Here is a 48,172-nt window from a genome sequence, read left to right as displayed (position 1 = left end):
CTCGGCCCCGCGCGCCTGGGGGCTCGGGCCGCGCGCGCGCCGCGCCCCCCCCCCACCGCTGTGCCGTATCCCCCCTGAACGACCCGACAACGGAAGGACCGCACCATGCCGAACCTCGGTGGCTGGGAACTGATCATCCTGCTCGGAGTGCTCGTGCTCGTCTTCGGCGCGAAGAAGCTCCCCGACATGGCCCGCTCCATCGGCCAGTCCGCCCGCGTCTTCAAGGGCGAGATGAAGGGCCTCAAGGACGACGGCACCCCCGAGCCCGCACAGGATCCGGCCCCGACCGCGGTGCTGCCCACGGCGTCGGCCGACACCGCGCCCCAGCCGGTCCAGACCCCCCAGCCGGTCCAGACCCCCGAGCCGGTCGACGCCACCCGCTGACCCGCCACTCCCGCTGACCCGCCACTCATGAGGCCGCCGAGCAGCACCTGGACCGGGCCGTCGTGCCGGTGGTCCCGGGCGGGCTACCGGGATGGCCGGCCATGATCGGCGACCGGGAACCACGGGGCGTGCCGCACGCCGCTGCGCGTTCCCACCCGTCGATCACTGTCGCTGCTAGGCGCGGGGGAGGGGGCCGACCCTGCCCAGCCGAACAGGCCGACCGGGCACAACCGCCGGAGTCGACGGCAGGTGGCCGGTTGCCGGGTTAGGGTGCGCCGGAAGACCCGGCAGGCTCGCGAAGGAGCGGTGATGGCCAGCAGCAAGGAGTGGTTCGAGACGGTGGCCGAGGCGCAGCGCCGCGCGAAGAAGCGGCTGCCGCGCTCGGTGTACCTGGCACTCGTCGCGGGCTCGGAGCAGGGCATCACGCTCGACGACAACGTCAAGGCGTTCTCCGAGCTCGGGTTCCGCCCGCACATCGCGAACCTCCCCCAGGAGCGCGACCAGGCCACCTCGGTGATGGGCCAGGACATCTCGCTGCCGGTGCTGATCTCGCCGACCGGCGTGCAGGCCGTCACCCCGGACGGCGAGGTCGGTGTCGCTCGCGCGGCCAACGAGGTCGGCACCGCGATGGGGCTGAGCTCGTTCGCGAGCAAGCCCGTCGAAGAGGTGTGCGAAGCCAACCCGAAGACGTTCTTCCAGATGTACTGGGTCGGCGGCCGGGACAAGATCGTGGCGCGCGCCGAGCGGGCGAAGAAGGCCGGCGCCCAGGGCCTGATCATGACGCTGGACTGGACGTTCGCCACCCGCCGCGACTGGGGCAGCCCGCCCATCCCGGAGAAGATGGACCTCAAGGCGATCCTGCAGTTCGCGCCTGAGGGCATCGTGCGGCCAAAGTACGTGCTGGAGTGGATGCGCAGCGGCGGCCTGCCCGACCTGACGACCCCCAACCTGGCGGCCCCCGGTGAGGACGCGCCCACGTTCTTCGGCGCGTACGGCGAGTGGATGTTCACCCCGCTGCCCACCTGGGAGGACATCGCCTGGCTGCGTGAGCAGTGGGACGGCCCGTTCGCGGTGAAGGGGATCATGCACCCGGACGACGCCAGGCGCGCCGTCGACGCGGGTGCCACCGCGATCTCGGTGTCCAACCACGGCGGCAACAACCTCGACGGCACGCCTGCCTCGATCCGGGCGCTGCCCGGCATCGTCGACGCGGTTGGCGGGCAGACCGAGATCCTGCTCGACGGCGGCATCCGGCGCGGCGGCGACGTCGTCAAGGCGCTGGCGCTCGGCGCGAAGGCGGTGATGATCGGCCGGGCCTACCTGTGGGGCATGGCCGCGAACGGCCAGGCCGGCGTCGTCAACGTGCTGTCGATCCTGCGCAGCGGCATCGACGAGGCGCTGCTCGGGCTGGGCAGGTCGAGCATCCACGATCTCACCCCGGACGACCTGATCATCCCGGAGGACTTCACCCGCGGCCACCGGGCCACGGCGCTGCCGACGCCCTGACCCACGACCCGAGTTCTGACGGACCGGGAACGGATCGCGGGCCCGCCCGGCGGGGCCCGCGCGCCGGTGCCACGGTGGTGCGATGAAGTCGTTCGTCCTGTCCCTGGCGGCTGCGGCCGTGACGGTCCTGCTGCTGGTCGGATGCTCGGCCCCCGGCCCCGGGCCGTCGGGCCCGGCCGCCGAGCGGCGGTTCCCGGACATCGTCGGCGTCGAGGTGACCCCCGCCGACGACGAATTCTCCTTCGCCGTGACGGTGAGCTCGCCCTACGACACCCCCGAACGGTACGCGGACGCCTTCCGGGTCCGCGCCGCCGACGGCACGGTGTTCGGCGTCAACGAGCTGACCCACGACCACGCGTCCGAGCAGCCCTTCACCCGCTCGTTCGACGTCGCGATCCCGGAGGGCGTCGGGGAGGTCGTCGTCGAGGGCCGGGACCAGGCCAACGGCTGGGGCGGCGGGACGCAGACGGTGCCGGTACCGCGCTGACGGTTCCTACAGTGCCGGGATCACCGACGCGCCGTAGGCCTCGATCGTCGACTCGCGGGCGTCGTGCATCGCGTAGATCGCGAACTGGTCGACGCCCAGCTCCCGCAGCTCGGCGAGGCGGTCGAGCTGCGCGGCGGGCGGGCCGAGCAGGCAGAACCGGTCGACCACATCGTCGGGCACGAAGTCGGTGGACGCGTTGCCGGCACGGCCGTGGTGGCTGTAGTCGTACCCGTCGCGGCCCTTGATGTAGCCGGTGAGCTCGGCGGGCACCACGCCGGACTCCCCGTAGCGGGTGACCAGGTCGGCCACGTGGTTGCCGACCATCCCGCCGAACCAGCGGCACTGGTCGCGGGCATGGTCGAGGGAATCGGCACCGCCGTCGCCGACGTAGGCGGGAGCGGCCACGCAGATCGTGATCGACGCCGGGTCGCGGCCCGCCGCCGCGGCGGCCGCGCGCACGGTCTTGACCGTCCACTCGACGAGGTAGGGATCGGCGAGCTGCAGGATGAAGCCGTCGGCGGTCCGGCCGACGAGGTCGAGCGCCTTCGGCCCGTACCCGGCCATCCACACCGGCAGCGCCGCTCCCGCGGGCACCCAGGGGATCTGCACCTGGGTGCCGCCCAGGTCCACCGAGCGGCCCTCGGCGAGCTCCCGGATCACGTGGATCGACTCCTCGAGCCGCGCCAGCGTCGTCGGCGGGCGCCCCTGCACGCGCATCGCGGAGTCGCCGCGGCCGATGCCGCAGATCGTCCGGTTGCCGAACATGTCGTTCAGCGTGGCGTGCAGGGAGGCGATGACGGTCCAGTCGCGGGTGCCGGGGTTCGTCACCATCGGGCCGACCACCATCCGGGAGGTGCGCTCCAGGATGCGGGAGTAGATGACGTAGGGCTCCTGCCAGAGCACGTGCGAGTCGAACGTCCAGCCGTGGCTGAACCCCAGCGACTCGGCGCGCACCATGAGTTCGACGACGGTGGAGGCAGGTGGATCGGTCTGCAGAACAAGCCCAACATCCATGGAACCCTCCAGGGAGTCGCCGGTCGGATTGCAGTGGAGTGGCTTTACTGCAACGCGGTTGGAGTGGAGCCACCCCACTGCAACGCGGGGTGGCGGGGCGTCAGCGGAGGTAGCCGCAGGTGTCGCGGCGGAGGAAGTGGCCGTCGCCCTTCCTGCCCCGGTACTCCCCACGGTCGACGATCACGCGGCCGCGGGACAGGACCGTCTCCGCGCGCCCGGTCACGGTCTTTCCCTCGTAGCAGGAGTAGTCGACGTTCATGTGGTGTGTCTCGGCGCTGAGCACGTGCCGGGCGGTCGGGTCGTAGACCACGATGTCGGCGTCCGAGCCGGGCGCGATCGTGCCCTTTCGCGGGTACAGCCCGAACATGCGCGCCGGGGTGGCGCACGCCAGCTCGATCCAGCGGCGCCGCCCGATGTGTCCGTCGAGCACGGCCTGGTGCAGCAGGTCCATCCGCGTCTCGACGCCGGGCAGACCGTTGGGGATCTTGGAGAAGTCGCCGAGGCCCAGGTCCTTCTGGCCGGTGTAGCAGAACGGGCAGTGGTCGGTGGACACGACCGACAGGTCGTCGGTGCGCAGCCCCTTCCACAGCGCGGCCTGGTGGTCCTGCGGGCGCAGCGGTGTGGAGCAGACGTACTTGGCGCCCTCGAACCCGGGCCGGGCCAGGTCGTCGGTGGACAGGTACAGGTACTGCGGGCAGGTCTCGGCGAACGCGTTGACGCCCTGGTCACGGGCGCGGGCGAGCTCGTCGAGGGCCTCGGTGGCGCTCAGGTGCACGATGTAGATCGGCGCGCCCGCCACCTGCGCGAGCCTGATCGCCCGGCTGGTCGCCTCGGCCTCCAGCAGCGCGTGCCGAACCACACCGTGGAAGCGTGGATCGGAGTTCCCACGGGCCAACGCCTGCTCCACGAGGACGTCGATCGCGATGCCGTTCTCGGCGTGCATCATGATCAGCCCGCCGGTCTCGGCACCCTTCTGCAGCGCGCGCAGGATCTTGCCGTCGTCGCTGTAGAACACCCCGGGGTATGCCATGAACAGCTTGAAGCTGCTGACGCCCTCCCCGACGAGCCCCTCCATCTCCTTGAGCGAGCCCTCGTTCACGTCAGCCATGATCATGTGCAGGCCGTAGTCGATGGCGCACTCGCCCTGCGCCTTCGCCATCCACGTGTCGAGGCCCGCGCGCAACGACCCGCCCATCGACTGCACCGCGAAGTCGACGATCGTGGTGGTGCCGCCCCACGCCGCGGCGCGGGTGCCGGTCTCGAACGTGTCGGAGGCGAACGTGCCGCCGAAGGGCAGCTCCATGTGCGTGTGGGCGTCGACACCGCCGGGGATGACGTACCTGCCGGTGGCGTCGATGACGGTGGAGGCCGTCCACCCCTGATCAACCCCGAGCGCGACGACCTTCTCCCCGTCGACGAGCACGTCGACCGCCATCTCGTCGGCCGCGGTGACGACGGTCCCCCCGGTGATCAACGTCCTGCTCACGCAGACCTCCCGCACCTCGGAGCCACAACGCTCGCGGGCGGGGGGTCGACACAGCGATAAGGCTCCGAAGTGCTCATGGGGTGGCCTCCTCCAGCGCGGACAGCAGGGCGGCCAGGCCCTCTGCCGCCTCGTCCGACGTGAGCGTCAGGGGTGGGGCGACGCGCAGGACGTTGCCGTGCAGGCCGCCCTTGCCGACCAGCAGCCCGCGCCGCTTGCAGCCCTCCAGCACCGCGGTGGCGATCTCCGGTGCGGGATCGCCGGGGGTGCCGGTGCCGGGGCGCACCAGCTCCAACCCGATCATGAGGCCCTTGCCGCGGACGTCGCCGACGATCGGGCTGCCCAGCGCGCGCAGGCCGTCGAACAGTGCGGGGCCCTGCGCTGCGGCGTTGTCCTGGAGCTTGTGGTCGAGCAGGTAGCGCAGGTTCGCCAGCGCCCCGGCGGACGTCAGCGGGGAGCCGCCGAACGTCGAGATGTGGTTGGCGCCGAGTGAGTCCATGATCGCGGCCGGCGCGATCACCCCGCCCATGGACAGCCCGTTGCCGATGCCCTTGGCGAAGGTCACCAGGTCCGGGGTGGGGTGGGTGGGAGCGACGTGGGCCTGCCAGCCCCAGAAGTGCTCGCCGGTGCGGCCCCAGCCGGTCTGCACCTCGTCGGAGATCCAGAGGATGCCCTGCTCGCGGAGCACCTCGGCGAACGCGCCCAGCAGCCCGTCGGGACCGGAGGTGAACCCGCCGACGCCCTGGATCGGCTCCGCGATGAAGGCCGCGACGTCCCCGCCCGCCTGGTCGAGCACGTCGCGCAGGTCGGCGACGCAGGCGGCGATGTACTCCCCGTCGGACAGCCCCGCGAACGGCGAGCGGTACTGCTGGCCGCCGTGGACGTAGTAGGTCTGGAACGGCGAGAGCGACGTGGCGGACCAGGACCGGTTGCCGGTGATCGCGATCGTCGAGAACGAGCGGCCGTGGTAGCTGTTGCGCAGCGCGAGGATCTGGTTGCTCCGGCGCAGCGACGACGCCAGCAGCAACGCCGCGTCGTTCGCCTCGGTGCCGCTCGGCGTGAGGAACACCTTGGCGTCCGGGATGTCGGACACCGTCGCGATCTGCTCGGCCAGCTCCACCATCGGCCGGTTGAGGTACAGCGTGGAGCTGTGGATGATCTTCCCGGCCTGGTCGGCGACGGCCGCGGTCACCTCGGGCAGGGCGTGTGCCGTCATCGTGGTGAGGATGCCGCCGAAGAAGTCCAGGTACCGGTTGCCGTCGGTGTCCCAGACGTGGCGGCCGTCGCCGCGGTCGAGCTCGATGGGCTCGGCGTAGTAGATGGCGAGCCAGGACGGGAGCACCGCCCGGGTCCGCTTCAGCAGTTCGCTCATGCCCCACCTCCGGTGACGAAGTCGCTCACTGCGCCACCAGCGGGCCGTAGGCGTCGGGGCGGCGGTCGCGGTAGAACGCCCACTGCCGGCGCACCTCGTCGATCATGCCCAGGTCGAGGTCACGGACGACGAGCTCCTCGTCGTTCCCGGACGCCACCTCGCCGACGAACTGCCCGCGCGGGTCGACGAAGTAGCTGGTGCCGTAGAAGTCGTTGTCGCCGTACTCCTCCACGCCCACCCGGTTGATCGCGGCCACGAAGTACTCGTTGGCGACGGCGGCGGCCGGCTGCTCCAGCTTCCACAGGTACGACGACAGACCGCGGCTGGTCGCCGACGGGTTGAACACGATCTGCGCGCCGGCGAGGCCCAGCGCGCGCCAGCCCTCCGGGAAATGACGGTCGTAGCAGATGTAGACGCCGACGCGGCCCACCGCGGTGTCGAAGATCGGCCAGCCGAGGTTGCCAGGCCGGAAGTAGAACTTCTCCCAGAAGCCCTTGACCTGCGGGATGTGGTGCTTGCGGTACTTGCCCAGCACCGTGCCGTCGGCGTCGATGACGGCCGCGGTGTTGTAGTAGTGCCCGGAGTCCTCCACCTCGAACACCGGCACCACCAGCACCATCCCGGTCTCCCGGGCCAGGGCCTGCATCCGCACGACCGTGGGTCCTTCGGGCACCCGCTCGGCCCACCGGTAGTGCTCGGCCTCCTGTACCTGGCAGAAGTACGGCGCGTTGAAGACCTCCTGGAAGCCCATCACCCGCGCACCCTGCTCGGCCGCGGCGCGGGCGTAGCTCTCGTGGACCTCGATCATGGACGCGGTGTCGCCGGTCCACTTGGCCTGCAGGATGGCGGCGCGGACGATCCCGTCGGACATTCGGCGTCCCCTCTCGGCTGAGCGGCCCACTCTCGGACCCCGTACCGGGTCCGCGCAAGAGGCTGCGACCGCGGATGTCAACTCGTCACCTGCGGCCAGGGCGGTGTCACTGCGGAGCCGCGGCCCGCCCGCCCTCGGGGTCGACCGCGAACCACTTCTCGCCGACGCCGTGCCCGTCGGTGGCACCGGGCGCGGGGTCGGCCGCGTAGCGGTACACCGGCCACCCGCCGATGGTCAGCTGCACGCCGCCGTCGGGTCGGGTGATCGTGCCGACCGCCTCCTGGGCGACGCCCTCCAGCTCCAGGGGGGTGCCGGGTTCGGCGAGCACGGGTGGCCACGCGGCGGCGCAGTCGCCCGCGCAGTTCGAGGCGGGCGGCTGCGCGGTGTCGTCGTCGAAGCGGTAGAGCGTCCAGCCCAGGCCGTCGACGACGACGGTGCCGAGCTGGGCGGTGCCGTTCGCGGTGAGCACGGTGCCCTCGGGGGCGGTGAGCGTCTCGGGCGCCGCGATCTCGGCGGATTCACCGCCGACGCCGTACGGGTCGGCGGTGCCGCCGTCCGAGCCGGCACACGCGGTCAGCACGATCGCGCCGACCGCGGCCACGGCGGCGAGCGCGGGGGAGCGGGACATGGGGACAACCTCCGGGTCTACCGGGCCGGCGTCGGACCGGCCACCGCCTCACACACGGCCCGGTCGCCGCCGCGGTTCACCGCGACCGTTGCGGGACCGTCCTTGTCATCCACGTCACATGCTGGAAGCCTCATATCTCATCAGGCGTCCACCACCGCCTACCGACGGGGCCCCGGCATGGCCGCACTCGAACCGCGCAACTTCCTCCAGCCGTGCCTGCTGCTGCTCCTGCGCGAACAGTCCGACCACGGCTACGACCTCGCCGTCCGGCTGCGGCCCCTGCACGACGGCGACGCCGACGCGGGCGGGGTGTACCGCGCGCTGCGGGCGCTGGAGCACCAGGGGCTGGTCCGGTCGGAGTGGGAGCTGTCCGAGGTCGGCCCGGCGCGGCGCACCTACCACGTCACCGCCGACGGCCTGGCGTTCCTGGAACAGCAGGTCCGGGGCCTGGAGCACGTCCACGACATGCTGCACCTGTTCCTCGAGCGCTACATCCAGGTGAGCACCGCGCGTCGGTGAGCGGTGCTCAGCCGGGGCGGTCGCCGAACGCGCCGTCGCGGCCGGTCACGAACTCCAGCGACGCCTTCGCGGTCGCCTCGTCGATCCGTTCCAGGGCGAATCCCATGTGGATGAGCACCCACTCGCCCGGGGTGGGTTCCCCGTCGAGCAGCCCGAGGTTCACCGGCCGGTCGACGCCCTCGACCCGCACCACCGCCAGGTCCGGGTGCCCGTTCATCGGCCCGATCACCCGGCCGGGGATCCCCAGACACACGGGTCACATCCGGCGCATGTCGCGGTAGCGCGCGATCTCCTCGCGCGACTGCACGGCCGCGACGGCGGCGGTGACCGCCGCCGCCAGCAGCATCAGCACCAGGATCCTGCGGATCATGTTCGGGCTCCCTCCGGTGTGCGGACGTGGTCGATCAGTTCGGTGACGGCCCGCACCGCGGGCCCGACGGCGGCCGCGACCGCCGGGCTGAGCCCGATGCCCTCGTCGAGGCAGGCGGGCTCGCACCCCACTACCAGCACCCGCCCGACCGGGCGCACGACCTCCATCGAGGCCGCCAGGTCGCGCAGCAGCCCGAGGACCGAGGCCGGGTCCATGCCGTGCCCGTCGAGCACCGCCCCGTCCGGCGCGGGCGCGTCGAGGTCGTGTTCGAGAGTGTGGAGCGTGCCCGGCGCGCCGCCGCGGGGCACGGCGTCGACGAGCACGACCGTGTCGTAGCCGTCGAGCAGCTCGTAGGCCAGGTGCATCCCGCGGATACCGCTGTCGAGCACCCGCACCCCCTCGGGCAGCTCCCCCAGCCGGCGGACCACCTCCACGCCGAACGCGTCGTCGGACAGGAACACGTTGCCGATCCCGGCCACGAGCACGGTCGTCGCAGCGTCCTTCACCTCGCCACCTCCAGCTCGTCGGGGCGGAAGTAGCGGAAGCGGCCGTGCGCGAGCTGCAGCTCCGCGGCCGGGTCGCCGTCCACCGACACCGCGACGTGCACGCCGCCGTCGACGTCGTGGACGACCGCCTGCACGGTGGCGCGCAGGCCGTCGAGGAAGCGGTCCTGGACGTCGCCGTGCGGTCCGGGACGCAGCACCACCGCGCTGCCGCGCGACACCGGGACCCCGCCGACCGGCACCGAGTCGGTGTCCGGGTCGACCGAGGCGTCCATGCCGGGGTCCCACCAGGGGAGCCGCTCGGGAGGGTGCTCGGCCGGGCTGTCCGCGCCCAGCCCCAGGTCACCTCCCGCGGGGGCGGGCCGCAGCGAACGGATGGTGCCGTGCAGCCGCTCCATGAACTCGGGGGGTAGCTGCTCGACGGCGTCGATGATCGCGGCGGCGCGCGGGTCGGTGGCCCGGGCCTCGGCCTTCTCCGCGTCGGTCAGCACCAGGGTGCGCAGGGTGAGGATCTCGTCGTTCTCGCAGCCGTCGAACAGGTCGATCGTGCTCTCCGGGGCGAGCTGCGGGTGGTCGGCGAGGATGATCGGGGTCGACAGCACCACGTCCGACCGGCCCGACGGGCCGGCCAGCACCGGCCAGGTGTGGGAGTTGACGCACCCGGCCGCGATCGGCGCGGCCCAGCGCGGCGGATCGGTCTGGGAGAGGAACGTCCCGCCCGGAGCGCCGACAACGGTGTGCGCGGCGATCAACGAGGTCCGCAGCACCTGCTCGCGCGGGGCGTCGGGCTCGCAGTCCCCGTCGTTGACGACGTCGACGCGCAGCCGGTGCACGAGGTACGGGCCGTCCAGGTCGGTCAGCGACACGACCATCCGGCCACGCACCTCCCAGGACTCGCGCACGATGGAACCGGTGCCCAGCTCCTCCACCCATCGCGCGGCGGGCAGCAGCACCGGGACCGTGCACGGGCCGCGCAGGAGGTCGTCGACGGCCAGCGTCACGTCCACCTGCCGCGGTGCCCCCTCCTCGAACCGCAGGTGGCGCCGACCGTCGACGACCAGCTCCCCGACCGGTGCACCGTCCGGGGTCCGGGGGGAGCGGGACTCCAGCTGCAGGCAGCGCAGCCGCAGGTGCAGGCGGGTGGCCGAACCGGGTTCGAGCAGGCACTCGGTGCGGTTGCGGGTCGGCTCGCAGGTGTCGCCCCCGGGGGTGAGGACGCCGAACTGCCAGCGCACCCGGTTCTTCTGGGCCGACGCGCGGTACGGGTAGAGCAGGTAGCCCTCGAACAGCACGGCGTCGGCGACCGCGGCGACCTCGTCGAGCACGTCAGGGATGCTCACGCCCCGCCTCCTTCAACAGCCGCTCGAACGTCTCGTCCCAGCTGGGGATCACGTGCTGCGAGCGGTAGGCCGACAGGGCGTCCAGCGTCGCCGTGCTCACCCGCACGTACGCCGACTGCGGGTAGTGATCGTCCATCGCCGCCCGCCAGGTGGCCACCGGCAGGCGGAAGGTCGCCTCCTCGTGCCACGACACCAGCCCGACCTGCACGCCGTCGGGGCCCGCGTAGAACACGGTGCCGGAGAACAGCATCAGCAGCGGCACCTCTCCCTCGGCGAGGCCGTGGAAGAACTTGGTGGCACCGATGTCGAGGTCGTAGGTCAGCGGCACGGTGACCGGGACCGTCGTCTCGCCGGTGAAGCTGCCGACCGTGGTGGCGACCGTCGCGAGCTGCAGCGGGTTGAGCGTCTCCCCCCACCGCGACGGCTCGCCGAACAGGTCGACCAGCTTCGCTGACTCCTCGGGGGTGTAGCCACGGCCCCGGGGCTCGATGCGGATCTGGGTGCGCAGCGCCACCGAGTGCACCCGGCGCGCGCTCCCGCCGTCGTCGGTGATGCGCACGTCGAACTCCAGCGACGGCCCGGCCGCGAACGGCTCGGGCCGGGCCCCGGTGCAGGCGAAGCGCAGCACGTCAGCCCGCCAGCGGGCGGGCCGCGTCGCGCAGGGCGTCGAAGAACAGGTCGATCTCGCGCCACGCCTCGGCGCCGCCGTCGAACCCGCGCCAGTGCAGCCGCACCAGCCCGACCAGGCGGTAGCAGGCGTCGATCGGGACCAGCAGGCACTCGACGCCGACGTCGGACTCGCGGCGCACCAGCAGGGCCTCCACGTCCGGTTCCAGCCCCGCGGCGAGCCGGCTCGCGCCCACGCCCGCCGCCCACGCGTCGAGGCCCAGCTCGCTCTCCGTCGCCCCGGCCGGGCTGGGGTAGCAGGCGATGATCCGGTCCTGCGCGGAGTTTCGCAGGAAGAACGCCATGCCGACGGGGATCTGCAGGGCGTCCCACTGGGCGTCGGTGAGCCGGAAGTCCGGGTCCGCCAGGTACCGGTCGGGCACCCGCCGGAAGCCCCCACCCCCCGCCCCGGGGTTGCTGAACAGGAACCCGCAGGCCCCGCAGGCGCAGAGCATCCGCCGCTCCTGCACCTGCACGAGGTGCGGGTGCTCCGCCGGAACCGGCTTCGCGCACAGCTCGCAGGTCTCCCGCGCCGGCTCCCGGCCCGGCGGTTCGGCCAGGAACCGGCGCAGAGCGGAGGTCACTGTGCCTCCGCGGGAGGGAGTGCGTCGGCGGTGCTCATCTCGCCTCCGCGGGAGGGAGTGCGTCGGCGGTGCTCATCACGAGGCGACCGCGGGGCGTACGCCGATCTGCAGCAGAGTCGGCCCGGCGGGGGCGGCGTCGAACACGACGCCCGCGACCTCCGGCGCCAGCTCGCCGATCGACGCGGCGACGACGTCCTTGACGGTGTCGGTCCCGCAGCCGCCGCCGTCGAGGAGCACGTGCACCGCGCCCTCGGCGTCGACCTCGCCCAGCCGCACGCCCGTGCCGTGCGACCCGAGCCTGCGCACCGCGGTGTCCAGCGCGTGCCCGAGCCGCTGCTCCAGCGGCACCGGGTGCAGATCGTGCAGGGCCAGCAGCCCGGCGACGAGCGGGTCGGCCGCCATCCGGTGCACGATCGTCTCCCCGGCCCCCGCCTTCACGACGGCGACGATCTGCTCCAGCCCGGCCCCGTAGAACCGCATCAGGACCCGGACCAGCTCCTCCGCCGCGTGCCCCACCCCGGGCCCGCCCTCGGCGGTGATCCCGTCCAGCAGCTCCTCGATCCGGCCGGCCAGCCCGGTGGGGTCGAGGTCCGTCGAGGCCATCTCAGATCGTGTTGAGCATCGACGGCGACGTGGTCCGCACCAGTGGCTTGCCGCTCCCGGTGTACATGTGCACGCCGCACGGCAGGCACGGGTCGAAGCTGCGCACGGCCCGCATGATGTCGATGCCCTTGAACTTGTCGCCGCGGTTCTCCTCGAAGATCGGCGTGTTCTGCACCGCGTCCTCGTAGGGGCCGGGCGTGCCGTGGACGTCGCGCACGCTGCCGTTCCACGGGGTGGGCGGGTACGGGTGGTAGTTCGCGATCTTCCCGCCGCGGATGACCAGGTGATGGGACAGGACGCCGCGCACCGCCTCGGTGAAGCCGACGCTGATCGCCTCGTCGGGCACGGTGAACTTCTCCCACGACTTCGTGTTGCCCGCGCGCACCTCCGCGATCGCCTTCTCGATGAAGTGCAGCGCGCACCCCGCCGCATAGGCCTGGAAGTAGGTGCGGGCCCGGTTGCGCTCGATCGCGTTGGACAGCGGCCTGCCCGCCTTGTCGTGCGGGATCTTCCACTCGAAACTGACCTCGGGCTTCAGCACCGTGCGCGGCAGGTTGATCTGCACGCTGTGCCCCGTCGCCTTGACGAACTCGATGTCGACGAGCCCGGCCAGCGCCGTGGCCCACAGCCGCGCGAGCGGGCCGCCGCCGGTGTCGAGTGCGAGGTGGTCGGTGCCGTCGAACCAGCGCGGCGACATCGTCCAGCTGTACTTGTCGTCGAAGTCGCGCTTCTGCGGCTGTGGGATCGTGTGCTGGTTCCACGGGTGGCGCCGGTCGACCGGGTTGCCCAGCGGGTCGTGCGTCGCGAAGATCTCCTGGTCGTCCCAGTCGCGGTAGAACGAGTGCCCGAGCAGGATCCGGATGCCCAGGTTGATGTCGACGAGGTCGTTGGTGACGAGCTTGCCGTCGACGATCACGCCGGGGGTCACGAACATCTTCCGGCCCCAGTTGGACATGGTGCGGTACTGGAAGTCGCAGTGGTCGGGGTCCTGGAACGCGCCCCAGCAGCCCAGCAGCACCCGGCGGCGGCCGACCTCCTCGTAGCCCGGCAGCGCCTCGTACATGAAGTCGAACAGGTCGTCGTGCATCGGCACGACGCGCTTCATGAACTCCACGTAGCGCATCAGCCGGGTGTAGTAGTCGGTGAACAGCTGGATCGTCGCGACCGTGCCCGTGCCGCCGGGATAGAGCGTGGACGGGTGGACGTGGCGCCCCTCCATCAGACAGAACATCTCGCGGGTGTAGCGGCTGACCTGCAGCGCCTCGCGGTAGAACTCGCCGGTGAACGGGTTGAGCGACCGCATGATGTCGCCGATGGTCCGGTACCCGTGGGCCTCCTCGCCCGGGGCCGGGGTCCGGTTGGCCAGCTCCAGCACGCCCGGGTTCGTCTCCGCGATCATCTTCTCGCAGTAGTCCACCCCGACCAGGTTCTCCTGGAAGATGTTGTGGTCGAACATGTACTCGGCGGCCTCGCCGAGGTTGATGATCCACTCGCCCATGTGCGGCGGGCGAACCCCGTAGGCCATGTTCTGCGCGTACACCGAGCAGGTGGCGTGGTTGTCGCCGCAGATGCCGCAGATGCGACTGGTGATGAAGTGCGCGTCGCGGGGGTCCTTGCCCTTCATGAAGATCGAGTAGCCGCGGAAGATCGACGAGGTGGAGTGGCACTCGGCCACCCGCCCGGCCGAGAAATCGATCTTCGTGTAGATCCCGAGGCTCCCGACGATGCGGGTGATCGGGTCCCAGGACATCTCGGTGAGACCGGTGGAGTCCGAGCTCGGGCCCGACGGCTTCGCCTGCGTCGTGGTCATGTCAGTTCACCAGACCTTCTGGTAGCCGGTCGAGAGCTCGCGGCCCTTGCGGCGCCACGTCGGTTCCTGGTCGAGCTTGCGCTCGGTGATCTTGCGAAGCCGGGTGATGACGCTGCCGACGGCCTTGCTGGTCGCCCCGGAGACCATCGAGCCGGGCGGGGCGTCCATGAACGGCATGAACTTGTCCGGGAAGCCCGGCATCGTGCAGCCGATGCATATGCCGCCGACGTTCGGGCAGCCGCCCACACCGTTGATCCAGCCGCGCTTGGGCACGTTGCACTTGACGACCGGGCCCCAGCACCCGAGCTTGACCAGGCACGTCGGCGAGTCGTACGTCGTCGCGAACTCGCCCTGCTCGTAGTAGCCGCCGCGGTCGCAGCCCTCGTGCACGGTCTTGCCGAACAGCCACGTGGGCCGCAGCGCGTCGTCGAGCGGGATCATCGGGGCGGCCCCGGTGGCCTGGTAGAGCAGGTAGAGGATCGTCTCGGACAGGTTGTCCGGGTGGGTCGGGCAGCCCGGCACGCACACGATCGGGATGCCGGCGTGGCTCTTCCAGTCCCAGCCCAGGTAGTCGGGCACGCCCATCGCGCCCGTGGGGTTGCCCGCCATGGCGTGGATGCCGCCGTAGGTCGCGCAGGTGCCGACGGCGAGGACGACCAGCGCCTTCGGGGCGAGCCGGTCGAGCCACTCGGAGGTGGTCATCGGCTGGCCGGTCGCGGGGTTGTTGCCGAACCCGCACCAGTACCCCTCCGGCTTGATCCGCTCGTTCGGGATCGACCCCTCGACGACGAGCACGAACGGATCGAGCTCGCCCCGCTCGGCCTTGAAGAACCACTCGATGAAGTCGTCGGCGCCGCCGACCGGACCGTTCTCGAAGTCGATCAACGGCCAGTGCACCGCGACCTTGGGCAGCCCGGGGAGCGCGCCGAGCGCGATCTCCTCGATGCTGGGTTGGGTGGCCGCGGTGAGCGCGACGGAGTCCCCGTCGCAGCTCAGCCCGGCGTTGATCCAGAGGATGTGTACGACGGGTTCGGTCTGCTCGGGTGCTGACATCGGTGTCGCCCCTCGGCTGGGCTGTGGTGGGATCACCGTTGTAGCGGTCGGCCGCCGTGCGGAGTAAGCGTTCGGCGCACCTAGGGGCACATGGCCGCTGTATGCGCGCGACATCTACCGGCCGGGCCGGCCGGGTCTCTCGCCTGGTTGCCGGCGGGTGGCGCCGGGCCGGCACCAGGGGTCGCGGGCGGGTGGGTGGTCGTCGGTGGCCGCGCGTCGGTCGGCGTTGGTCGGGCGTTGGTCGGGCGTCGGTCGGGCGTCGGTCGGGCGTCGGTCGGCGTCGGTCGGGCGTCGGCAGGAGTGAGCCGGCCGCGGCGTGGCGTGGCGAGCCGGGGGTTGAGCGTGGCGTGGCGTGGCGAGCCGGGCGCTGAGCGTGGCGTGGCGAGCCGGGCGTGGCGTGGCCTGGCACGGTCGGGTGGCGGCCTCGATGTGATCACCGCTTCGGAACGGCCGGGCGTGCGGGACACGCCTGCCGGTTCCCTCCCGACGATCACCAACCGGTTCGCGGACGCGCCTCACCCAAGATCGTCGACTCGGAACGCGCGGGCGTGCCCCCACACGCCGCCTGTTCCCGGTCACCGATCATGATGCCGCCGGATCCTCCGGAACCGACAGCGGCACCGGAACCGGCAGCGGCAGCGGCAGCGGAACCGGCAGCGGAACCGGCAGCGGCACCGGCAGCGGCACCGGCGCCTCCGCACCCGGCGCCTCCTCCGTACCGGAGGCGCCCCGTACCGGAGGCGTCCCGCACCGAAGGCGTCCCGCACCGAAGGCGCCCGGTGCGGGGAAAATGCCGGCGGCAGGGTGGCCCGCGGCGTCCCGTACCGCGCGCCGCCGCACCGGCGTCACGTGCACCGCACCGGCGTCCCGGCGGGTGTGCGGTCACCACGACGGCGGTGCGGTCAGCCGGACGGGTGTTGCGCCGCCAACCACGCGCACCACTCGTCCACCCCCTGGCCGGTGCGCGCGCTGGTCTCGATCACCGTGACGCCGGGGTGCACCGCGCGCAGGTTCGCGCGGAACAGGGGGAGGTCGAAGTCCAGGTGCGGCAGCAGGTCGATCTTGTTGACGAGCACGAGGTCGGCGGAGCGGAACATCACCGGGTACTTGAGCGGCTTCTCCTCGCCCTCGGTGATGGCGTAGACCATCGCGCGGTGGTGCTCGCCGACGGCGAACTCGGCCGGGCACACCAGGTTGCCGACGTTCTCCACGATCAGCAGGTCCAGGTCGGGCAGCGGGAGCCGGGCGAGCGCGGAGCGCACCATCGGGGCGTCGAGGTGGCACTCGCCGCCGAACCCGTTGGCCGTGTTGAGCAGGCTGATCGAGGCGCCGAGCCCGGCGAGGCGGTCGGCGTCGATGCTGGTCTCGATGTCGCCCTCGACGATCCCGACCCGCAGCCGACCCGGCAACCGGACGAGGGTCTCGCGCAGCAGCGCGGTCTTCCCGGCGCCCGGTGCGGACATCAGGTTGACGCAGGTGACCCCCGCCGCGTCGAGGTCGGCACGGTTGGCGGCGGCACAGTGGTCGTTCTCGTCGAAGATCCGCTCGAGCACCTCGACGCGCTCACCGCCGGTGGCGTACCCGGTGTGGTCGCCCGGCTCGTCGTGCCCGTGCTCATGGCCCTGCCCGTCCTCGTGCTTGTGGAACCGCCCCATGTCAGGTCTCCGCCAGGTCGAGCGTGGTGATCAGGAACTCCTCGCCCGCAACGACCTCGACGTCGCTCCCGCCGCACGCCTCGCAGACCAGGACGAACTCGGTCAGGGCCTGCGTGCGGTCGCACGGCCGGCACCGGATGGCGCCGGGGACGCTCTCCACCACCAGCTCCGAGGAGGCGAGCGGGGTGTCGGCGTTCATCAGGCCCCAGCAGTAGACGAGCGTGTCCGGCACGATCTGGCGCAGGGCGCCCACCCGCAGGTGGACGGCGTTGACGGTACGGCCGGCGGCATGGCGCGTGACGATGTCGACGACGGAGTTGCAGATCGACAGCTCGTGCACGGGTGTGACGGTACACACAGTCGGGCTATACGCGCGGGTGTCAAGGCTTCTAGCCTGTGCTCCAGGTCACTACCCCGGATGGAGGTGTGCATGACCTCGGTGATCACCCCCGTTCGGCGGCGTGTCGTCGTCACCGGCGTGGTGCAGGGCGTCGGCTTCCGCCCCTTCGTCCACCGGCTCGCCACCGAGTTCGACCTGGCGGGGCACGTGGGCAACGACGCGTCGGCCGTGTTCGTCGAGGTCCAGGGTCCGCCGGTCGCGGTGGTGGAGTTCGTGAGGCGGATGCAGGCCGACGCCCCGCCGCTCGCCAGGATCGCCTCGGTCGAGGTCCAGGACCTGCCCGCGGTCGCGCAGGCCGGGTTCGCCATCGTGGCGAGTGCCCCGGCGGTGGGCGCGCGCACCGCGATCCCGCCCGACGTGGCGGTGTGCGACGACTGCGTGGCCGAGCTGTTCGACCCCGCCGACCGCCGCTTCCGGCACCCGTTCGTCACCTGTACCAACTGCGGGCCCCGGTTCACGATCATCCGCGAGCTGCCCTACGACCGCCCGGGCACCACGATGGCCGCCTTCGGGATGTGCGAGCGGTGCGCGGCGGAGTACCACGACCCGACCGACCGCCGCTTCCACGCCCAGCCCGTCGCCTGCCCGGACTGCGGCCCCACGCTCACCTTCCACCCCCTCCCGCGAGTCGGGGTCTGCGTGCGCGCGAGTCGGGCCCCGGATGCGCGCGAGTCGCGGCCTGAGCGCGCGCGAGTCGGGGTCTCGGTGCGCACGAGCCGGGGTCTCGGTGCGCACGAGCCGGGGCGTGGCTGCGGGGATCCGGCGATCGCCGAGGCGCTGCGGGCGCTGGCGGGCGGGCAGGTCGTGGCCGTCAAGGGCGTCGGCGGCTACCACCTCGCCTGCGACGCCACCTCCGGGCGGGCCGTCGCGTCGCTGCGGGCGCGCAAGGCCCGCGGCGGCAAGCCGTTCGCGGTGATGGTGCGCGACCTCGCCGCCGCCCGCGGCCTCGTCGACATCGACGACGACGAGGCCGCCGTGCTCACCTCGCCCGCTCGCCCGGTGGTGCTGCTGCGCCGGCGCCCGGATGCCGAGGTCGCCGACGGGGTCGCCCCCGGCAGCCCGTGGCTGGGCATCCTGCTGCCCTACACCCCGGTCCACCACCTGCTGCTGGAGACGGGCGGAACTCTCGTCCTGACCAGCGCGAACCGCTCCGACGAGCCCATCTGCTTCACCGACGACGACGCCGCGACCCGCCTGCCCGCCCTCGCCGACGCCGTGCTCGACCACGACCGCCCGATCCACGTGCCGTGCGACGACTCCGTGGTGCGGGTCGTGGACGGCCGGGAACTGCCCGTCCGGCGCTCCCGCGGGTACGCCCCGCTGCCGGTCGACCTGGGCCGGGAGGTGCCGGCGGTGCTCGCCGTCGGCGGGGAACTCAAGAACACGTTCTGCCTGACCGACGGGCGGCTGGCGTTCTGCTCGGCGCACGTCGGCGACATGGGCACGCTGGAGACGCTGCGCGCCTACGAGCGCGCGGTCGGGCAGCTCACCGGGCTGCGCGCGCAGCCGGTGCGGATGGCGGCCGACCTGCACCCCGGCTACCGCACCCGGGCCTGGGCCGAGGACCACGCGGGCGACCGCCCGCTCGATCTCGTGCAGCACCACCACGCCCACGTCGTCGCGCTGCTCGCCGAGCACGGCCGGCTCGGCGAGCCGGTCGTCGGCGTCGCGTTCGACGGCACCGGCTACGGCACCGACGGGACGGTCTGGGGTGGGGAGATCCTGCGCCTGGGCCCCGACAGCCACCGCTTCGTCCGCGCCGCGCACCTGGCGCCGGTGCTGCTCCCCGGCGGCGACGCGGCCGTCCGCCACCCGCGCCGGATGGCGCTGTCACACCTGCGTGCCGCCGGCATCGCCTGGGACGCCGACCTGCCGCCCGTGGCCGCGTGCGAGCAGGCGGAGCTGGCGCTGCTGGCCTCGCAGCTGGACTCGGGCACCGGCTGCGTCCCGACGTCGAGCATGGGCCGCCTGTTCGACGCGGTGGCCAGCCTGCTGGGCGTACGCCATGAGGTGACCTACGAAGGCCAGGCGGCACTGGACCTGGAGGCGTTGGCGGCCGCAGTCGCCGCCACCCGGTCACAGCAGGGTGGCCCTGCTCCGGTCCAGTCGGAGCACAGCCACCCTGCTGTGACGCGGATGGGGGTGGGCGGCGGCCGGTTCGACCCGGCGCCCGTGCTGCGACGGCTGGTCGCGGGGGTTCGGGGCGGGGAACCGGTGCCCGAGCTGGCGCTCGCGTTCCACGTCGCCGTCGCGGACGCCGTCGCCGAGATGGTGACCCAGGTCTCGAACGGTGTGAGACTGGTCGGGCTCACCGGTGGCGTCTTCCAGAACGTGCTGCTGCTGCGGCTCACCCGCCGCCGACTGGAGGAGCGGGGTTTCGCGGTGCTCAGCCACCGCGCCGTCCCACCGAACGACGGCGGGCTCGCGCTGGGCCAGGCGGCCGTGTCGGCGCTCCGCGGGATCGAACAGCAGGGCGGGATCGAACAGCAGCGTGCACTCGACGGGGAGGGCTGAGCCATGTGCCTGGGGATCCCGGGCCGGACCGCGGAGATCTGGGACGAGCCGAGCGGGGCGATCGGCGAGGCGTCGACCCGGGTGACCATCGCGACGACGACCGGGCACGGAGTGTTCGGCGGTCAGCCAGTGGTGCCGTCGTGACCACCGCGATCGACCGCGGGCTGGCCGAGGACCTCCCGGCCGACCTCGCCGCCGCGTCGCTGGCGCTCGCGCGCCGGTTCGCCGCGGGCGCGACGCTGTGGAGCCTGGCCCCGGCGTGGGAGCCGCACGCGCAGCACGTGGCGGTGGAGTTCGTGCACCCGGTGATCGTCGGGAAGAGGGCGCTGCCCGGCGTCGCGCTGACCGGGCCGGACCTGGTCGCGACCACCCGCGTGTCGGTGCGGACCGGCGACGTCGTGCTGGCCGTGGCCGCCGCGGACGAGCCCGCCGTGCGCGAGGTGATGCGCCGCGCGCCGGCCTGGGGCGCCACGACGCTGTGGATCGGCAGCGGCGGGCGGCCCGCGGCCGGTGCGGCCGACCACGTCCTGTGGCTCGACGACCCCGACCCGCGGCTGCCCGCCACCGGCGGTTTCGTGCTGCTCTACCACCTGCTCTGGGAGCTCACGCACGTCTGCTTCGAGCACCCCGGGCTGCTCGCTCCGGACGAGGAGTGCACCGACGAGGTCTGCATCACCTGCAGCGACGAGGGCCGACTCGCCGAGATGGTCGGCCCGGGGCGGGCCCGCACGGCGCAGGGCATCGAGGACGTCTCGACCGTGCTCGTGGACCCGGTCTCGGTCGACGACCTCGTGCTGGTGCACGCCGGCACGGCGATCACGAAGGTGGAGGCGTCGTGACCAACTTCCTCTACCCCTTCCTGGACGCGGAGGAACGCGACCAGGACTCGCTGCTGCGCGACCTCGCCGCCTCGGCCCGCGCGAAGGCCGCGGAGAGCGCGGCGCTGCGGGCCTCGACGCTCGCAGGGTCCACCGACCGGATCGCCGTCGCCGCCGCGGAGATGGCGCGCCGGTTCGCCGCGGGCGGGCGGATGTTCTGCTTCGGCAACGGCGGCAGCTCCACCGACGCGACGACGCTGGCCGGCCTGTTCGCGCGCCCGCCGCTCGGCACGGCGCTCCCGGCGTGGTCGCTCACCGCCGACCAGGCGATCCTCACCGCGCTGGGCAACGACGTCGGCTTCGAGCTGGTGTTCGCCCGCCAGCTCATCGCCCGCGGCGACGGCCGCGACATCGCCGTCGCGCTGTCCACCAGCGGCAGCTCGAAGGACCTGATGGCCGCGTTCCGCGAGGCCCGCACACGCGGGATGTTCACCGTCGGCTTCGCCGGGTACGACGGCGGCCAGTTCGCCGCGTCGCCGGACGTCGACATCTGTTTCACGGTGGCCTCGCAGAGCGTGCACCGCATCCAGGAGGCGCAGGCCCTGCTGGGCTACCAGCTGTGGCACACCGTCCACGAGGAGCTGGGATGATATGAAGTCCGACTACCTGAGTTCGGGACCGAGCTTCGCCGAGGGCGAGGTGATCGAGCGGATCGAGGCCTTCCGCAAGCGCCGACCCCGGCTGCGCGAGGAGATCGTGACGCTCGCGCACGGGGCGGGCGGCAAGTCGTCGGCGGCGCTGGTGGACGCGGTGTTCGTCGAGGCGTTCCGCAACGAGGCGCTGGAGGACCTCGGCGACGGCGCCGTGCTGACGCTCCCGAGCGGGGAGCGCCTCGCGTTCTCCACCGACTCGTTCGTGGTGCAGCCGATCCGGTTCCCCGGCGGCTCCATCGGGCACCTCGCGGTGCACGGCACGATCAACGACCTGGCGTGCTCCGGCGCGGTGCCGCGGTGGCTCTCCGCGGCGTTCGTGCTGGAGGAGGGCTTCCCGATCGCGACGCTGCGCGAGATCGTCGCCGACATGGCGGCGGCGGCCGCGGCGGCGGGCGTGCAGATCGTCACGGGCGACACCAAGGTCGTGCCCCGCGGCGCCGCCGACGGGCTGTTCGTGACCACGGCCGGGGTCGGGGTGGTCCCGGCCGGGCGCCGCCTCGCCGCGGCCGACGTGGCCGTGGGCGACCGGCTGATCCTGTCCGGGCCGATGGGCGACCACGGCATGGCCGTCATGCTCGCCCGCGGCGACCTCGCCATCGAGGCCGACATCCGGTCCGACACCGCGGCGGTGTCCGACCTGGTCGAGCACCTGCTGGCCGCGGCCCCGGCCACGCGCTGGCTGCGCGACCCCACCCGCGGCGGCGTCGGCACCGTCGCCAACGAGCTGGCGCGGGCGACCGGGCTCGGCGTCGTGCTCGACGAGCAGGCGCTGCCCGTGCGCCCGGTCGTCAACGGGGCCTGCGAGATGCTCGGCATCGACCCGCTCTACGTCGCCAACGAGGGCAGGTTCCTCGCCGTGGTGGCCGCCGACGAGGCCGACGCCGGGCTCGCCGCGATGCACGCCCACCCGCTCGGCGGCGAGGCCGTCGTCGTCGGGGAGATCACCGAGCAGCCCGGCGCCACGGTCGTGCTGCGCACCGCCTTCGGGGGCACCCGGATCGTCGACATGCTCGTCGGCGACCCCCTCCCGCGGATCTGTTAGGAGGACCGCCATGTGCCTGGGGATTCCCGGCCGGATCGTCGAGATCACCGACGCGGCCAACTGCCTCGCCAAGGTCGACGTCAGCGGGGTGCAGCGCACGATCTCGGTCCGCCTGCTGGCGCCGGCGCTGCCCGAACCCGACGAGTGGGTGCTCGTCCACGTCGGATTCGCCATGTCGAGGATCGACGAGACGGAGGCGCTGCTCACGCTCGCCGCCATGCAGAAGCTCGGCGACGCCTACACCGACGAGCTCGAGGCGTTCAGGGAGAGTGCGGTATGAGGTTCGTCGACGAGTTCCGCGACCCGGCCGCCGCCCGGAAGCTGGTCGGCGCCATCGATCGGCTCGCCGCGTCAGGATCGGGCGGCGACCGCCACTACAAGTTCATGGAGGTGTGCGGCGGGCACACCCACACCATCTACCGCCACGGCATCGAGCACCTGCTCCCGGCGAACGTCGAGCTGGTGCACGGGCCGGGATGCCCGGTGTGCGTCATCCCGATGGGCCGCGTCGACGACGCCATGTGGATCGCCGAGCAGCCCGACGTGATCTTCACGTGCTTCGGCGACATGATGCGCGTCCCCGGGTCGAACGGCTCGCTGCTGGACGCGAAGGCGCGCGGCGCGGACGTCCGGTTCGTGTACTCGCCGCTCGACGCGCTCAAGCTCGCCGTCGACAACCCGGACAAGCAGGTCGTGTTCTTCGCGCTCGGGTTCGAGACCACGGCGCCGTCCACGGCCGTCACGCTGGTGCGCGCCCGCGAGCTGGGCGTCGAGAACTTCTCGGTGTTCTGCAACCACGTCACGATCGTGCCGCCGCTCAAGGCGATCCTGGACTCGCCCGACCTGCGCCTGGACGGGTTCCTCGGCCCGGGACACGTGTCCACCGTCGTCGGCAACGCGCCCTACCGGTTCGTCCCGCAGGTGTACGGCAAGCCGATCGTCGTGGCCGGGTTCGAGCCGCTGGACATCCTCGCGTCGGTGGCGATGCTGCTCACCCAGATCCGGGAGGGCCGCTGCGAGGTGGAGAACCAGTACTCGCGGGTGGTGCACGAGGAGGGCAACCCGGCGGCGCTCGCGCTGCTGGGGCAGGTCTTCGCACTGCGCCCGCACTTCGAGTGGCGCGGGCTCGGATTCATCTCGCAGAGCGCGCTGCGCCTGTCCGACGACTACGCCGGGTTCGACGCCGAGCTGCGCTACGCCATGCCGGGCGTGCGTGTCGCCGACCCGAAGGCGTGCCAGTGCGGCGAGGTGCTCAAGGGCGTGCTCAAGCCGTGGGAGTGCAAGGTGTTCGGCACCGCGTGCACCCCGGAGACGCCGATCGGGACGTGCATGGTGTCGCCCGAGGGCGCGTGTGCGGCCTACTACAACTTCGGGCGGATGCACCGGGAGGCGGCCGACCTTGTCCGCGGTGCTCACTAGGGGCGTCGACCTCTTCTCCCGCTACGCCCTCGCGCCCAACGCGCTGGGCTTCTGCGGGCCGCCGACGGGCCTGGGCGCCACGGAGACCGAGATCCGGGCCGCGGCCACCCGGTTCTCCGGCGCGTGGCCCTACCTGCAGGTGCTGGCCCGGCTCACCGGCACCGCGGACCCGCTGGACGCGCGGCTCGTGGAGTCCTACTGGCTGGGGCGCGACATCGGCGTCGACGGGCCGGCGTTCGGCGCGGCCCTGCTGGAGGTCATCGGGCCGCGGGCCGGGCACTACTGGAGCCACCTGACGCCCGACCTGCTGGCGCAGGCGTCGGGCGACCACGGGTTCCACGTGTTCGGCGTGTACCCGTGGAGCCGACTGCTCGGCTCCGGGCTCGACCACCCCCGGCACGTGCTCGACCGCTGTCGCATCCGTTGGGGCACCGTCACGGGGTGCTCGACCGAGGGCGTCGACGTCGAGACCCGCCACCTGACCTGGGACGGCACGGAACTGCGCCTCGGGGAGCCCGCGCCGGAGCGGATCGAGGCGGATCACGCGCTGGTCGTCGTCGCGGTGGGGGACACGGTCGCGCTGCACTGGGAGTGGCTCTGCGACCGGCTGGACGCCGAGCAGACGAGCGCGCTGGAGAGAACCACGATGCACCACATCGCGGCGACGAACGGACGGCTGCGGCCATGACCGCCACCACCACCCTGCCGCGACTCGGTGGAGGGCCTGCTGTCCCTGGGGTGAACACGGACGGAAGTCGGGGTCATCCCTGACCGAACTCCGACCTTCTACCGATGTATCAGCGCGCGGATCACGGCATCGTACGGATCGTGATCGACACCCTGCGGCTCGTCACCGAGGCCGCGCTCGCGTCCCCGTGGTTGCTGGCCGTGATCCTCGTGCTCGCGGTCGTCGACGCGTTGCTGCCGGTGGTGCCGAGCGAGGCCCTGATCATCGCGGCCGGGGTGGCGTCGGTGGCGGGGGAGCAGAACCTGCTGGCGGTGATCGCCGTGGCCGGGACGGGCGCCTTCCTGGGCGAGGTCGCGGGGTACCTGATCGGGCGGGGGATCGGCCCGGCGGTGCGTACGCGGTTCACCCCGGGCGGGGCCCGGGCCTCGACCTTCGACCGGATCGCCCGGCTGCTCGACCGGCGCGGGGGCACCGTGCTGCTGACGGCCCGCTTCGTCCCGGCCGGGCGGACCGTCGCGACGCTCGCGGCCGGCGCCACCGGCTACCCGGTGTCGCGCTTCCTCGCCTTCACCGCCGCCGGGTCGCTGCTGTCCGCCACCTACCAGGCGCTCATCGGCTTCCTCGGCGGCGCCGCGTTCACCCACGACACCGTCACCGCGTTGCTGGTGAGCTTCGGGCTGGCCATCGCCGTCACGGTCGTGATCGAGGCCGTCCGGAGGGTCCGCCGCCCACCGGCGCCCGCAGCAGAGCGGCGCGGCGCGGACGGGAGCGGCACGGATCGGCGTGGGCCCGGGCGCGAGCTCGTACCCGCGGCCGGGCCGCAGGGACCCGCGCCCCTCCGGATCCGTGGGATCGCACGCCGGCCGGGGCACCGCGCTGCCGCCGGGTCCCGCCGCGAGGTCGGTGCCGCCACCCGGCCACCGGCCGGACGTCGAGTGCTCGGGCACGCCGTCCGGTCCTAGCGGCCACCCTCACGCAGGCCAGCACGGGCGTCGGCCACGCGTCGTGGCGTGGGGTCCCGGGCGGTCGCACGCAGGGTGACGACGGCCGCGCCCGATCGTGCTTGTATTGAAAACGATTATCACTACAGTGTGATCCCATGACCTCGATCCGCTCCGGGGGCCCCGTGCTGCCCGGTGACGCCCGCGGCTGGGCCCTGCACGACCGGCTGCCCCGAACCCTGACGCCCGACGAGATCCGGGCGATCAACAACCCGAGCCGCGCGATCCACGACCACCGCAGCTACACCTGGAACGGGTGGGACTTCGACCTGCCGCCGGGCGTGTTCCACCCCGGGGAGACCAGCCGCCTGGTGCACTCCCGCCTGCTCGACGGCACGCTGCCGGTGGCCGGCCTGCGCTACGCCGCGATGGGCGCCGGGCTCGGGGTCGAGGCCGTCGTCGCGGGGGTGCACGGCGCCGCCGCCGTGTACGCGCTGGACGTCCACCCGGAGAGCGTGCGCACCACAGCCCGGCACTACGCCCGCATCGTGGGCTCCGGCGGGCCGCCGCTGTACCCGCTGGTCGCCGACGTGTGGGAGGGCTTCCCCGACGGCCACCAGGTCGACGTCGTCACGTTCAACCCGCCGGCGATCGAGCTGCCGCTCTCCGACGACCCGGACATCGTGCGCAACCTGTGCGTGGGGCGTGACATCGCCTCGCGGTTCTTCGGCCAGCTCGTCTCCCGCGAGCTGCTCGCGCCCGGCGGTGTGGTGTACCTGATCGTCTCCAACACCGCGCCGCTGCGCGACATCGTCGCGATCGGGCTGGACGCCGGGTTCGACGCCGAGGTCGTGCACGTCGAGGACTGGCCGGGCGACGACGTGCAGACCTACCTGTTCGCGCTGCGCCGCCCGGACGTGGACCGGTGATCCACGCCCACTACGCGGACGCGATCGCCGACCCGGACGCGATCCGGGTGGAGGACGGCGTCGTCTGCCTGCGCTTCGAGGTGATGAAGGTGCGTTCGGCGCTGGGCGCGGTCGGCCATCTGCTCGACGCGGGTCTCGTGCGGCGCGGCGACACCCTCGTCGACAGCTCCAGCGGCATCTACGCCCACGCCCTCGCGCTGGCCTGCCACCGCCACGGCATGCGCTGCCACATCGTGGGGTCCACGACCGTGGACCGGACGCTGCGGGTGCAGCTGGAGATACTCGGGGCCACCCTCGAGCAGGTCCGCTCCTCGACGGACCTCGCGCTCGACCAGAACCTGCGGGTCCAGCGGGTGGGGGAGCTGCTGCTGCGCAACCCGCGCTACCACTGGATGCGCCAGTACCACGACGGCGTGCACTACCTCGGCTACCGCGAGGTCGCGGCGGCGCTGGGGCGGGCGCTGCCGGCGGGCCCGCTGACGATCGTCGGCGGCGTGGGCACCGGCGCGTCCACCGGCGCGCTGGCCACCTACCTGCGCCGGGCCGGGCGCGACGTCGAGCTGGTCGGGGTGCAGCCCTTCGGCAGCGTCACGTTCGGGGCCGAGCACACCGCCGACCCCGACATGATCATCGCGGGGATCGGCAGCTCCATCGAGTTCCGCAACGTCCGCCACCACCTCTACGACCGCGTGCACTGGATCGCCTTCCCGTGCGCCCGGGCCGGCACGGTGGGGCTGCTGCGGCGCAGCGGCGTCTTCGCCGGGCTGTCGTCCGGGGCGGCCTACCTGGTCGCGCGCCACGAGCGGGCGCGCGCGGCCGGGCGCACCGTGGTGTTCCTGGCCCCGGACACCGGGCACCGCTACGTCGACGCGGCGTTCGCGGGCCACGAGGAGGTGCCCCCGGTCGAGGCGTTCGCGCCCCGGACGGTGCGCAGCGCCGACGAGCTGGAGCTGCCCTGGTCGACCACGGACCGGGTCCCGCGCCCGCGGGCCGCCGAGCCCGCCCGGGCGGCGTCGTGAGCGCCGTGGCCGATCTCGTCGAGGAGGTGCTCGCCGGGCGGCACGGACCCGACCCGGCCCACGTCGTCGCCACGAGCGTGTTCTGGGTCCACCACGGCACCCGGCTGGCGGGCGGCACCACGACCTACCGCAACCAGTACCTGCTGGTCCGGGTCGGCGCGGCGTTCGGCGCCTGCGCGTTCGAGGCGGGCGAGGTCGACCCGCAGGTGTGCGCCGACGCCTCCGGCCGCCCGCTCGACACCCTGCTGCGCAGCGGGACGCCCGCGCTGCGCACCGCCGCGCTGGACGCGCACCTGGGCGCCGCGCGGCCGCACCGCGACGCCGCCTCGACGACGGTGGTCCTGCCGGCCGGGACCCCCGAGGTGCGGGCCCGGGCCCGCGACGCGGCCGTGGCCGGGCTGCTCGACGTCGCCCCCGGCAGCCGGGTCGGGCTGATCGGGGTGGTGAACCCGCTGGTCGCGGCCATCCGCGAGCGGGGGGCCGAGCCCCTGCCGTGCGACCTGAACCTGCGCACCACGCAGTGGGGCGACCCGGTCACCCCCGACATGGCCGGGTCCTCGACGTCGCCGACGCCGTCGTGGCCACCGGCATGACGCTGGGCAACGGCAGCTTCGACACCATCCTGCGCCGCTGCCGCGAGCGCGGTGTCCCGCTCGTCGTCTACGCCCAGAGCGGCGCCGCCGTCGCCCGGGCGTTCCTCGGCGCCGAGGTCACCGCCCTGTCCGCAGAGCCGTTCCCCTTCTCCCAGTTCAGCGCCGATCCCACGGCGCTGTACCTCTACACCGACAAGGAATCCTGATGCGCCTGCGTCCCGCAACGTCCGTGCTGGCGGCCACCGCACTGGCCGGTCTCGTCGCCTGTGGCGGCCCCGGACCCGAGTCCGCGACCCCGGCCGCGGGCGATGCGGTCACCGTCGAGAACTGCGGGCGGCAGGTCACCGTCGCCGCCCCGCCCCAGCGGGTCATGGTGATCGGCGGCGAGGCGGGCACGCTGGTCGCGGCCGCGGGCGGCACCGAGCGGATCACCGCGTTCGCGCCGCTGGACGACGAGCCGCTCGGCGACGCCGAGGCCGAGCTGTCGACCCGGCCCCGGCTGCCGCTGGCCGGCAGCGACGGCATCTCCCGCGAGTTCATCGTCGGGCAGACCCCCGACCTGGTGGTGACGTTCGGACTGGAGGGCACCACGCCCGAGGAGCTGGAGTCCCTCGGCATCCCGACGTTGATCGTCGCCGGGTACTGCGGCGGGTTCGGAGCGGGGCAGTCGCAGCGCAGCGGATCGGCCCTGGAGGACGTCGCCACCGACGTCGAGATGATCGGCACCGTGCTCGGTACGTCCGAGGTGGCAGCAGCCGCCGCCGACGACCTGCGGGCCCGGGTGGAGGCCGTTCGGACGCAGGCCACGCCCGACGGGCGCAGCGCGGCGGCGCTGTACCTCGCCGGCCCGGACAGCGCCCTGGGCGCCTACGGCAACCTCGGCATGGTCCACGAGCAGCTGGAGATCATCGGGCTGAGCAACGTGTTCGGGGCGGAGCCCGAGCGCTACTTCGAGCCCAGCGTCGAGTCGCTGATCGGCACGGCGCCCGACGTCGTCCTGGCGCTCTACCAGGCCAAGGACATCACACCGGAGCAGGTGCGCGAGCAGGTGTTGTCCCGCCCGGAGATCGCCGGGCTGCCCGCGGTCGCCGCGCAGGACGTGCTGGTGCTCGACTTCTTCTACTCCGGGCACGGCACCCTGGCCGTCGACGGTCTGGAGCAGCTCACCGCGCAGCTGGCCACCCTGTCGTGACGGCCCACCCCGTGTCGGCGCCGCCCGACCGGCTCGACGCCGTCGGGGAACAGGACGACCTCGGCCGCGGGGCACGGCGGCGGCACACCGCCCTGTGGACCGGCGGGCTCGGCGCGCTGCTGGTGCTGACGATCCCGCTCGCGGTCGGGCTGGGGCCGGTGCCCGTCCCGCCCGGCACGGTCGCGGAGATCCTGGGCCACCGCCTCGTCGGGGTCCCCGCCGCGGCCGGCTGGAGCGGCGCGGAGGACAGCATCGTCTGGGTGGTGCGGACGCCGCGGGTGCTGCTCGGTGCGGTCGTCGGGGCGGCGCTGGCGCTGGCCGGGGTCGCCCTGCAGACCCTGGTCCGCAACGTGCTCGCCGAGCCCTACCTGCTCGGGGTGTCGGCGGGCGCCTCCACCGGTGCGGCGGCCACCATCCTGTTCGGGGTCGGCGCGGCGCTCGGCGGGGGCGCGCTCGCCGGCAGCGCCTTCGCCGGCGCGGTCGGCGCGATCGTGCTGGTGTTCGCGGTCGCCGGGATCGGCGGCGCGATCACCTCGGTGCGGCTGCTGCTGGCCGGGGTGGCGGTGGGCTACGTGCTGCAGGCCGTCACCAGCTTCATGATCTTCGCATCGGACAGCCCGGAGGGCGCCCGGGCGGTGCTGTTCTGGCTGCTCGGCTCGCTGGCCCAGGCCGACGGCACCGCGGTGGCGGTGGTCGCGGCCACCACGGCGGTCACGGCCGCGGTGCTGCTGGGCTGGTCGCGCCGCCTCGACGCGCTGGCCGTCGGCGACGACACCGCGCGCGCCCTGGGCACGCACCCGGCCCGGCTGCGGGCGTGGGCGCTGGTCGTCGTGGCGCTGGCCGTGGGCGCCGCGGTCGCGGTGTCGGGCGGGATCGGTTTCGTGGGTCTCGTCGTGCCGCACGTGGCCCGGCTGTGCGTCGGCGGCGTCCACCGTCGGGTGCTGCCCGTCGCCGCGCTGATCGGCGCCTGCTTCCTCGTGTGGGCCGACGTCGTCGCCCGCACCGCGTTCGCGCCGCGGGAGCTGCCGCTGGGGATCGTCACCGCGGTCGTCGGCGCTCCCTTCCTGCTCGTGCTCGTCCGTCGCCTGCGCGCGGCCTGAGAGGAATCCATGCTGAGCGTCCTGCGGAACCGGCGGTTCCGGCTGGCCTGGGTGAGCTGGACGCTCACCAGCGCGGCCACGTCCGTCATGCCGGTGGCCCTGACCCTCCACGTCCTCGACTCCCGGGGCGGGCTCGCGGTGCTCGGCCTGGTGCTCGGGGCCCGCACGCTCGGGATCGTCCTCGGCGCGGTGCTCGGGGGGATCGTCACCGACGGCTACCCGCGCCGCACCGTGCTGACGGTCGCCAGCGCCGTGCGCGGGGCGGCGATCCTCGCCTCGGTCGGGGCGTTCGCGGTGTCGGTGCCCCTGCTCTGCGCGTGCGTGCTGCTCACCGGGGTGGGGGAGGGGATCTTCCGCGGCGCCTACCAGGCACTGATCGGGGAGGTCGTCCCCGAGGCCCAGCGCCAGCCCGCCAACGCGGTGTCGACGCTGAGCAGCCGGCTGCTGCTCGTCGGCGGTCCCGGGCTGGCGGCGGTGTCGTACGCCGTGGTCGGCGGGGCGGCGACCCTCGCGGCGACCGGTGCGCTGTGGCTGGCGTCGGCTGCGGTGGCGCTGCTCCTGCCGCGCGGCGCCCCCCGCCCGTCGGACGCGGCCCGGCGGCGCCCGTTCGCCGACTACGGCGAGGTGCTGCGCGAGGTGGGCCGGCACCGCTGGTTCGTGGCGGGGCTCGGGGCCCTGATGGTGTGGCTGTCGATCGGGTTCGCCGTGCAGCAGCTGACGCTGCCCCTGGTCAGCCGGGAACTGTTCGGGACCGACGCCTTCCTGGCGATCGCGCTGGGCGCCTACTCGGCGGGTGCGGTCGTCGCCGCGCTGGTCCTGGGCCGGTTCACCCCGCGCCCGGCCGGGGTCGTCGCGTTCGCCGGCCTGGGCGTGTTCGGGCTGGTGCCGCTGTCGCTGGCCGTGCCGGACGCGCCGGTGCTCGTCGTGGCCGCCTACGTGCTCGGCGGGGCGGGCATCGAGACGTTCAACATCCTGTGGTTCTCCGCGATCCAGCGGGAGGTCGCGCCGGAGCGGCTCGGGCGCGTGTTCGCCTTCGACTTCATGGTCTCCTACGGCGTCACCCCGCTCGGGCTGGTCGTGCTGCCGGTGTTGCTCACCGGGTTCGGGACGACGCCGGTGCTCGTCGCCTGCGGGGTGGCGACCCTGGCCGCGGGGGCGCTCGCGCTGCTGGTGCCCGGGGCCCGCGGGCTCGCCGACCCGAGGCAGGTGCCGGCGCGATGATCACCGCGTCCGACGTGGGGTTCGCCTACGACGGCACCCCGGTCCTGGCCGGGGTGGAGCTGACCGCGGCCCAGGGCGGCGTGCTCGGGCTGATCGGCCCCAACGGCAGCGGCAAGACGACGCTGCTGCGGATCCTCTACACCGCGCTCGCCCCGCGCACCGGCGCGGTGCTGCTCGACGGGGAGCCGGTGGCGTCGCTGCCCGGGCGGGAGATGGCCCGGCGGGTCGCCGTCGTGGCCCAGGAGAACCCGCCGGAGCTGCCGATCTCGGTGGCCGAGATGGTGCTGCTCGGGCGCTCGCCGCACCGCTCGGCGTTGCAGCCCTTCACCGGCCCGGACCACGCGATCGCGGCCACCGCGCTGCGCCGGGTCGGGATGCGGGAGTACGCCGAGCGGCCCTTCGTCATGCTCTCGGGCGGGGAGAAGCAGCGGGTGCTCATCGCCCGCGCGCTGGCCCAGCAGGCCCGGCACCTGCTGCTCGACGAGCCGACCAACCACCTCGACATCCGCTACCAGCACGAGGTGCTCGGCCTGGTCGCGACGCTGGGCATCACCACCGTCGTCGTGCTGCACGATCTCAACCTCGCCGCGCGCTACTGCGACCGGCTCGTGCTCCTGCACCGCGGCACCGTCGCCGCGGCCGGACCGGCCGACGAGGTGCTGACGCCCGAGGTGCTCGAACCGGTCTACCAGGTGTCGGTCCGCCGCTTCGACGACGGGGACTGCGCGCAGCTGGTGTTCCGGCCGCGGACGGCGCTCAGCCCGCCGTGAACACGACCGAGTGCTGCCCGGTCGCGCCGTCCGGCACGACCGGCGCGATCTCGTCGGTCTGCGTGACGCCGTTCGCGTCGGTGGCCCGCACCTGCACGACGTGCGAGCCGGCGGCGACGTCGACGGTCGTGCGCCACATCCGCCAGGTGTCGCCGCTGACCTCTCCTGCGAGCTCGGCCTCCGTCCACGGCCCCTGGTCGAGGCGGATCTCCACGCGGCTGATGCCGACCGGCTGCGACCAGGCGAGGCCCGCGACCGTGACCTGCCCGGCCGGGGTGGCGGCGAAGGGCCGGGGGAAGTCGATGCGCGACTGCGTCTTGATCGGGCCGCGCTCGCCCCAACCGCGCTGCAACCAGTAGGCCTGCTTCGCGTCGAACGTGGTGACCTCCAGGTCGGTGACCCACTTCGTCGCCGACACGTACCCGTACAGCCCCGGCACCACCATCCGCACCGGGAAGCCGTGTTCGGGCGGCAGCGCCTCGCCGTTCATACCGATCGCGAGCAGCGCGCCGCGATCGGGCTCCAGCAGCACGTCGACCGGCGTGCCCGCGGTCCACAGCCGGTCGCTGGAGGTGGACAGCACCTGGTCGGCGCCCGGAGCGACACCGGCCTCCAGCAGGATCTCGCGCAGGTCGACCCCGACGAAGTTCGCCGTGGAGATCAGGTCCCCGCCGACCTCGTTGGACACGCACAGCATCGTGATCGTGCGCTCCACCAGCGGGCGGGCGAGCAGGTCGTCGAAGGTGAGCCTCAGCTCGCGGTCGACCATCCCGTGCACCCGCAGCGACCAGTCGGCCGCGGTCTGGGTGGGGATCCGCAGCGCGGTGTCGATCCGGTAGAAGTCGGCGTTGGAGGTGACGAATGGCGTGCCGGTCTCCGGGAAGGCCGCGCCCGCCGGGATCGCCGGGGCCCGCCGGGACAGCCCGGTCCGGCGCAGCATCGCGGTGACCTCGTCGCGCGAGCCGCTGCGCCGCGACCCCAGCACCTGGCCCAGCCCGGCGGCGGCCAGTGCGCCGAACCCGATCGCCGCCGAGGTGCCCAGCAGCACCTTCCGGCGCGCGACGCCGCCGCCGCCCGTGCGCGGGGCGGGCAACGCGAGCGCGTGCAGGCGGCGCAGCACCAGCACCCCCGCGCCCGCCGACGCCGCCGGGGCGAGCAGGTCGACCGGCGTGAACGCCGGGGAGAACAGGACGGCGGCGAAGCCCAGCAGGCCCAGCGCCGTGACGGCGAGGACCCCGGGACGGGGCCGCTCCCGCGACGCCAGACCGGCCGCCGCCGCCGCGAGGAGCAGCACGACCCCCATCCCGGCGAGCAGGACGGGCTTGTCGGCCGTGCCGAACGCGTTCTTCGCGAAGTCGACCAGCCACTGCGGGGCGAGCGCGATCGCGGAGTTGCCCACCGCCAGGAACGGCGACGACGCGGGCGACACGACGCCCGCGACCAGGTGGCCCGCCCCCAGCGCGGCGGCGACCGCCACGACCCCCATCAGTGCGGCCGGGCGCGGCGGGATCGGGGTGACGGGGGGACGGACCTCGGTCGTGCTCACGTCCGCCAGTGTCCCCCTCCGCGGGGCCCGTGACGGCGGCGACGCCTTACGGATCGGTGATGCTCCGACCCGCGCACATCCCGGTCACCCGCGCACGTCCCGACGTGCGCGGATGGCCGGAGCGTGCGCGGGTCGGGGACGCGGGGTCACCGATCGCCCTGGCCGTAGCCCGCCAGGGCGTCGCGGACGCGGTCGATCTCCGCGCCGTCGAGCGTGCGCAGCGGGAGTCCGGTGGCCAGCCCCCGCAGCGCCACGTCGCACACGTACTCCAGGTAGCCCGCCCGGTCCAGCGCGCCCGCGACGCCGGGCGCCACGAGCACGGCCCCGTGGTTGGCCATCAGCGCCGCGGTGCGCCCGACCAGCGCCGCGCGCACGTGCTCGGCCAGCGCGGCGGTGCCGAACGTCGCGTAGGGCGCCACGCGGATCGCGCCGCCGAAGAACGCCGCGTAGTAGTGGGTCAGCGGCACCTCGTCGACCACCGTGGACAGCGCCGTCGAGGCCGCGGCGTGGGTGTGCAGCACCACCTCGCCGTCGGCGGCCCCGGGGCGGGTGTGGACGAGACAGTGCAGCGCCAGCTCGGAGGTCGGGGCCAGCGGGGCGTCGACCGGTGATCCGTCGAGCGCGTGCAGGCCGACCATCGCCGCGGTCAGCGAGCCGTAGTCGACGCCGCTGGGGGACACGGCGATCAGCTCGCCGTCGCGCACCGACACATTGCCCGCCGTGCCCACCACCAGGCCCCGCTCGACCAGCCCCCGGCACAGCGCCACGACCGCGGCGCGGGCGTCACCCACGGCCGACCCCGCCACGGGTGACGACCGCCACCGCCAGCAGCGTGGTCAGCGGCACCGCGGCGACCAGCCCGATGCTGCCCACCAGCGTGCGCACCACCTCGGTGGCGATCACCTGCGAGGTGAGGGTGTCGACGAGCCCGCGCTCGGCCACGCTGAACAGCAGCAGCAGCGGCAGCGCCGCACCGGCGTAGGCCAGCACGAGCGTGTTGACGGCTGCGCCCACGTGGTCGCGCCCGATCCGCATCGCCGAGGTGAACAGCGCGGTCGGCCGCAGGCCCGGGTCGGCGCGGCGCAGCTCCCACACGGCGCTGGCCTGGGTGACGGTGACGTCGTCGAGCGCGCCGAGCGCCCCGATCATCAGCCCGGCCAGCACGATCCCGCGCCCGTCCAGGCCGCTGCCCAGCACGTTGGCCAGTGCGGCGGTGTCCTCGTCGGCACCGGTCAGGGCACTGGCCGCGGCGAACCCGGCACCGAGCAGCCCGATCAGGACGAGGCTCCCGAGCGTGCCGAGCACCGCCACCGAGGTACGCGCGGACGGGCCGTGGGTCAGGTACAGCGCCCCGAACATGATCACCGAGCAGCCGACCACGGCCACCGCCAGCGGGTCCTTGCCGGCCAGGATCGCCGGCAGCACGAACCCGACCAGCACGATGCCGCTCAGCACGAGGGCGCCGAGCGAGGCCACCCCGCGCCAGCGGCCCAGCGCCACCACCGCGGCGGCGAACAGCAGCGCCAGCAACCCCAGCGGCACGTCGCGCTGGAAGTCGTCGATCTGGTAGGACTCGGGATCCGCAGGATCACCGGTGACCACCAGTCGCACGTCGTCGCCGGTGGTGAACGGGGCGACCCCGCGGACCACCGAGACGAGCGTCACGATGCTGGTCCCCGCCCGCTCCCCGCCGGTCAGCAGCACCGTCAACGCCACACATCCGCGGTCCCCCTCGCCCGGGGCGCAGTCGCTGACCGCGGTGGCGGTGACGGTGCCCGGCACCCGCACGGCCGCCACCTCGTCGGCCGGCTGCGCCCGCTCGTAGGGGAACAGCAGGACCAGCCCGACGAGCGTCGCGATCGCAGCGGGCACGAGCAGCGCGGCGATGGCGATGCGCACCCGGCGGTCCGCGGGGGCGGTGGGGCCGTGCCCGTGGCCATGGAACTCCGTTTCGATTTCGGCTTCACGGCGCGCCGCCCGACTGTGCCGCGGACCGGATCGGGGTTCGCCGACTGTCATTTCCCCATCATCCCGTGTGGCCGGGCGCGCCGGATCGCGAGGGTCCGGCAACCATGATCGGGTGATCATGGTTGCCGGTTCCGGTACCAGATCGCTACTCTTCGAGCAATTCATCGGTATGGGGGGATACTGTGTATCGAGTTCTGCGAATCGGCCTGACTCTGGTCATCGTTGCGGGAAGCCTGCTTGCCGGGAACGGTCCGGCCGCGCTGGCGGAGACCCCGGCGGAGCGCGTGGCGAGGTGTCTCGACGGCGGAATGGCACCCAGGGACGTCGTCGACCGGTCGCGGTTCGAACGCACCACCTACACGCTCAGTTGCGGGTCGCCGATCTCGTACGGGGTCCTGCACATCGACGACGGCCATGGTGTCAACGACCACGGCAACTTCATCGCATGTTTCCGCAGAATGGTCGTGGAGGCCGGACCGGCATCCGAGGATCCGTTCCGTCCGTATCTCGTCCGCGTGCTCAACGTCGACCTCGGAAACATCAAGGCCTACCTCGTCTACGAGCAGAATGGCAATGTTGAATCGATGTACACGACTGGTGTGCAGTCGAACAACTGGCGTGCCTGCGCCAAGGTCTCCCCTCTGTGAGCGCATTCCCTGGTGCGGATCGGTGACCGGCGTGCTCTCCTTCGAGTTTCGACACGGTTGGTGCAGTCTGCGGTTGGACGCGGACGGTCGTCGGTATACGACGCGGGCAACAACCCTCGTCAACTCGTTCGAGTTCCTGTTGGACGCCCTCATCGACATCGCAGAGGGTGCGAACTGTGCGAGCGCGATCTGGGCGGGCGAGGCCTCGGGAACCTTCATCGATCTCGCGGTGGCCACACACGAGACGGTCGCCGTGGTCGTCCATGGCATGAAGTACCCCGACTACGTCACCGCGGATGCCGGATGGATGCCTGTCCGGGGTCGGGATGAGTTCGCGCTGGCGGTCCCGTTCGGCCGGCTGTGGCCGGGTCTGGCCGGCGAACTGGATCGGATAAGGCGCGAGTACGCAGATGACTCGGGCCACATGCCGCACTGGGGATGGCCCTTCCCGATGCTGCAGTTCCGGAGGATCGAGGAACTCGCCGTGCGATTCGGCCACGAGGCCGAATAGCGTAGTACCCGGCTCAGGCGCGTGCGGCGCGCAGCGGAGCACCGACGGCGTGCAGGTGCCGCAGCACCTGACCGTAGGAGTCGAGCAGCCCGCACCGCACGTACGGAATGCCGCGATCGGCGCAGAACCGCTCGACGATCGGCTGGGCCAGCCGCAGGTGCGGTCGGGGCATGTTCGGGAACAGGTGGTGCACGACCTGGTAGTTGAGCCCGCCGAGCGCCAGGTCGACGAGCGCGCCGCCGCGGACGTCGCGGGAGGTGAGGACCTGCTTGCGCAGGAAGTCGAGATCGGCGCCGTCGGCCCAGGTGGGCATGCCCTTGTGGTTGGGCGCGAACGCGCACCCCATCCACAGGCCCCACAGACCCTGGTGGACCGCGACGAACACCAGTGCCTTTCCGGGCGAGAGCACCAGCAGCACCGCGCCGACGTAGGCCACGGTGTGCCCGACCAGCACGACGGCCTCCACCCCACGGTTGCGCACCCCGCCACGGACGACCGCATCGAGCGCCGACCAGTGCAGGCTCAACCCCTCCAGCAGCAGCACCGGGAAGAACAGGAACGCCTGGTACTTGGTGGTCCAGCGGGTGACGCCGCGCCTGCCTGCGGCCTGGCCGGAGAAGAAGGCGAGGATCGGGATGTCGAGGTCGGGATCGTCGGACTCGTGGTTGGGGTTGGCGTGGTGGCGGTTGTGCTTGCCGACCCACCAGCCGTAGCTCAGCCCGGTCAGCGCGGCGTGGACGTAGCCGACCACGTCGTTCCCACGCCGGGTGCGGAAGATCTGCTTGTGCCCGGCGTCGTGGCCGGTGTAGGCGAGCTGGGTGCTGGCGGCGGCGAGGAACGCGGCGGTGAGCAGCTGCCACCACGAGTCCCCGACCAGCGCGAACACCGCCCATCCGGCCGCGAACGCAGCGACTGTGAGCCCGATGCGCCACGCGTAGTGGTCGTGGCGGCGGCGGAGCAGGCCGGCCTCCTGGACGGTGCGGGACAGGGCAGCGAAGTCGCTGCCCCGGGAAGTGGCTGAGCCGACCGGAGTCATCGCCGGACCTCTCGCGTCGCAGGGCGCCGTGGTCTCGGGCGAGTCCACCGGTCACGGTACCGGCAGATCGGACACTCCGCGCCGCGGTGCCGGGCTGGGCCGGGCCGGATCAGCCGAGGGCGTGCACGACCTCGACGGTCACCCCGATCTCCTGCGACCCGGGCAGCAGCGGCGTGGTGGCCGCCTGCTCGGCGGCGTCGCGGGCGAACGGGACGGGTGGCGAACGGTCCGCGACGATCTCGGTGATCGACAGGATCGGACCGAGCGCGACCCCGCCCGCCTCCGCCAGCTGCTCGGCCTGGGCCCGCGCGCGCCCCACCGCATCCGCGCGGGCATCGGCGCGGGCGGCGCTGTCGTCGTCGACGGAGAACTCCAGGCGCTGCACCCGCACCGCGTCGCCGACGGCCCGTCCGGCGGCGTCGATCAACCCGCCCGCGGCGGCGAGGTCGCGCAGGGTGGCCGTCACCTCGTTGCTCACCTCGTAGCCGGTGATCCGCCCGGTGTCGCCATAGGTGGGACCGATCGAGAGCCCGCTGGTGCGCAGATCGGCGTCGGCGACCCCGCCGTCGCGCAGCACCTGGAGCAGGTCGTCCGCGGCGGTCGCGTTCGCGGCGAGCGCGTCGGTGGCGCTGCCGGCACGGGTCACCACGCCGAGGGTGACGGTGAGCAGGTCCGGGGTGCCCGTGACGGTGCCGGTGGCGCGGGTGGTGACGGTCGGGGGTGCCGCCGTGCCGCCCGGTGACGCGGCGGCCGTGCAGCCGCTCAGGGCGAGTGCGGCGACCGCGACGGCGAGAGCGAGGGCGCGCTTCATGGGGGCTCCGTTCGGTGGGCGCTGAGACGGGGGCGGAACAGGCCCGCGACCGGGTTGCACGGTTGGTCCGTCCGACGGCATCGTGACCGCGCGTGCCGGACTAGACTCGCACCGTTTCGGCCGTGGGAGCCGCAGCCGGTAGGAGCACCCGTGACGAACACCCCCCGGCCCGCCGGGCTGGAGCACGATGCACTGTTCTACGAGACGCCCGAGCAGTACGACGCCGCTGTGCTCGCGTTCGTCCACGCCGGGCGGAGCGCCGAGGAGCCCGTGCTCGTCGCGGTACCGGACCCGAACCTGACCCGCATCCGGGACGCGCTCGACGGTGTCGCGGGCGTCCGCACCGCCGACATGGCCGTGGCCGGCCGCAACCCCGGCCGGATCATCGGCAACGTCCTGACCGCGTTCGCCCACGAGCACCGGGGGCGGCGGGTGCGGATCGTCGGCGAGCCGATCTGGGCCGGACGGTCGGTGGAGGAGTACCCGGCGTGCGCCGAGCACGAGGCGCTGATCAACGTCGCCCTGGCCGAGCTGCCGGCGTACGTCCTGTGCCCCTACGACGTGTCCCGGCTCACGCCCGACGTGCTCACCGACGCCACCCGCACCCATCCCGTCCTCGCCCACGGCACGGCCCGCTGGCCCAGCGCCGGATACACCGACCCCCGGGCGGTCGCCGCGTCGTTCGACCGCGACCTGCCACCGGCCCCCCGCGACGCCGACGTGCTGATCGTCGACCGGGCGACCGGGCCGCGGGCGGCGCGCCGGTTCGTCCACTCCCACGCCGCGCGCGCCGGCCTGGCGCCCGACCGGATCGCCGACCTGCGCCACGTCGTCCAGGAGCTCGCCGTCAACACGATCGTGCACTCCGGCGGGGCGGGGCTGCTGACCGTGTGGCACGACGCCGAGCACGTCGTGGTGCAGCTGCAGGACGGCGGGCGGTTCACCGACCAGCTCGCCGGGCGCCGGCCCCCGGCACCACCGGAGGTGGGCCACGGGCTGTTCCTGGTGCACGCCCTGGCCGATCTGGTGCGGATCCACCACGGCGCCCACGGCACGGTGGTCCGCGTGCACATCGCGCTGTAGCTGCCCCGTCGGGGATACGGTGCTCGCCATGACCCGCGAGACCCACGGAACGGCGGCCCGCGAGCTCTCCGACGCCGAGCTGGAGCGGCAGGGCACCCGGGCGCACGCCACCCGCAACTGGGTGTTCCTGCACGGCACCGCCGACCAGTTCCGCCACCACACCGAGCGGATGCTGGAGCTGGAGCAGGAGTACCTGCGCCGCCACCCCAAGCGCACCTGGCAGGGTGCGGGCGGGGAGGCCGCGCAGCAGGTCGACCGGGTGGAGCAGCTGCGCCAGATGCTCCGCACGTTCGGGTCCCAGATGGAGGCCGTGCTGGCCGAGCTCGCCCAGGCGCAGTCCGATCCGGCGCCGGGCGCGGCCGACGTCGCCCTGCTGGAGCGCTTCGCCGCCGCACCCGACGGTCGGATGCACAAGCTGGAGGCGCACCAGGCCGCGCGGGAGCTGGGCCTGCACGCCGCCGACGTCGCCCGCCTCTACACCCAGGACCCACCGCTGCTGGCCACCGCGGGCGCGTACCGCTTCCTCACCGACGACGGCCGGGCCCGACTCCGCGCGCCGTCCGAGGAGACGGCGGGGTGACCAAGTCGCCCCGCCTGCGGCCGGTGTCGTCCACGACGGCTCGCGATCCCCGCCGGCCCGCGCACGCCGTTCGTACCGTCGCACGGGCTGTGGGCTGTGCGCGAGACCGCGGGCTGTGCGCGAGACTGCGGGCTGTGCGCGAATGCGGGCGACGCGTGATCGAGACGGGCGGCGGGAACGTCGCGGAGGCGGTGATCGTGGTGGGCGACGAACGCTGGCGGGATCCAGAAGCACGGAGGCCTCGCGTGACGTGCGGGGTGGCGTAGTGGGGCGGTTGCGGTCGGCGGTCGATGTCGGTGGTGAGGTGTACGTGCGCAACCGCGCCGCGCAGCTCGCGTTGCTGGATCGGCTCGCCGAGCAGCACGCGATCGCCGCCGCCGGTGGGGGCGCGAAGTACCAGCAGCGGCACCGGGAGCGCGGGCGGCTGCCGGTGCGCGAGCGCATCGAGCTGCTGCTCGACCCGGACTCGCCGTTCCTGGAGCTGTCCGCGCTGGCGGCGTGGGGCACCCCGTTCACGGTCGGTGCCACCGTCGTCACCGGGATCGGGGTGGTGTCGGGCGTCGAGGTGGTCGTGATCGCGCACGATCCCACCGTCCGCGGCGGCGCGATGAACCCCTACTCGCTGCGCAAGACGCTGCGGGCGCTGGAGATCGCGCGCGTCAACCGGCTGCCGGTGGTCAACCTCGTGGAGTCCGGCGGGGCGGACCTGCCCACCCAGGCCGACCTGTTCGTCCCCGGCGGGCGGATCTTCCACGAGCTCACCGCGCTGTCCGCGGCGGGCGTGCCGACCGTGGCGCTGGTGTTCGGCAACTCGACCGCGGGCGGCGCGTACGTCCCGGGCATGTGCGACCACGCCGTGCTGGTCGACCGGCAGGCCAAGGTGTTCCTGGGCGGCCCGCCGCTGGTGAAGATGGCCACCGGCGAGGACGCCGACGACGAGGGACTCGGCGGCGCCGACATGCACTCGCGCGTCTCCGGCCTGTCCGACCACTTCGCCGTCGACGAACGCGACGCCCTCCGCCTCGGCCGCGAGATCCTCACGCGGATCAACTGGCGCAAGCTCGGCCCGCCGCCGCGGGGGCTGCCGGAGGAGCCGCGGTACGACCCGGACGAGATCCTCGGCATCGTCTCGGCCGACACGAAGGTGCCCTTCGATCCGCGGGAGATCCTCGCGCGCACCGTCGACGGCTCGGACTTCGACGAGTACAAGCCGCTCTACGGCACCTCGCTGGTCACCGGCTGGGCGCAGGTCCACGGCTATCCGGTGGGCGTGCTGGCCAACCACCGCGGCGTGCTGTTCGGTGAGGAGTCGCGCAAGGCCACCGAGTTCATCCTGCTGGCCAACCAGACCGACACCCCGCTGGTCTTCCTGCAGAACACCACCGGCTACATGGTCGGCACCAGCTACGAGCAGGCCGGCATCGTCAAGGACGGCGCCAAGATGATCAATGCCGTGGCGAACAGCACCGTGCCGCACCTGACGATCAACATGGCCAGCTCGTTCGGCGCCGGCAACTACGGCATGTCCGGACGCGCGTTCGACCCGCGTCTGATGTTCGCCTGGCCGGGGGCCAAGCTGGCGGTGATGGGGGCGGCGCAGCTGGCGGGGGTGCTGTCGATCGTCGGCCGCGCGTCCGCCGCGTCGCAGGGCAGAGCGTTCGACGAGGAGGCCGACGCGGCGCGCACCGCCGCGGTCGAGGCCCAGATCGAGGCCGAGTCCGACTCGTTCTACGTCACCGCCCGGCTCTACGACGACGGCATCGTCGACCCGCGCGACACCCGCGACGTGCTCGGCATGTCGCTCTCGGCCGTCCACTCCACCACCGTCGAGGGCCGTCGCGGCTTCGGCGTCTTCCGGATGTGAGCACCCCATGATCGGGAAGTTGCTGGTCGCCAACCGCGGGGAGATCGCCGAACGCGTCATGCGCACCGCGCACGCGCTCGGGATCTCGACCGTCGCCGTGTTCTCGGACGCCGACGCCGACGCGCCGTTCGTGGCGCTGGCCGACGAGGCCGTGCGGCTGCCCGGCGTCGCGCCCACCGACACCTACCTGCGCGGCGACCTGGTGATCGCCGCCGCCCGGGCCACCGGCGCCGACGCCGTGCACCCCGGCTACGGGTTCCTGTCGGAGAACGCCGGGTTCGCGCGGGACTGCGCCGCGGCCGGGCTGGTCTTCGTCGGGCCGCCGCCCGGGGCGATCGCCGCGATGGGGTCGAAGATCGAGGCCAAGGCGCTGATGGACGCGGCCGGGGTGCCGGTGCTGCCCGGGGCCACGGTGTCCGATGGTGTCGACCTCGCCGCGCTGGGGGAGCGGGTCGGTTTCCCGCTGCTGGTCAAGGCCGCGTTCGGCGGCGGTGGCCGTGGGATGCGCGCCGTCCACGATCCGGCGGCGCTGGCCGAGGCGGTCGACGGGGCCCGGCGCGAGGCGGCGTCCGCGTTCGGCGACGGCACCGTGTTCCTGGAGCGCTACGTCGTCGACCCGCGCCACGTCGAGGTGCAGATCCTCGGCGACACCCACGGCGCGGTCGTGCACCTGTTCGAACGCGAGTGCTCGATCCAGCGGCGGCACCAGAAGATCGTGGAGGAGTGCCCCTCGCCCGCCGTCGACGACGCGCTGCGCGGCTCGCTGGGCGCGGCTGCCGTGGCTGCAGGCAAGGCGATCGGGTACGTGGGGGCGGGCACCGTCGAGTTCGTGCTGTTCGACGGCGGGTTCGCGTTCCTGGAGGTCAACACGCGGCTGCAGGTGGAGCACCCGGTCACCGAGCTGGTCACCGGGCTGGACCTGGTGGAGCAGCAGCTGCGGATCGCCGAGGGCGAGCCGCTGGGCCCCGACGTCATCGACGCCCGGATCACCGGGCACGCCATCGAGGCGCGGCTCTACGCGGAGGACGTGCCCGCGGGCTTCCTGCCCGCCACCGGCACGCTGCACCGCTTCGCGGTGCCCGGCGAGGTCCGCGTCGACTCGGGTGTCGCCGACGGCTCGGTGGTGGGTCCGCACTACGACCCGATGCTGGCCAAGGTGATCGCCCACGGTCCGAACCGCGCCGCGGCGGCACGCCGGCTGGCCCGCGCGCTGGCCGGGGCGCGGCTGCACGGCGTCACCACCAACCGGGACCTGCTGGTCGGCATCCTGCGCGAGCCGGAGTTCCTGGCCGGGGTCACGGACACCGGCTACCTGACGCGCCACGACCCCACCGAGTTGCAGCAAGGCCACCTTCACGCAATCTCGTTGCGTGAAGGTGGCCTTGCTGCAATCGGGGTGACGGGGGTGCACGCCGTCGCCGCCGCGCTGGCCGCGCAGGCCGGCAACCGCGCGGCCGCCCCGGTGCTGGGCGCGATGCCCTCGGGATGGCGCAACGTCGCGACCGCGCCGCACCGGGTGGCCTACACCGTCGGCGAGCGCACGGTGGACGTGGCCTACCGGCTGGGCCGCGACCCGCTGGTCGAGGTCGACGGCACGCCGCTGCCCGTCCGGCTGCTGTGCGCCACACCGGAGCACGTGGACCTGGAGGTCGACGGCGTGCGCCGCGGCGTCGACGTGCACCGCGCCGCCGGGGTGGCCTACGTCGACAGCGCGCTCGGGTCCACGGTCCTGGCCGAGGTGCCCCGCTTCACCGACCCGGCGGCCGCGCAGCGACCCGGTTCGCTGCTCGCCCCCATGCCCGGCGGGGTCGTGCGGGTGCTCGCGGCGCAGGGTGACGCCGTCACCGCGGGCCAGGCGCTGATCGTGCTGGAGGCGATGAAGATGGAGCACACCGTGTCCGCCCCCGCCGACGGCGTGCTCACCGAGCTCCGCGTCGCCGAGCGGGACCAGGTGGACACCGGTCAGGTGCTGGCCGTGGTGGCGGGGTGACGGGCGGTGCAGCGGTCGTCAAGTCCATCAGGATAGGCATACCTGAGTGGCTCCGACCCTCCTCCGATTGTAGGTATGACATGAACGACCGATAGCCTAGTCTACTTGGCACGCCGGTCGCGGGAGGTCGACATGTTCCGGACGTGGTTCGCGGTCGTGCGGTCCTGGCTCGGGACGAGCGTCCCCGTGCACCACACCTACGGCGCCTGCCCGCCGCGCCACGCCTGCCCGCGTTCGGTGCGTCGCGAGCGGGCGCGCACCTTGCTCGCCCGCCGCGCGGGGCGGTAGCGCCACGTCACCGGCAGCGTGCCGTGCGGGTCGCCCCTTGCGCCGGGCGCGTGGTGGCTACAGGATGCCGGAGGCGGCCACGGGAGGTGACCTCGGTGCGTGGCTCGGTGACGGTGCACATGGCCGCACCGCCCGAGCGGATCTGGGCACTGGTCAGTGACGTCACCAGCGTCGGTAGGTTCTCCCCCGAGACGTTCGAGGCGCAGTGGCTCGACGGGGCCGTCGGCCCCGCGGTCGGTGCGCGCTTCCGCGGCCACGTCCGGCGCAACGGCCGTGGGCCCACCTACTGGACGCTCTGCCGGGTCACCGCGTGCGACCCCGGCCGTGAGTTCGGCTTCGACGTCCTGCTGAACGGCTCGCCGGTCAACACCTGGCACTACCGGTTCACCCCGTCCGGATCCGGCACCGACGTCACCGAGTCCTACGCACTGGCCGACCGCCCGCTGACCAGGATCTACGGCGCGCTGCTCGGGAGGTTGCGCAACCGGACCAACGTGCGCGACATGCGCGAGACCCTGCAGCGGATCAAGGCAGCGGTGGAGCCGATCTGAGCGTGCCCGCGCCCCGCTTGACGTGGCCGGTGGACCGGTGTTGATTCACCTCGGTGACGGACACGGTCAGGATCGGTTGCTTCGCGGCCTTCTGGGGCGACACCCGCACCGCGCTGCGGGACATCCTCGACGGCGCGCAGGTGGACTACCTCGTCGCCGACTACCTCTCCGAGATCACCATGGCCCTGCTCGCGCGGGCGCGCGCCACGGATCCCGACGGCGGTTTCATCGCCGACTTCCTCACGACCGTCACGCCCGCGCTGCCCGAGATCGCCGCGCGCGGCATCCGGGTCGTGGTCAACGCGGGCGGGCTCAACCCCGCCGCGGCGGCCAGGGCGACGCGGGCCGCCGTCGCCGAGGCCGGGCTCTCGCTCACCGTGGCCGCCGTCGAGGGCGACGACCTGCTGGCCCGCCGTGGCGAGCTGTGCGCGGGCGCCACGGACATGGTCACCGGCGCGCCGGTGCCCACTGCGCCGGTGTCGCTGAACGCCTACCTGGGGGCCCGGCCGATCGCCGTCGCGCTCGGCGCGGGGGCCGACATCGTCATCACCGGCCGCTGCGTGGACGCCGCGGTGGTGCTCGGACCGCTGCTGCACGAGTTCGGCTGGGCCGACGACGACCACGACCTGCTGTCGGCCGGCTCGCTCGTCGGCCACATCGTGGAGTGCGGCACGCAGTGCACCGGTGGCAACGTCACCGACTGGGAGGACGTGCCGGGCTGGGAGCGCATGGGCTACCCGGTCGCCGAGTGCTTCCCCGACGGCACCGCGGTGATCACCAAGCCCGCCGGGACCGGCGGGCTGGTCACGCCCGCGGGGGTGGGCGAGCAGGTGCTCTACGAGATCGCCGACCCCGGCGCGTACCTCATGCCCGACGTCTCCTGCGACTGGCGCGACATCGCCCTGACCCAGGACGGCCCGGACCGCGTGCGGGTGTCGGGCGCGCGCGGCGGGCCACCCACGACGACCTTCAAGGCCACGGCCACCAGCACGGCCGGGTTCCGCGCGCTGACCACCGCGATGTTCGCCGGGGTCGGCGCGGCGGGCAAGGCGCGGCGGACGGGCGAGGCGCTGGTCACCCGGGTCGAGAGGCTGATCGCCGAGGCCGGGTTCGGGCCGCTGTCCGAGTCGTCGGTGGAGGTGGTGGGGGCGGGGGACATCGTGGGCCACAAGGCCGAACCCGCCGCGACGGAGGCCGTCGTCAAGATCGGGGTGCGGCATCCCGAGAAGGCGGCGCTGGAGTACTTCTCCGCGGAGTTCGCCTCCTTCGCGCTCGTCGCGCAGGGCATGACCGGCGTGTCCGGCGGGCGCCCGCGGGTGGCGCCGGTGATCGAGGTGCACCACCTGCTCGTCGACAAGGCCGGTACCCCGGTGCGGGTGCTGCTGGACGGGGACCGGGCACTCGACGTCCCCGTCGCACCCGGCGATCCCGCCGCCGTGAGGTCCACACCGCTGCTGCCCGAGGCGCCGGTGCCCGCATCCGGCGGGCCCACCGTCAGCGTCCCCCTGCACCGGATCGCCACCGCGCGCAGCGGGGACAAGGGCAACCTGGCCAACATCGGCGTGCTCGCCCGGCGCCCCGAGTACGTCACCGCGCTGGTCGAGCAGGTCAGCGCCGCGCGGGTGGCGGAGCACTTCGCGCACGTCCACCCGTCCGGGGTGCGACGGTGGGCGCTGCCCGGCCTGCACGCGATCAACATCGTGCTCGACGACGTGCTCGGCGGCACCGGCGGCACGTCCACGCTGCGCTTCGACCCGCAGGGCAAGTCCTACGGCGCGATGCTGCTGGCGATGCCGGTCGAGGTGCCGGCCTCCTGGGTGTCGTGACCCGCTCGGCGCGGGCGGGACGGCAGCGCCGGGTCCTGCCACGATGAGCCCGGCGATCATGTGGGCAGGCCACGGTCGCCCGGGAGGATCGTGATGAGTTCGAGAACGGCTTTCGTCACCGGAGGGGCGCAGGGCATCGGCCGGGGGATCGCGACGGCGCTGGGCGCGCAGGGCGTCCGGGTCGGCGTGGTCGACCGCAACCTGGACGCCGCGCGCGTCACCGCCGAGTCGATCACAGCGGCCGGGGGTGCCGCGGTGGCCGTGCACGCCGACGTCACCGACACCGGCTCGGTGCAGGCCGCGGTCCGGGCCGTCGCCACCGAGCTGGGCCCGGTGGAGATCGCGGTCAACAACGCGGGCTGGGACGACTTCATGAACTTCCTCGACACCACCGAGGACTTCTGGGAACGGGTCCTGGACATCAATTTCAAGGGCATGCTGCGGGTCACGCACACCGTGGTGCCCGGGATGATCGAGCGCGGCTGGGGCCGGGTCGTCAACATCGGGTCGGACGCGGGGCGTGTGGGCTCGTCGCTGGAGGCCGTCTACTCCGGGGCGAAGGGCGGCACGATCGCGTTCACCAAGACGCTGGCGCGGGAGGTGGCGCGGCACGGCATCACGGCCAACACGGTGTGCCCGGGCCCGACCGACACCCCGATGCTGCAGGCGTTCGCCGACAAGTCCGGGGACGGCGCGAAGGTGCTCGCCGGGATGACCCGCGGTATCCCGATGCGTCGCCTCGCCGAGCCCGCCGACGTCGCCGCGGCCGTGGCGTTCTTCGCCTCCGACGCCACCGGCTACATCACCGGCCAGACCCTGTCGGTCAGCGGTGGCCTGACGATGGCGTGAACGGGTAGCCGGGAGGTCTACTCCCGGTAGTCGTGGGGTTGGGTCCAGTACCGGTGTCCGGTGGGGGTGATCCACTCGACGCGGCGGTCGTGGTGGAGGACGACCTGCCAGCCGGGGTGTTCCTTCATGTGATGGTGGGTGGTGCATGCGGTGCACAGGTTGGCCTCGTCGGTGGGCCCGCCGGTGTTCCATGGGGTGACGTGGTCGAGTTCGCAGGTGGCGGCGTTGCGGCGGCACCCCGGGGTGCGGCAGGTGACGTCGCGGCCGCGGACGACGTCGGCGAGCCCGGCGGGGGGTCGGTACACGGTGCGCCCGTAGTCGAGCAGGGTTCCGGAGGCGGGGTCGACGAGCAGGCGCCGCCAGACGGCGTCGGTGGCGATGTCGCGGGCCAGGTGCGCGGGGATGGGGCCGTACC

General features: G+C 73.4%; 51 protein-coding genes. 30 read left to right on the top strand and 21 right to left on the bottom strand.

The annotated features are described in order from the left end of the window. Window positions 1-105: 105 nt before the first annotated feature. The 3 genes from tatA to Q1K26_RS00390 all read left to right on the top strand — a co-directional run bounded on the left by tatA (window position 106) and on the right by Q1K26_RS00390 (window position 2,377). Window positions 106-384 carry a Sec-independent protein translocase subunit TatA gene (tatA, locus tag Q1K26_RS00400; RefSeq protein ID WP_300006888.1) on the top strand — a complete coding sequence of 93 codons (279 nt, stop codon included), beginning with the start codon at window positions 106-108 and terminating at the stop codon, window positions 382-384. Between the two features lie 309 nt (window positions 385-693). Then, window positions 694-1,890 (top strand): pre-mycofactocin synthase MftD, encoded by a 1,197-nt coding sequence (mftD, locus tag Q1K26_RS00395; protein WP_300006886.1) that lies wholly within the window; start codon window positions 694-696, stop codon window positions 1,888-1,890. Window positions 1,891-1,972: 82 nt separating this feature from the next. Continuing rightward, a complete protein-coding gene (locus Q1K26_RS00390; RefSeq protein ID WP_300006884.1) occupies window positions 1,973-2,377 on the top strand; it encodes a hypothetical protein in 405 nt (134 codons plus the stop codon). Between the two features lie 6 nt (window positions 2,378-2,383). Here the strand turns inward: Q1K26_RS00390 and Q1K26_RS00385 are convergent, their stop codons facing one another. The 5 genes from Q1K26_RS00385 to Q1K26_RS00365 all read right to left on the bottom strand — a co-directional run bounded on the left by Q1K26_RS00385 (window position 2,384) and on the right by Q1K26_RS00365 (window position 7,745). Then, complete coding sequence (locus Q1K26_RS00385) at window positions 2,384-3,391, bottom strand: TIGR03842 family LLM class F420-dependent oxidoreductase (RefSeq protein WP_300006882.1); 1,008 nt, start codon at window positions 3,389-3,391, stop codon at window positions 2,384-2,386. A 100-nt stretch (window positions 3,392-3,491) separates the two neighbouring features. Further along, window positions 3,492-4,877 (bottom strand): dihydropyrimidinase, encoded by a 1,386-nt coding sequence (gene hydA, locus Q1K26_RS00380; protein WP_300006880.1) that lies wholly within the window; start codon window positions 4,875-4,877, stop codon window positions 3,492-3,494. Window positions 4,878-4,950: 73 nt separating this feature from the next. Beyond that, window positions 4,951-6,246 carry an aspartate aminotransferase family protein gene (locus Q1K26_RS00375; protein ID WP_300006878.1) on the bottom strand — a complete coding sequence of 432 codons (1,296 nt, stop codon included), beginning with the start codon at window positions 6,244-6,246 and terminating at the stop codon, window positions 4,951-4,953. A gap of 25 nt (window positions 6,247-6,271) precedes the next feature. Beyond that, a complete protein-coding gene (locus Q1K26_RS00370) occupies window positions 6,272-7,117 on the bottom strand; it encodes a nitrilase-related carbon-nitrogen hydrolase (RefSeq protein ID WP_300006877.1) in 846 nt (281 codons plus the stop codon). A gap of 106 nt (window positions 7,118-7,223) precedes the next feature. Next, window positions 7,224-7,745: a hypothetical protein gene (locus Q1K26_RS00365; protein WP_300006875.1), complete on the bottom strand. Its 522-nt coding sequence runs from the start codon at window positions 7,743-7,745 to the stop codon at window positions 7,224-7,226. Between the two features lie 177 nt (window positions 7,746-7,922). On the opposite strand from Q1K26_RS00365, the gene Q1K26_RS00360 reads away from it, so the two are divergent. Beyond that, window positions 7,923-8,264: a helix-turn-helix transcriptional regulator gene (locus tag Q1K26_RS00360; RefSeq protein ID WP_300006874.1), complete on the top strand. Its 342-nt coding sequence runs from the start codon at window positions 7,923-7,925 to the stop codon at window positions 8,262-8,264. Window positions 8,265-8,271: 7 nt separating this feature from the next. On the opposite strand, the gene Q1K26_RS00355 is transcribed toward Q1K26_RS00360, so the two are convergent. From Q1K26_RS00355 to Q1K26_RS00310, 10 genes are all read right to left on the bottom strand, one after another. Further along, window positions 8,272-8,517 (bottom strand): HypC/HybG/HupF family hydrogenase formation chaperone, encoded by a 246-nt coding sequence (locus Q1K26_RS00355; protein ID WP_300006872.1) that lies wholly within the window; start codon window positions 8,515-8,517, stop codon window positions 8,272-8,274. Window positions 8,518-8,630: 113 nt separating this feature from the next. Further along, window positions 8,631-9,140 carry a hydrogenase maturation protease gene (locus Q1K26_RS00350; protein WP_300006871.1) on the bottom strand — a complete coding sequence of 170 codons (510 nt, stop codon included), beginning with the start codon at window positions 9,138-9,140 and terminating at the stop codon, window positions 8,631-8,633. Then, on the bottom strand, window positions 9,137-10,477 hold the full coding sequence (locus Q1K26_RS00345) for a hypothetical protein (protein ID WP_300006870.1): 1,341 nt from the start codon (window positions 10,475-10,477) through the stop codon (window positions 9,137-9,139). The genes Q1K26_RS00350 and Q1K26_RS00345 overlap by 4 nt, the downstream gene beginning before the upstream one ends. Further along, the gene (locus Q1K26_RS00340; protein ID WP_300006868.1) at window positions 10,464-11,105 is read right to left on the bottom strand and encodes a DUF6084 family protein; all 642 of its coding nucleotides are present in this window, start codon (window positions 11,103-11,105) and stop codon (window positions 10,464-10,466) included. Before Q1K26_RS00340 ends, Q1K26_RS00345 begins: the two co-directional genes overlap by 14 nt. A 1-nt stretch (window position 11,106) precedes the next feature. Continuing rightward, window positions 11,107-11,727 carry a DUF5947 family protein gene (locus tag Q1K26_RS00335; RefSeq protein ID WP_300006866.1) on the bottom strand — a complete coding sequence of 207 codons (621 nt, stop codon included), beginning with the start codon at window positions 11,725-11,727 and terminating at the stop codon, window positions 11,107-11,109. A 75-nt stretch (window positions 11,728-11,802) separates the two neighbouring features. Further along, window positions 11,803-12,330, bottom strand: coding sequence for a NifU family protein (locus tag Q1K26_RS00330; protein ID WP_300006865.1), 528 nt, complete (start codon window positions 12,328-12,330; stop codon window positions 11,803-11,805). Between the two features lies 1 nt (window position 12,331). Continuing rightward, window positions 12,332-14,140 (bottom strand): nickel-dependent hydrogenase large subunit, encoded by a 1,809-nt coding sequence (locus Q1K26_RS00325; protein WP_300006863.1) that lies wholly within the window; start codon window positions 14,138-14,140, stop codon window positions 12,332-12,334. A 6-nt stretch (window positions 14,141-14,146) separates the two neighbouring features. Further along, window positions 14,147-15,193, bottom strand: coding sequence for a hydrogenase expression protein HypE (locus Q1K26_RS00320; RefSeq protein WP_300006861.1), 1,047 nt, complete (start codon window positions 15,191-15,193; stop codon window positions 14,147-14,149). Between the two features lie 902 nt (window positions 15,194-16,095). Further along, window positions 16,096-16,848 carry a hydrogenase nickel incorporation protein HypB gene (hypB, locus tag Q1K26_RS00315; protein ID WP_300006860.1) on the bottom strand — a complete coding sequence of 251 codons (753 nt, stop codon included), beginning with the start codon at window positions 16,846-16,848 and terminating at the stop codon, window positions 16,096-16,098. Between the two features lies 1 nt (window position 16,849). After that, window positions 16,850-17,188, bottom strand: coding sequence for a hydrogenase maturation nickel metallochaperone HypA (locus Q1K26_RS00310; RefSeq protein WP_300006859.1), 339 nt, complete (start codon window positions 17,186-17,188; stop codon window positions 16,850-16,852). Window positions 17,189-17,278: 90 nt separating this feature from the next. Between Q1K26_RS00310 and hypF the strand changes: the two genes are divergently transcribed. From hypF to Q1K26_RS00230, 16 genes are all read left to right on the top strand, one after another. After that, a complete protein-coding gene (gene hypF / locus Q1K26_RS00305) occupies window positions 17,279-19,762 on the top strand; it encodes a carbamoyltransferase HypF (protein ID WP_300006858.1) in 2,484 nt (827 codons plus the stop codon). Between the two features lie 140 nt (window positions 19,763-19,902). Next, entirely contained in the window at window positions 19,903-20,601 is a 699-nt protein-coding gene (locus Q1K26_RS00300; RefSeq protein WP_300006857.1) for a hydrogenase assembly protein HupF, read from the top strand. Continuing rightward, window positions 20,598-21,230 carry an SIS domain-containing protein gene (locus Q1K26_RS00295; protein WP_300006855.1) on the top strand — a complete coding sequence of 211 codons (633 nt, stop codon included), beginning with the start codon at window positions 20,598-20,600 and terminating at the stop codon, window positions 21,228-21,230. The genes Q1K26_RS00300 and Q1K26_RS00295 overlap by 4 nt, the downstream gene beginning before the upstream one ends. 1 nt (window position 21,231) lies before the next feature. Next, a complete protein-coding gene (gene hypE / locus Q1K26_RS00290) occupies window positions 21,232-22,335 on the top strand; it encodes a hydrogenase expression/formation protein HypE (RefSeq protein WP_300006854.1) in 1,104 nt (367 codons plus the stop codon). 10 nt (window positions 22,336-22,345) lie between these two features. Then, window positions 22,346-22,615: a HypC/HybG/HupF family hydrogenase formation chaperone gene (locus Q1K26_RS00285; RefSeq protein ID WP_300006851.1), complete on the top strand. Its 270-nt coding sequence runs from the start codon at window positions 22,346-22,348 to the stop codon at window positions 22,613-22,615. After that, window positions 22,612-23,754, top strand: a complete 1,143-nt coding sequence (gene hypD / locus Q1K26_RS00280) for a hydrogenase formation protein HypD (protein ID WP_300006849.1) — start codon at window positions 22,612-22,614, stop codon at window positions 23,752-23,754. Before Q1K26_RS00285 ends, hypD begins: the two co-directional genes overlap by 4 nt. Then, window positions 23,744-24,442, top strand: coding sequence for a DUF6390 family protein (locus Q1K26_RS00275; protein WP_300006847.1), 699 nt, complete (start codon window positions 23,744-23,746; stop codon window positions 24,440-24,442). The genes hypD and Q1K26_RS00275 overlap by 11 nt, the downstream gene beginning before the upstream one ends. Before the next feature lie 140 nt (window positions 24,443-24,582). Continuing rightward, on the top strand, window positions 24,583-25,404 hold the full coding sequence (locus Q1K26_RS00270) for a DedA family protein (RefSeq protein WP_300006845.1): 822 nt from the start codon (window positions 24,583-24,585) through the stop codon (window positions 25,402-25,404). A gap of 137 nt (window positions 25,405-25,541) precedes the next feature. Continuing rightward, window positions 25,542-26,312 carry a methyltransferase gene (locus tag Q1K26_RS00265; RefSeq protein ID WP_300006843.1) on the top strand — a complete coding sequence of 257 codons (771 nt, stop codon included), beginning with the start codon at window positions 25,542-25,544 and terminating at the stop codon, window positions 26,310-26,312. Then, window positions 26,309-27,331, top strand: coding sequence for a pyridoxal-phosphate dependent enzyme (locus Q1K26_RS00260; protein WP_363320391.1), 1,023 nt, complete (start codon window positions 26,309-26,311; stop codon window positions 27,329-27,331). Before Q1K26_RS00265 ends, Q1K26_RS00260 begins: the two co-directional genes overlap by 4 nt. A 5-nt stretch (window positions 27,332-27,336) precedes the next feature. Then, window positions 27,337-27,924 (top strand): hypothetical protein, encoded by a 588-nt coding sequence (locus Q1K26_RS00255; RefSeq protein WP_300006841.1) that lies wholly within the window; start codon window positions 27,337-27,339, stop codon window positions 27,922-27,924. Further along, complete coding sequence (locus Q1K26_RS00250; protein WP_300006839.1) at window positions 27,909-28,130, top strand: hypothetical protein; 222 nt, start codon at window positions 27,909-27,911, stop codon at window positions 28,128-28,130. The genes Q1K26_RS00255 and Q1K26_RS00250 overlap by 16 nt, the downstream gene beginning before the upstream one ends. Then, a complete protein-coding gene (locus Q1K26_RS00245) occupies window positions 28,130-29,116 on the top strand; it encodes an ABC transporter substrate-binding protein (protein ID WP_300006837.1) in 987 nt (328 codons plus the stop codon). Before Q1K26_RS00250 ends, Q1K26_RS00245 begins: the two co-directional genes overlap by 1 nt. Further along, window positions 29,113-30,216, top strand: coding sequence for an iron ABC transporter permease (locus tag Q1K26_RS00240; RefSeq protein WP_300006835.1), 1,104 nt, complete (start codon window positions 29,113-29,115; stop codon window positions 30,214-30,216). The genes Q1K26_RS00245 and Q1K26_RS00240 overlap by 4 nt, the downstream gene beginning before the upstream one ends. A 9-nt stretch (window positions 30,217-30,225) precedes the next feature. After that, window positions 30,226-31,437: an MFS transporter gene (locus Q1K26_RS00235; RefSeq protein WP_300006833.1), complete on the top strand. Its 1,212-nt coding sequence runs from the start codon at window positions 30,226-30,228 to the stop codon at window positions 31,435-31,437. After that, window positions 31,434-32,207 (top strand): ABC transporter ATP-binding protein, encoded by a 774-nt coding sequence (locus tag Q1K26_RS00230; protein ID WP_300006831.1) that lies wholly within the window; start codon window positions 31,434-31,436, stop codon window positions 32,205-32,207. The genes Q1K26_RS00235 and Q1K26_RS00230 overlap by 4 nt, the downstream gene beginning before the upstream one ends. Here the strand turns inward: Q1K26_RS00230 and Q1K26_RS00225 are convergent. From Q1K26_RS00225 to Q1K26_RS00215, 3 genes are all read right to left on the bottom strand, one after another. Further along, window positions 32,194-33,693 carry a molybdopterin-dependent oxidoreductase gene (locus Q1K26_RS00225; protein ID WP_300006890.1) on the bottom strand — a complete coding sequence of 500 codons (1,500 nt, stop codon included), beginning with the start codon at window positions 33,691-33,693 and terminating at the stop codon, window positions 32,194-32,196. The genes Q1K26_RS00230 and Q1K26_RS00225 overlap by 14 nt on opposite strands. A 206-nt stretch (window positions 33,694-33,899) precedes the next feature. Next, entirely contained in the window at window positions 33,900-34,544 is a 645-nt protein-coding gene (locus Q1K26_RS00220; protein ID WP_300006829.1) for a class II aldolase/adducin family protein, read from the bottom strand. Then, window positions 34,537-35,652 carry a YibE/F family protein gene (locus tag Q1K26_RS00215; RefSeq protein WP_300006827.1) on the bottom strand — a complete coding sequence of 372 codons (1,116 nt, stop codon included), beginning with the start codon at window positions 35,650-35,652 and terminating at the stop codon, window positions 34,537-34,539. Before Q1K26_RS00215 ends, Q1K26_RS00220 begins: the two co-directional genes overlap by 8 nt. Before the next feature lie 251 nt (window positions 35,653-35,903). On the opposite strand from Q1K26_RS00215, the gene Q1K26_RS00210 reads away from it, so the two are divergent. Together Q1K26_RS00210 and Q1K26_RS00205 are read left to right on the top strand one after the other, a co-directional pair. Next, window positions 35,904-36,368, top strand: a complete 465-nt coding sequence (locus Q1K26_RS00210) for a hypothetical protein (protein WP_300006826.1) — start codon at window positions 35,904-35,906, stop codon at window positions 36,366-36,368. Window positions 36,369-36,390: 22 nt separating this feature from the next. Then, window positions 36,391-36,879 (top strand): hypothetical protein, encoded by a 489-nt coding sequence (locus Q1K26_RS00205; protein ID WP_300006825.1) that lies wholly within the window; start codon window positions 36,391-36,393, stop codon window positions 36,877-36,879. A gap of 13 nt (window positions 36,880-36,892) precedes the next feature. Here Q1K26_RS00205 and Q1K26_RS00200 read toward each other — a convergent pair whose 3' ends face one another. Together Q1K26_RS00200 and Q1K26_RS00195 are read right to left on the bottom strand one after the other, a co-directional pair. Next, window positions 36,893-37,915, bottom strand: coding sequence for an acyl-CoA desaturase (locus Q1K26_RS00200; RefSeq protein ID WP_300006824.1), 1,023 nt, complete (start codon window positions 37,913-37,915; stop codon window positions 36,893-36,895). Window positions 37,916-38,024: 109 nt separating this feature from the next. Then, window positions 38,025-38,726, bottom strand: coding sequence for an SIMPL domain-containing protein (locus Q1K26_RS00195; RefSeq protein WP_300006822.1), 702 nt, complete (start codon window positions 38,724-38,726; stop codon window positions 38,025-38,027). Window positions 38,727-38,876: 150 nt separating this feature from the next. Here Q1K26_RS00195 and Q1K26_RS00190 point away from each other — a divergent pair, with 150 nt between their 5' ends. From Q1K26_RS00190 to Q1K26_RS00155, 8 genes are all read left to right on the top strand, one after another. Next, entirely contained in the window at window positions 38,877-39,809 is a 933-nt protein-coding gene (locus tag Q1K26_RS00190; RefSeq protein ID WP_300006821.1) for a sensor histidine kinase, read from the top strand. Between the two features lie 28 nt (window positions 39,810-39,837). Next, window positions 39,838-40,389, top strand: coding sequence for a DUF6158 family protein (locus Q1K26_RS00185; protein WP_300006820.1), 552 nt, complete (start codon window positions 39,838-39,840; stop codon window positions 40,387-40,389). A 265-nt stretch (window positions 40,390-40,654) separates the two neighbouring features. Then, a complete protein-coding gene (locus tag Q1K26_RS00180) occupies window positions 40,655-42,253 on the top strand; it encodes a carboxyl transferase domain-containing protein (RefSeq protein ID WP_300006818.1) in 1,599 nt (532 codons plus the stop codon). A 7-nt stretch (window positions 42,254-42,260) separates the two neighbouring features. Beyond that, window positions 42,261-44,243 carry a biotin carboxylase N-terminal domain-containing protein gene (locus Q1K26_RS00175; RefSeq protein WP_300006816.1) on the top strand — a complete coding sequence of 661 codons (1,983 nt, stop codon included), beginning with the start codon at window positions 42,261-42,263 and terminating at the stop codon, window positions 44,241-44,243. A 105-nt stretch (window positions 44,244-44,348) separates the two neighbouring features. Continuing rightward, window positions 44,349-44,531 carry a hypothetical protein gene (locus tag Q1K26_RS00170; RefSeq protein WP_300006814.1) on the top strand — a complete coding sequence of 61 codons (183 nt, stop codon included), beginning with the start codon at window positions 44,349-44,351 and terminating at the stop codon, window positions 44,529-44,531. Window positions 44,532-44,626: 95 nt separating this feature from the next. Then, window positions 44,627-45,082, top strand: coding sequence for an SRPBCC family protein (locus Q1K26_RS00165; RefSeq protein WP_300006812.1), 456 nt, complete (start codon window positions 44,627-44,629; stop codon window positions 45,080-45,082). Window positions 45,083-45,135: 53 nt separating this feature from the next. Further along, window positions 45,136-46,908, top strand: coding sequence for an acyclic terpene utilization AtuA family protein (locus Q1K26_RS00160; RefSeq protein ID WP_300006810.1), 1,773 nt, complete (start codon window positions 45,136-45,138; stop codon window positions 46,906-46,908). Between the two features lie 93 nt (window positions 46,909-47,001). After that, complete coding sequence (locus Q1K26_RS00155; RefSeq protein ID WP_300006808.1) at window positions 47,002-47,757, top strand: SDR family oxidoreductase; 756 nt, start codon at window positions 47,002-47,004, stop codon at window positions 47,755-47,757. A 17-nt stretch (window positions 47,758-47,774) separates the two neighbouring features. Here the strand turns inward: Q1K26_RS00155 and Q1K26_RS00150 are convergent. After that, window positions 47,775-48,172 (bottom strand): HNH endonuclease signature motif containing protein (locus Q1K26_RS00150; RefSeq protein ID WP_300006806.1); only part of this gene is annotated, 398 nt, incomplete at its 5' end.

Origin of the sequence: Pseudonocardia sp. (assembly GCF_029263155.1) — a bacterium.
GTDB lineage: Bacteria > Actinomycetota > Actinomycetes > Mycobacteriales > Pseudonocardiaceae > Pseudonocardia.
This window is presented reverse-complemented; position numbering and strand designations above follow the sequence as displayed.

Bases quoted from the DNA above. Each gene is read 5' to 3' on its own strand.
- Q1K26_RS00230 (WP_300006831.1), top strand. From the start codon at position 31,434: ATGATCACCGCGTCCGACGTGGGGTTCGCCTACGACGGCACCCCGGTC.
- Q1K26_RS00325 (WP_300006863.1), bottom strand. From the start codon at position 14,140: ATGACCACGACGCAGGCGAAGCCGTCGGGCCCGAGCTCGGACTCCACC.
- Q1K26_RS00195 (WP_300006822.1), bottom strand. From the start codon at position 38,726: ATGAAGCGCGCCCTCGCTCTCGCCGTCGCGGTCGCCGCACTCGCCCTG.
- Q1K26_RS00375 (WP_300006878.1), bottom strand. From the start codon at position 6,246: ATGAGCGAACTGCTGAAGCGGACCCGGGCGGTGCTCCCGTCCTGGCTC.
- Q1K26_RS00265 (WP_300006843.1), top strand. From the start codon at position 25,542: ATGACCTCGATCCGCTCCGGGGGCCCCGTGCTGCCCGGTGACGCCCGC.
- hypB (WP_300006860.1), bottom strand. From the start codon at position 16,848: ATGGGGCGGTTCCACAAGCACGAGGACGGGCAGGGCCATGAGCACGGG.
- Q1K26_RS00370 (WP_300006877.1), bottom strand. From the start codon at position 7,117: ATGTCCGACGGGATCGTCCGCGCCGCCATCCTGCAGGCCAAGTGGACC.
- Q1K26_RS00320 (WP_300006861.1), bottom strand. From the start codon at position 15,193: ATGTCAGCACCCGAGCAGACCGAACCCGTCGTACACATCCTCTGGATC.
- Q1K26_RS00285 (WP_300006851.1), top strand. From the start codon at position 22,346: ATGTGCCTGGGGATTCCCGGCCGGATCGTCGAGATCACCGACGCGGCC.
- mftD (WP_300006886.1), top strand. From the start codon at position 694: ATGGCCAGCAGCAAGGAGTGGTTCGAGACGGTGGCCGAGGCGCAGCGC.
- Q1K26_RS00155 (WP_300006808.1), top strand. From the start codon at position 47,002: ATGAGTTCGAGAACGGCTTTCGTCACCGGAGGGGCGCAGGGCATCGGC.
- Q1K26_RS00330 (WP_300006865.1), bottom strand. From the start codon at position 12,330: ATGGCCTCGACGGACCTCGACCCCACCGGGCTGGCCGGCCGGATCGAG.
- Q1K26_RS00235 (WP_300006833.1), top strand. From the start codon at position 30,226: ATGCTGAGCGTCCTGCGGAACCGGCGGTTCCGGCTGGCCTGGGTGAGC.
- Q1K26_RS00365 (WP_300006875.1), bottom strand. From the start codon at position 7,745: ATGTCCCGCTCCCCCGCGCTCGCCGCCGTGGCCGCGGTCGGCGCGATC.
- Q1K26_RS00185 (WP_300006820.1), top strand. From the start codon at position 39,838: ATGACCCGCGAGACCCACGGAACGGCGGCCCGCGAGCTCTCCGACGCC.
- Q1K26_RS00200 (WP_300006824.1), bottom strand. From the start codon at position 37,915: ATGACTCCGGTCGGCTCAGCCACTTCCCGGGGCAGCGACTTCGCTGCC.
- Q1K26_RS00390 (WP_300006884.1), top strand. From the start codon at position 1,973: ATGAAGTCGTTCGTCCTGTCCCTGGCGGCTGCGGCCGTGACGGTCCTG.
- hypE (WP_300006854.1), top strand. From the start codon at position 21,232: ATGAAGTCCGACTACCTGAGTTCGGGACCGAGCTTCGCCGAGGGCGAG.
- tatA (WP_300006888.1), top strand. From the start codon at position 106: ATGCCGAACCTCGGTGGCTGGGAACTGATCATCCTGCTCGGAGTGCTC.
- Q1K26_RS00245 (WP_300006837.1), top strand. From the start codon at position 28,130: ATGCGCCTGCGTCCCGCAACGTCCGTGCTGGCGGCCACCGCACTGGCC.
- Q1K26_RS00225 (WP_300006890.1), bottom strand. From the start codon at position 33,693: ATGGGGGTCGTGGCGGTCGCCGCCGCGCTGGGGGCGGGCCACCTGGTC.
- hypD (WP_300006849.1), top strand. From the start codon at position 22,612: ATGAGGTTCGTCGACGAGTTCCGCGACCCGGCCGCCGCCCGGAAGCTG.
- Q1K26_RS00385 (WP_300006882.1), bottom strand. From the start codon at position 3,391: ATGGATGTTGGGCTTGTTCTGCAGACCGATCCACCTGCCTCCACCGTC.
- hypF (WP_300006858.1), top strand. From the start codon at position 17,279: ATGACCTCGGTGATCACCCCCGTTCGGCGGCGTGTCGTCGTCACCGGC.
- Q1K26_RS00360 (WP_300006874.1), top strand. From the start codon at position 7,923: ATGGCCGCACTCGAACCGCGCAACTTCCTCCAGCCGTGCCTGCTGCTG.
- Q1K26_RS00175 (WP_300006816.1), top strand. From the start codon at position 42,261: ATGATCGGGAAGTTGCTGGTCGCCAACCGCGGGGAGATCGCCGAACGC.